Annotated in this window: 54 protein-coding genes, 1 tRNA gene and 1 pseudogene (1 of these 56 cut by a window edge); 29 read left to right on the top strand and 27 right to left on the bottom strand. The window is 68.9% G+C overall.

Annotated features, from left to right (window positions below; all coding sequences use genetic code 11):
* Positions 1 to 452: the 3' portion of an asparaginase gene (locus ACWD3H_RS37430; protein WP_451958366.1), read on the top strand. 490 nt of this gene lie to the left of the window's left edge; 452 of the gene's 942 nt are visible here — the last part of the coding sequence; its start codon lies beyond the left edge, outside the window; its stop codon occupies positions 450 to 452.
* A gap of 37 nt (positions 453 to 489) precedes the next feature.
* Here the strand turns inward: ACWD3H_RS37430 and ACWD3H_RS37425 are convergent, their stop codons facing one another.
* Positions 490 to 2,157: a DUF2207 domain-containing protein gene (locus tag ACWD3H_RS37425; RefSeq protein ID WP_451958365.1), complete on the bottom strand. Its 1,668-nt coding sequence runs from the start codon at positions 2,155 to 2,157 to the stop codon at positions 490 to 492.
* A gap of 134 nt (positions 2,158 to 2,291) precedes the next feature.
* On the opposite strand from ACWD3H_RS37425, the gene ACWD3H_RS37420 reads away from it, so the two are divergent.
* From ACWD3H_RS37420 to ACWD3H_RS37410, 3 genes are all read left to right on the top strand, one after another.
* Positions 2,292 to 3,320, top strand: a complete 1,029-nt coding sequence (locus ACWD3H_RS37420; RefSeq protein ID WP_451958364.1) for a neutral zinc metallopeptidase — start codon at positions 2,292 to 2,294, stop codon at positions 3,318 to 3,320.
* A gap of 249 nt (positions 3,321 to 3,569) precedes the next feature.
* On the top strand, positions 3,570 to 4,208 hold the full coding sequence (locus tag ACWD3H_RS37415; protein WP_355627203.1) for an SGNH/GDSL hydrolase family protein: 639 nt from the start codon (positions 3,570 to 3,572) through the stop codon (positions 4,206 to 4,208).
* Between the two features lie 341 nt (positions 4,209 to 4,549).
* Positions 4,550 to 4,873, top strand: coding sequence for a hypothetical protein (locus ACWD3H_RS37410; RefSeq protein WP_451958363.1), 324 nt, complete (start codon positions 4,550 to 4,552; stop codon positions 4,871 to 4,873).
* Positions 4,874 to 5,317: 444 nt separating this feature from the next.
* Here ACWD3H_RS37410 and ACWD3H_RS37405 read toward each other — a convergent pair whose 3' ends face one another.
* The 15 genes from ACWD3H_RS37405 to ACWD3H_RS37335 all read right to left on the bottom strand — a co-directional run bounded on the left by ACWD3H_RS37405 (position 5,318) and on the right by ACWD3H_RS37335 (position 24,517).
* Positions 5,318 to 6,958, bottom strand: coding sequence for an endo-1,4-beta-xylanase (locus ACWD3H_RS37405; RefSeq protein ID WP_451958362.1), 1,641 nt, complete (start codon positions 6,956 to 6,958; stop codon positions 5,318 to 5,320).
* Between the two features lie 200 nt (positions 6,959 to 7,158).
* Positions 7,159 to 8,721, bottom strand: coding sequence for a cellulase family glycosylhydrolase (locus ACWD3H_RS37400; protein WP_451958361.1), 1,563 nt, complete (start codon positions 8,719 to 8,721; stop codon positions 7,159 to 7,161).
* Positions 8,722 to 8,838: 117 nt separating this feature from the next.
* Positions 8,839 to 11,454, bottom strand: coding sequence for a glycoside hydrolase family 9 protein (locus tag ACWD3H_RS37395; protein ID WP_451958374.1), 2,616 nt, complete (start codon positions 11,452 to 11,454; stop codon positions 8,839 to 8,841).
* A 231-nt stretch (positions 11,455 to 11,685) separates the two neighbouring features.
* A complete protein-coding gene (locus tag ACWD3H_RS37390) occupies positions 11,686 to 14,625 on the bottom strand; it encodes a glycoside hydrolase family 48 protein (protein ID WP_451958360.1) in 2,940 nt (979 codons plus the stop codon).
* A 407-nt stretch (positions 14,626 to 15,032) separates the two neighbouring features.
* Positions 15,033 to 16,604: a cellulase family glycosylhydrolase gene (locus ACWD3H_RS37385; protein ID WP_451958359.1), complete on the bottom strand. Its 1,572-nt coding sequence runs from the start codon at positions 16,602 to 16,604 to the stop codon at positions 15,033 to 15,035.
* Between the two features lie 275 nt (positions 16,605 to 16,879).
* A complete protein-coding gene (locus ACWD3H_RS37380; RefSeq protein ID WP_451958358.1) occupies positions 16,880 to 18,226 on the bottom strand; it encodes a serine/threonine-protein kinase in 1,347 nt (448 codons plus the stop codon).
* A gap of 25 nt (positions 18,227 to 18,251) precedes the next feature.
* Entirely contained in the window at positions 18,252 to 19,256 is a 1,005-nt protein-coding gene (locus tag ACWD3H_RS37375) for a LacI family DNA-binding transcriptional regulator (RefSeq protein ID WP_355561146.1), read from the bottom strand.
* Between the two features lie 105 nt (positions 19,257 to 19,361).
* Positions 19,362 to 19,916, bottom strand: coding sequence for a GNAT family N-acetyltransferase (locus tag ACWD3H_RS37370; protein WP_451958357.1), 555 nt, complete (start codon positions 19,914 to 19,916; stop codon positions 19,362 to 19,364).
* 79 nt (positions 19,917 to 19,995) lie between these two features.
* Positions 19,996 to 20,322 carry a DUF2516 family protein gene (locus tag ACWD3H_RS37365; protein WP_350911224.1) on the bottom strand — a complete coding sequence of 109 codons (327 nt, stop codon included), beginning with the start codon at positions 20,320 to 20,322 and terminating at the stop codon, positions 19,996 to 19,998.
* A 189-nt stretch (positions 20,323 to 20,511) separates the two neighbouring features.
* A complete protein-coding gene (locus ACWD3H_RS37360) occupies positions 20,512 to 20,931 on the bottom strand; it encodes a hypothetical protein (protein WP_355561139.1) in 420 nt (139 codons plus the stop codon).
* A gap of 3 nt (positions 20,932 to 20,934) precedes the next feature.
* Positions 20,935 to 21,462 carry a helix-turn-helix domain-containing protein gene (locus ACWD3H_RS37355; protein ID WP_350911228.1) on the bottom strand — a complete coding sequence of 176 codons (528 nt, stop codon included), beginning with the start codon at positions 21,460 to 21,462 and terminating at the stop codon, positions 20,935 to 20,937.
* A gap of 107 nt (positions 21,463 to 21,569) precedes the next feature.
* Positions 21,570 to 22,496 (bottom strand): M56 family metallopeptidase, encoded by a 927-nt coding sequence (locus ACWD3H_RS37350; RefSeq protein ID WP_451958356.1) that lies wholly within the window; start codon positions 22,494 to 22,496, stop codon positions 21,570 to 21,572.
* Complete coding sequence (locus tag ACWD3H_RS37345) at positions 22,497 to 22,865, bottom strand: BlaI/MecI/CopY family transcriptional regulator (RefSeq protein WP_350911232.1); 369 nt, start codon at positions 22,863 to 22,865, stop codon at positions 22,497 to 22,499.
* A 119-nt stretch (positions 22,866 to 22,984) separates the two neighbouring features.
* A complete protein-coding gene (locus tag ACWD3H_RS37340; protein WP_451958355.1) occupies positions 22,985 to 23,776 on the bottom strand; it encodes a class I SAM-dependent methyltransferase in 792 nt (263 codons plus the stop codon).
* A gap of 3 nt (positions 23,777 to 23,779) precedes the next feature.
* Entirely contained in the window at positions 23,780 to 24,517 is a 738-nt protein-coding gene (locus ACWD3H_RS37335; RefSeq protein ID WP_451958354.1) for an SDR family oxidoreductase, read from the bottom strand.
* Positions 24,518 to 24,615: 98 nt separating this feature from the next.
* Between ACWD3H_RS37335 and mshA the strand changes: the two genes are divergently transcribed.
* From mshA to ACWD3H_RS37320, 3 genes are read left to right on the top strand one after another with little or no spacing between them, the layout of a single operon-like run.
* Positions 24,616 to 25,899, top strand: a complete 1,284-nt coding sequence (mshA, locus tag ACWD3H_RS37330; protein WP_355561126.1) for a D-inositol-3-phosphate glycosyltransferase — start codon at positions 24,616 to 24,618, stop codon at positions 25,897 to 25,899.
* 22 nt (positions 25,900 to 25,921) lie between these two features.
* Positions 25,922 to 26,401 carry a type III secretion system chaperone family protein gene (locus ACWD3H_RS37325; protein ID WP_355561123.1) on the top strand — a complete coding sequence of 160 codons (480 nt, stop codon included), beginning with the start codon at positions 25,922 to 25,924 and terminating at the stop codon, positions 26,399 to 26,401.
* A 34-nt stretch (positions 26,402 to 26,435) separates the two neighbouring features.
* A complete protein-coding gene (locus ACWD3H_RS37320) occupies positions 26,436 to 27,179 on the top strand; it encodes a phosphoglyceromutase (protein WP_451958353.1) in 744 nt (247 codons plus the stop codon).
* A gap of 92 nt (positions 27,180 to 27,271) precedes the next feature.
* Here the strand turns inward: ACWD3H_RS37320 and phoU are convergent, their stop codons facing one another.
* Complete coding sequence (gene phoU, locus ACWD3H_RS37315) at positions 27,272 to 27,931, bottom strand: phosphate signaling complex protein PhoU (protein WP_451958352.1); 660 nt, start codon at positions 27,929 to 27,931, stop codon at positions 27,272 to 27,274.
* A gap of 158 nt (positions 27,932 to 28,089) precedes the next feature.
* Here phoU and ACWD3H_RS37310 point away from each other — a divergent pair, with 158 nt between their 5' ends.
* Complete coding sequence (locus tag ACWD3H_RS37310; protein ID WP_355561158.1) at positions 28,090 to 29,274, top strand: sensor histidine kinase; 1,185 nt, start codon at positions 28,090 to 28,092, stop codon at positions 29,272 to 29,274.
* Positions 29,271 to 29,960, top strand: coding sequence for a response regulator transcription factor (locus ACWD3H_RS37305; RefSeq protein ID WP_343968494.1), 690 nt, complete (start codon positions 29,271 to 29,273; stop codon positions 29,958 to 29,960). The genes ACWD3H_RS37310 and ACWD3H_RS37305 overlap by 4 nt, the downstream gene beginning before the upstream one ends.
* A gap of 188 nt (positions 29,961 to 30,148) precedes the next feature.
* On the opposite strand, the gene ACWD3H_RS37300 is transcribed toward ACWD3H_RS37305, so the two are convergent.
* Positions 30,149 to 30,730 carry a copper chaperone PCu(A)C gene (locus ACWD3H_RS37300; RefSeq protein WP_350911246.1) on the bottom strand — a complete coding sequence of 194 codons (582 nt, stop codon included), beginning with the start codon at positions 30,728 to 30,730 and terminating at the stop codon, positions 30,149 to 30,151.
* A gap of 261 nt (positions 30,731 to 30,991) precedes the next feature.
* Here ACWD3H_RS37300 and ACWD3H_RS37295 point away from each other — a divergent pair, with 261 nt between their 5' ends.
* The 4 genes from ACWD3H_RS37295 (at position 30,992) to ACWD3H_RS37280 (ending at position 32,763) form a co-directional block, all read left to right on the top strand.
* Complete coding sequence (locus ACWD3H_RS37295; RefSeq protein WP_030924410.1) at positions 30,992 to 31,474, top strand: CarD family transcriptional regulator; 483 nt, start codon at positions 30,992 to 30,994, stop codon at positions 31,472 to 31,474.
* Between the two features lie 17 nt (positions 31,475 to 31,491).
* On the top strand, positions 31,492 to 31,950 hold the full coding sequence (gene ispF, locus ACWD3H_RS37290) for a 2-C-methyl-D-erythritol 2,4-cyclodiphosphate synthase (protein WP_030924407.1): 459 nt from the start codon (positions 31,492 to 31,494) through the stop codon (positions 31,948 to 31,950).
* Positions 31,951 to 32,137: 187 nt separating this feature from the next.
* Positions 32,138 to 32,404 carry a GlsB/YeaQ/YmgE family stress response membrane protein gene (locus tag ACWD3H_RS37285; protein WP_355561110.1) on the top strand — a complete coding sequence of 89 codons (267 nt, stop codon included), beginning with the start codon at positions 32,138 to 32,140 and terminating at the stop codon, positions 32,402 to 32,404.
* Between the two features lie 92 nt (positions 32,405 to 32,496).
* Entirely contained in the window at positions 32,497 to 32,763 is a 267-nt protein-coding gene (locus ACWD3H_RS37280) for a GlsB/YeaQ/YmgE family stress response membrane protein (protein WP_355561107.1), read from the top strand.
* 24 nt (positions 32,764 to 32,787) lie between these two features.
* Here ACWD3H_RS37280 and ACWD3H_RS37275 read toward each other — a convergent pair whose 3' ends face one another.
* Positions 32,788 to 33,984: a fumarylacetoacetate hydrolase family protein gene (locus tag ACWD3H_RS37275; protein ID WP_451958351.1), complete on the bottom strand. Its 1,197-nt coding sequence runs from the start codon at positions 33,982 to 33,984 to the stop codon at positions 32,788 to 32,790.
* A 76-nt stretch (positions 33,985 to 34,060) separates the two neighbouring features.
* Positions 34,061 to 35,392, bottom strand: a complete 1,332-nt coding sequence (locus ACWD3H_RS37270; RefSeq protein WP_451958350.1) for a hypothetical protein — start codon at positions 35,390 to 35,392, stop codon at positions 34,061 to 34,063.
* A 193-nt stretch (positions 35,393 to 35,585) separates the two neighbouring features.
* On the opposite strand from ACWD3H_RS37270, the gene cysS reads away from it, so the two are divergent.
* The 3 genes from cysS (at position 35,586) to ACWD3H_RS37255 (ending at position 38,120) form a co-directional block, all read left to right on the top strand.
* Positions 35,586 to 36,983 carry a cysteine--tRNA ligase gene (gene cysS / locus ACWD3H_RS37265; protein WP_355561098.1) on the top strand — a complete coding sequence of 466 codons (1,398 nt, stop codon included), beginning with the start codon at positions 35,586 to 35,588 and terminating at the stop codon, positions 36,981 to 36,983.
* A gap of 23 nt (positions 36,984 to 37,006) precedes the next feature.
* Positions 37,007 to 37,975, top strand: coding sequence for a 23S rRNA (guanosine(2251)-2'-O)-methyltransferase RlmB (rlmB, locus tag ACWD3H_RS37260; protein ID WP_355561095.1), 969 nt, complete (start codon positions 37,007 to 37,009; stop codon positions 37,973 to 37,975).
* A 72-nt stretch (positions 37,976 to 38,047) separates the two neighbouring features.
* Positions 38,048 to 38,120: transfer RNA gene (locus tag ACWD3H_RS37255), tRNA-Thr, on the top strand.
* A 51-nt stretch (positions 38,121 to 38,171) separates the two neighbouring features.
* Here ACWD3H_RS37255 and ACWD3H_RS37250 read toward each other — a convergent pair.
* The 6 genes and pseudogenes from ACWD3H_RS37250 to ACWD3H_RS37225 form a co-directional block, all read right to left on the bottom strand.
* On the bottom strand, positions 38,172 to 39,326 hold the full coding sequence (locus tag ACWD3H_RS37250; protein ID WP_451958349.1) for a tyrosine-type recombinase/integrase: 1,155 nt from the start codon (positions 39,324 to 39,326) through the stop codon (positions 38,172 to 38,174).
* A complete protein-coding gene (locus ACWD3H_RS37245; protein WP_399531954.1) occupies positions 39,326 to 39,580 on the bottom strand; it encodes an excisionase family DNA-binding protein in 255 nt (84 codons plus the stop codon). Before ACWD3H_RS37245 ends, ACWD3H_RS37250 begins: the two co-directional genes overlap by 1 nt.
* On the bottom strand, positions 39,577 to 40,263 hold the full coding sequence (locus ACWD3H_RS37240) for a replication initiator (protein WP_451958373.1): 687 nt from the start codon (positions 40,261 to 40,263) through the stop codon (positions 39,577 to 39,579). Before ACWD3H_RS37240 ends, ACWD3H_RS37245 begins: the two co-directional genes overlap by 4 nt.
* A 100-nt stretch (positions 40,264 to 40,363) precedes the next feature.
* Positions 40,364 to 41,308 carry a replication initiator gene (locus ACWD3H_RS37235; protein WP_451958348.1) on the bottom strand — a complete coding sequence of 315 codons (945 nt, stop codon included), beginning with the start codon at positions 41,306 to 41,308 and terminating at the stop codon, positions 40,364 to 40,366.
* Positions 41,305 to 41,499 carry a hypothetical protein gene (locus tag ACWD3H_RS37230; protein ID WP_451958347.1) on the bottom strand — a complete coding sequence of 65 codons (195 nt, stop codon included), beginning with the start codon at positions 41,497 to 41,499 and terminating at the stop codon, positions 41,305 to 41,307. The genes ACWD3H_RS37235 and ACWD3H_RS37230 overlap by 4 nt, the downstream gene beginning before the upstream one ends.
* Positions 41,499 to 42,221: pseudogene (locus ACWD3H_RS37225) on the bottom strand (FtsK/SpoIIIE domain-containing protein); the annotation flags it as partial. The pseudogene ACWD3H_RS37225 and the gene ACWD3H_RS37230, both read right to left, overlap by 1 nt.
* A gap of 23 nt (positions 42,222 to 42,244) precedes the next feature.
* Here ACWD3H_RS37225 and ACWD3H_RS37220 point away from each other — a divergent pair.
* The 3 genes from ACWD3H_RS37220 to ACWD3H_RS37210 all read left to right on the top strand — a co-directional run bounded on the left by ACWD3H_RS37220 (position 42,245) and on the right by ACWD3H_RS37210 (position 44,920).
* On the top strand, positions 42,245 to 42,790 hold the full coding sequence (locus ACWD3H_RS37220; RefSeq protein WP_451958372.1) for an inositol monophosphatase family protein: 546 nt from the start codon (positions 42,245 to 42,247) through the stop codon (positions 42,788 to 42,790).
* 315 nt (positions 42,791 to 43,105) lie between these two features.
* A complete protein-coding gene (locus tag ACWD3H_RS37215) occupies positions 43,106 to 44,239 on the top strand; it encodes a leucine-rich repeat domain-containing protein (protein WP_451958346.1) in 1,134 nt (377 codons plus the stop codon).
* Positions 44,240 to 44,701: 462 nt separating this feature from the next.
* Positions 44,702 to 44,920 (top strand): hypothetical protein, encoded by a 219-nt coding sequence (locus tag ACWD3H_RS37210; RefSeq protein ID WP_451958345.1) that lies wholly within the window; start codon positions 44,702 to 44,704, stop codon positions 44,918 to 44,920.
* A gap of 1,090 nt (positions 44,921 to 46,010) precedes the next feature.
* Here ACWD3H_RS37210 and ACWD3H_RS37205 read toward each other — a convergent pair.
* Positions 46,011 to 46,469, bottom strand: a complete 459-nt coding sequence (locus tag ACWD3H_RS37205) for a hypothetical protein (protein WP_451958344.1) — start codon at positions 46,467 to 46,469, stop codon at positions 46,011 to 46,013.
* Positions 46,470 to 46,926: 457 nt separating this feature from the next.
* Here ACWD3H_RS37205 and ACWD3H_RS37200 point away from each other — a divergent pair, with 457 nt between their 5' ends.
* From ACWD3H_RS37200 to ACWD3H_RS37155, 10 genes are all read left to right on the top strand, one after another.
* Positions 46,927 to 47,874: a hypothetical protein gene (locus ACWD3H_RS37200; protein ID WP_451958343.1), complete on the top strand. Its 948-nt coding sequence runs from the start codon at positions 46,927 to 46,929 to the stop codon at positions 47,872 to 47,874.
* Positions 47,875 to 48,105: 231 nt separating this feature from the next.
* A complete protein-coding gene (locus ACWD3H_RS37195; RefSeq protein ID WP_451958342.1) occupies positions 48,106 to 50,013 on the top strand; it encodes a glycosyltransferase family 2 protein in 1,908 nt (635 codons plus the stop codon).
* A gap of 133 nt (positions 50,014 to 50,146) precedes the next feature.
* Complete coding sequence (locus ACWD3H_RS37190) at positions 50,147 to 51,187, top strand: energy-coupling factor ABC transporter permease (protein WP_451958341.1); 1,041 nt, start codon at positions 50,147 to 50,149, stop codon at positions 51,185 to 51,187.
* On the top strand, positions 51,187 to 51,951 hold the full coding sequence (gene cbiQ / locus ACWD3H_RS37185; RefSeq protein WP_355561076.1) for a cobalt ECF transporter T component CbiQ: 765 nt from the start codon (positions 51,187 to 51,189) through the stop codon (positions 51,949 to 51,951). Before ACWD3H_RS37190 ends, cbiQ begins: the two co-directional genes overlap by 1 nt.
* Entirely contained in the window at positions 51,948 to 52,685 is a 738-nt protein-coding gene (locus ACWD3H_RS37180) for an energy-coupling factor ABC transporter ATP-binding protein (RefSeq protein ID WP_350911277.1), read from the top strand. The genes cbiQ and ACWD3H_RS37180 overlap by 4 nt, the downstream gene beginning before the upstream one ends.
* Positions 52,686 to 52,788: 103 nt before the next feature.
* Entirely contained in the window at positions 52,789 to 53,127 is a 339-nt protein-coding gene (locus tag ACWD3H_RS37175; protein WP_350911279.1) for an STAS domain-containing protein, read from the top strand.
* 145 nt (positions 53,128 to 53,272) lie between these two features.
* Positions 53,273 to 54,046, top strand: a complete 774-nt coding sequence (locus ACWD3H_RS37170) for an SDR family oxidoreductase (protein WP_343968456.1) — start codon at positions 53,273 to 53,275, stop codon at positions 54,044 to 54,046.
* A gap of 10 nt (positions 54,047 to 54,056) precedes the next feature.
* Positions 54,057 to 54,821, top strand: coding sequence for a crotonase/enoyl-CoA hydratase family protein (locus ACWD3H_RS37165; RefSeq protein ID WP_451958340.1), 765 nt, complete (start codon positions 54,057 to 54,059; stop codon positions 54,819 to 54,821).
* Between the two features lie 155 nt (positions 54,822 to 54,976).
* Positions 54,977 to 55,633 carry a rhomboid family intramembrane serine protease gene (locus ACWD3H_RS37160; RefSeq protein WP_355561065.1) on the top strand — a complete coding sequence of 219 codons (657 nt, stop codon included), beginning with the start codon at positions 54,977 to 54,979 and terminating at the stop codon, positions 55,631 to 55,633.
* Between the two features lie 409 nt (positions 55,634 to 56,042).
* Positions 56,043 to 56,450 (top strand): BlaI/MecI/CopY family transcriptional regulator, encoded by a 408-nt coding sequence (locus ACWD3H_RS37155; protein WP_355561062.1) that lies wholly within the window; start codon positions 56,043 to 56,045, stop codon positions 56,448 to 56,450.
* Positions 56,451 to 56,557: the final 107 nt, after the last annotated feature.

Here is a 56,557-nt window from a genome sequence, read left to right as displayed (position 1 = left end):
GCGCCACGGTCGAGGAGCTGACCGGCGAGCGTGTCGCGGCCGGCGGGGTGGACGGCTGCGGCGCCCCGCTGTTCTTCATCTCGATGCTGGGCGTGACCCGGGCGTTCCGCGCACTGGTCCTGGCCGAGCCGGGCACTCCGGAGCGCCGGATCGCGGATGCCTTCCGGGCCCACCCCGAATGGACGTCGGGCACCACCCGCCCCGAGGCCCGGCTGATGCGGGCGATTCCCGGGCTGATGGTCAAGATCGGTGCGGAGGCGTTCGACGCCTTCGCCTTCGGCGACGGGCGTTCGGGGACCGTCAAGATCGAGGATGGTGGCCAGCGCGCCCGGGTTCCGGTCACCGTCGCGGCCCTGCGGGCGCTCGGCTTCGAGGGCCCCGAGCTCGACGAGCTGGCCACCGGGGTGCTGCTCGGCGGCGGGCGTCCGGTGGGGGAGATCCGCGTGCGGTAGTGATCAGCACAGGTCTCCCGGTGCCCCGCCGACGAGGTCAAAGGGAGCGGAACTGGCGGGTGGTGGAGATCGCGCCGGAGGTGGTCATGGTGAAGGTCCGCATCGAGTCGGCGAACCTGGACAGGTCCCACTCGGCCGGGCCGTGGTACCAGTACAGGTTGTCGGCCTGCTGACCGTTGCCGGTGACCGAGGAGACCACGCGGGCCCAGCGGTCGACGCTGTCGAAGATCACGGCGTAGGGCAGGTAGCGGGAGAACAGCTCCACCCGCTGGGCCGTCGGCACGTCATCGGTGATGTCACCGCCGGACAGGTACTCCTTGAACCCCAGGGTGTGGGCGAGCGCTCCCGCACCCTTGGCGGTCTTGGCCGGCATGTACTGGCCGCCCGCCGCCAGGGCGGCACCGGCGATGATCAGGGCCAGGCCGAGCAGTCCGTACGTGGTGAGCCAGGCCAGCGCGAAGGTGGTGAGGACGCCGAGCACGGTGAGGAGCACGCCGAGGGTCGTCCAGCGGGTGCGGACGGTGTCGGGGCGGCGGGCGAACCAGCCCTGCTTGACCACGTCGCGGTAGAGCGCCTCGCGGACCTTGCCGAGCTTGGCGCCGAACGATCCCCGGAGTTCCGAGAGCAGCACCGTGTCGCGGCCGTCGAAGATGGCGTCGTAGAGCTCCAGCTCGTAGGCCATCAGCGAGGAGACCTGGGCGGCGGGCAGCCGTACGAGCCTCCAGTCGGGTGTCTCGTACGTCTGCCGGGGCTGCTCGTCGATCCTGAGGTAGCCCCGGACGGCCAGGTCGACGATCGTGGCGGTCACGTCGATCACGTCGGCCTGCTCGTCCATGAGGGTGCCGATCTGACCGGGGCGGACGCCGTCCGGCGGGGCGAAGTGGCCGTTCTCGACGCCGCTGAGCGAGCCCGACTCGTGGCCGACCACGCGGGCGTCCCGGCCTCGCGTCCAGTAGAGGAGGGCGAGGCCACCGAGCATCAGAAGAAGCAGGGCGGCCAGCGCGCCGCCGGTCACGGCGTTGAGGGTGAAGGCGTTGGACAGCTCGAAGCGGCGCGCCAGGATCGGCGCGCCCTTGGTGGCGGCGGCGGGGTAGCCGATGACCACGGTGAGCACCTCGCCGGCGCCCAGGCCCTGCTGCCCGAACTCGGCGGCGACGCCCGTGTGGCCCATGGATGCCTCGGTACAGGCGATCGCCGAGGTCAGGGGGCCGGCGAAGCACGACAGGTGCTGCAGCGCGGCCGGGCCGCTCACGGTGACCCTGGCCTGCTCGACCGGGACGGACCAGCCGCCCACGGCGTACCAGCGTAGTTCCTGGGCGTCGGTGAGCGGAGTGATGGTGCCCCTGACGTCGTACTCCAGGACGGCGCTGCCCGTGCCCTTCAGGGTGATGGTGCCGCCGGTCAGAGTGGCGTCGCCCTTCAGATCGGTGACCTGGTAGAGCCGGTCGCTGCGATTGTCGTAGCGGGTCCGGTCGACGAGGTCGCGCGACGGCGCGTCGCCCTCGAAGATGACCTCTTCCTTGACATGAAGCACCCCGTCCTGCCGGAGCTCCATCTGGACCGTCGTGCTCGTCACCTTGCCGTCCTGGGGGGCCTGGGGGGACGCGGAAACGGTCGCGAGGGCAGGGGAGGCGCTGACCAGCGACGCGAGGATGGCCGTCGCGGCCAGGCTTCCGGCTGCTCGGTGCGAGAAAGATGCCGCCATGGGTCGGGAGCCTATCGAGAAGCACCGAGCCGTGATGATCGGCCTCATATCCATTTCTTCACGCCCGTAAACCCATATGTGTGTGTATCCGCTAGATTGCCGCCCGAAGATCCACTCTTTGGAGAGGCGGTCGCATGCGCCCACGAAGGTCGAACCCGCTGGCCTTTGGCGTTCTGGGTATTCTCGCCCTGGCGTTCGCCGGGGTCGTGGTGATCGCCGGCCTGGCCGGTGGCGAGGAGGCCGAGAGTCCGGCCGGTCCCGGGACGGCCCCGGTGGCGACCGGGAAGGCCGTCCCCACGCAGACCGGCGAGGTCGAGATCACTCCGCCGACCTTCACCCCGCCGCGGAAGCTGAACCTCGGCTCGCTGGGGGACACCGAGATCGTGCCGGCCGCCGCGGAGCGGAGCATGGCCGTCGACCTCCGCTACATGCGCCGTTCCGACACCGCGGCCCGGCTCAAGCGCAACCCGCTGTACGGCACCGGCCTGATGCGCCCCACCTCCTGCCGCGCTCCTCGGCCCTCGACCGACCCCGGCGACATGCTCGCCTACCTCAACGCCGTCACCGGCTGTCTGGACCGGGCGTGGAGCGCGAAGTTCTCCCAGGCCGGAGCGGTCTTCCTGCTGCCGAGCAAGGTCTACTGGTCCCGTGCGGGACGCGGGCCCTGCGGGGTCTATCCCAACCCCGACGCCTCCGCCTACTACTGCCCGGCCAACCGGGGCATGTACATCGGCCTGAGTCATGTGATCCAGCAGAGCGGCCAGGTCGACCCCGCCCAGAACCATGTGCCCTACCTGACCGTGCTCGCCCATGAGTACGCCCACCACGTGCAGTCCATGGCGGGCATCGGCGGGGCCTGGTGGTGGGAGGTCTCCACCAGGTCCCGCGAGGCGCAGGACGCGCACTCCCGTCGCCACGAGCTTCAGGCGCAGTGTCTCGCCGGGGCCTTCGCCCGAACCGTGCGGGTCCCGCTGGGTATCACCGGCGCCCGCTGGCAGCAGGTGCTGCGGACGGACTACGGGCGCGGCGACGACCGGAACGGCAACCTCCGGCGCGACCACGGCAACGGCGAGCACTACGCCGCCTGGCTCCACCAGGGCTGGAAGTACGCCCGGATCGCCTACTGCAACACCTGGGTCGTCCCTCCCTCCCAGGTCAGCTGACCCGCTCCCGCCGAACGGGCAGGCCGCTCGGAAAGGCTTCCGGGCCCCGTGATGCCACCGGGTCCGGCTTCTCCGCTTTCCGAGTCCGGCTACCGGCGGACATCTACAATCAGTCGGCAGTCCGACGTCCCCCGAGGTGGCATGCGCACGCCCGCACGTAGACGACCGTGGGCGTTCGCGGTCGCGCTTGTTGTAGCGATTTCCTGTCTTATTTCGGGATGTGTCCCTGAGGGGGGCACGGTCGTACCGGTGACGCTGGGTGCCGAACTCCCCGCCTCGGCCACCCCGTCCCCCCCGAGCCAGGCGCCACTCGTCATGATCATCGGTGACAGTTTCACGGTCGGGTCGGGGCCGGTACAGGGATGGGACGGCTACGCGGCACATGTCGCCCGGCAGCTGGGCTGGCAGCTGATCACCGCGGGCGCCGCAGGAACGGGCTTCGTCAACCCGGGCAGGGTGGGCCGGACCTTCCAGCAGTCCTTCGTCAAGGAGCTCTCCTGGCGTCCGGAGCCCGACCTGCTGATCGTCTCCGGTGGGCGTAACGACCGCCGGATCGGGGCCGCCAGGATCGAGGGGGCGGTGGTCCGCCTGCTGGAGCTGGTCAGGCGGCAGTGGCCGCACACCAGGATCGTGCTGGTCGGCCCGATCTGGATGACGAGGGCTCCCCGATGGGCCTACCGGGTGAGGGAGGCCGTCTCGACCGCGGCCGACCGGCTGGAGGTGCCCTTCCTCGACCCGTTCGAACCGCTCGGCCCACACGGCCGGGGCTGGGGCAGAGGGGCGGTGCTGCCCGACGGCGTCCATCCCACCCTCGTGGGCCATCTGCGCCTCTCCCGCTGGATGGTCGCCAGGCTGCACGAGTACGGCATCGATGCCCGTCCCCTCTGACCCGTGCCGCCCGCGGCCTTGGCCGGCGGTGCGAAAAGCGGTCCGTCCGTTCACGGCGGCGGGACCGGGAGCCGCAGGTTCGGTGGCTCGCCCGGTCCTCGTGGATTGCGGCTCCTCGGGGTACATAAAGGACATTCCACCCCAAAGTGACTCATAATAGTTTAATGTCCGCCATAACTAGACAAGAATAGTGTAAAAGCCTTGAATCGTTGTTTGTGGGCAGACATGGCAGGAAACTATGACAATCAGGGATGGCTCATGTCTGGTCATCTCAGGCGATTTTCGGCCGATCTAGAAAAAGCCGGAAATTAGGGTAACTGAACCTTTCGAGGGGAAACACAATGCCCAAGTCCAAGAGTGTTATCGCAGGGCTCGCGATCAGTGCGGCGCTGACCGGTGGGGCTGTCGGTATGGGTGCGGCGACCACCGCAACGAGCGCCGGCGCGACCACCGCCACGGTCACCGCCGCGGCCTTCCCGACCTGGGGCGGTGGCTGCGGGCGCCGCTGCGGCTGCGGCGGCGGCGGCTGTGGCGGCTGGGGCGGCCACCGCCACCGCCACCACAGCCGCGTCAGGGTGACCATCAACAACCACAACAACAACTTCAACCACCTGAGCAACAGGAGCGGTGGTTCCGGCTTCCGTGGCTTCGACGACGAGGACTAGGCCTTCCGGCCGTCCAACCGTGGCCGCGCTCTGATCGGGGTGCGATGCGGGGCCGGGGCATCCGGGATGTCGAAGACATTCGAGATGTGAGGCCATTCGCGGCCGGATCCGCGATTTCGTGCGGCTCCGGAAGCGACGCCAAGAGATAGGGATCCGGTATTCACCGGGACCGTGTTTTTCCACAGAGAAACGCCGCCCCGAACCGAGGGCACGGAAACCCGGGAAGAATCTCTTCGGGATCCTGACTCTCAACACAGTGCGAGTTGTTGTTTCTCACAGGATTACCGGCGGCGGCGCCGCGGTTTTCGAACCGCGGTGTCGCCGCCTCGCGCTGTCCGGCTTCCTTCGCGTCATTATCGATCTTGAGGCGGGAAGCCCCGTGACGCGGTGTGAACCGGCCACGGGGCCCGTGAGACCGACGCTGGACCGCCGGTCCGCGTACCGCTAGGAGATGGTGGGGGTGGGTGGGGTGCCGCTTCCGCTCCAGCTGCCGATGAAGCCGAAGGTGGTGGATCCGCCGGCGGGGATGGAGCCGTTCCAGGCGGCGTTGGTGAAGGTGAAGGCCGGGGGAGCGGAGGACAGGGTGGAGCTCCAGGACTGGGTGATGTTCACGCCCGAGGGGTAGGTCAGGACCGTCTTCCAGCTGGTGACGGCGGAGGGGCAGCTCACGGTGACCTCGCTCTGGAAACCGCCCTGCCAGGAGTTGACCGTCTTGTAGGTGGAGGTGCAGGGGCCGCCGGGCTGCCCGGCGAGGGTGGTGAAGGTCACCGCCGCGGAGGCGGTCGAGGTGTTCCCCGCCGCGTCACGGGCGACGACGGTGACGCTGTAGGCGGTCTGCGGGCTGAGGCCGGTCAGCGTGATGGAGTTGGTGGCCGACGAGCCGAGCCTGGTGCTTCCCCGGTAGACGTCGTAGCCGGTCACCGCGCGGTTGTCGGTGGAGGCGGTCCAGTTGAGGGTCGCTCCAGAGGAGGTGATGGCCGAGGCGACCGGAGTGCCCGGCCTGGTCGGGGCCTCGGTGTCCGGGGTGGTGGTGCCACCGGCCAGCGCGTCGTGCACCGCCGTGTAGGCGGGCTTCTTGGCGTAGTTCGCGTCGTAGATCAGGGCCGCGCCCTCGCTGGGGAAGGTGTCGGGGACCCATGAGTACTTGTCGGTGAAGCCCCAGAGCGTGATGCCCGCGCACTGGGTCACCGCCAGGCAGGCGTTGACGACGTCGCGGTAGTAGGTGGCCTGCTGGGTGTCCTTGGCCGCGTCGCGGGGCATCTGGATCCGGACGTCGATCTCGGTGAACCTGACCTGGACGCCGAGGTCGGCGAAGCGCTGGAGGTTCTGCTGGACCTGGCCGGGGAAGCCGTACTGGGTGGCCAGGTGCCCCTGGAACCCGACGCAGTCGACCGGCACGTTCTGCGCCCGCAGCGTCCGCACCAGGTTGTACATCGCGGTGCTCTTGGCGTTGACGCCCTCGACGTTGTAGTCGTTGATACAGAGCCTGGCGTCAGGGTCGGCGGCCCGGGCGGCCCGGAAGGCATCGGCGATGTAGGTGTCGCCGAGCTTCTGGTACCAGAACGAGTTGCGCATGTTGCCGTTGTCGTCGAAGACCTCGTTCACGACGTCCCAGGAGACGACCGTGGGGTTGGCGGCGTAGCGGCCGGCGACCTTGGCGATGTGGTTCTGCATCGCGGAGCGCATGTCGGTGGCGCTGAGATTCTGCACCCAGCTCGGCGTCTGGCTGTGCCAGACCAGCGTGTGCCCGTGCACCTGCTGGTTGTTCTGCGTGGCGAAGTTGACGACGGCGTCCGCTCCGGTCCAGTTGAACTGGTTCTGGCTGGGTTCGGTGGTGTCCCACTTCATGACGTTCTCGGCGGTGATCTGGTTGAACTCGGTCGCCGCGATGTTGCGGTAGGAGGTCTCGTTCGCCAGCGGGGAGGTGGCGACCGCGGCGCCGATGAACTTGCCGCGCGCGGCGGCGTGTTCGCGCAGGGAGGCGGAGGCGTGGGCCGGGGTGGCGGGCAGGACGGCGACGGCTGCCGTGACGAGCGGGAGCAGGGCGATCGCCCCTGCCGAGATCGCTTTGCGGAGGCTGGACATGGGGGGTCCTCTCTGAGGGCCGGGAAGATCCGGCCTAGTGATTAGAAAATTTGCGAGAAGGTACCGAAACTTTCGGAAACGGTCCGGGGAGAGGGGGCACGGCAGGTGAGCCGTACCCCCTTGCCCCGGCCGCACCGGGTTCTCGTACGGGAGGGTCGCTCGCGCGGGAGAACTCCGTGCGGGTGGGGACTGTGGGTGGGCTAGGAGATGGTGGGGGTGGGTGGGGTGCCGCTTCCGCTCCAGCTGCCGATGAAGCCGAAGGTGGTGGATCCGCCGGCGGGGATGGAGCCGTTCCAGGCGGCGTTGGTGAAGGTGAAGGCCGGGGGAGCGGCGGACAGGGTGGAGCTCCAGGACTGGGTGATGTTCACGCCCGAGGGGTAGGTGAGAACGGTCTTCCAGCCGGTGACGGCGGCGGTGCACTTGACGGTGACCTCGCCCTGGAAACCGCCCTGCCAGGAGTTGACCGTCTTGTAGGTGGAGGTGCAGCCGCTCGGCGGGGCCGAGGTGGTGGTGAAGGTGGTGGTGTTGGAAGCGGGGGAGGTGTTCCCGGCCGCGTCCCTGGCCACCACGTGGACGGTGTAGGAGGTCTGCGCGCTGAGCCCGGTCAGGGTGATCGAGTTCGTCGCCGAGGAGCCGAGCTTGGTGGTGCCCTGGTAGACGTCGTAGCCGGTGACGGCGCGGTTGTCCGTCGAGGCGGTCCAGGTCAGCGTGGCGCCGCTCCCGGTGATCGCGGAGGTGGTGGGCGTGCCCGGCTTGGTCGGCGCCTCGGTGTCGGGGGTGGTGCTCCCACCGTAGATCTTGGCCTCGACGGAGGTCTGTGCGATGCCGTTCGCGCCGTTGAAGAGCCGCTGGCCCCAGCTGGTGAGGCTGGCGGCGTTGAAGTTGGTCACCTGGTCGAGGTACTCGACGCCGCCGCCGTTGCCGCTCCACGACCAGCCGAGGTAGCCGATGCCCCTGGCCTGGGCCTGGGCCATGATCGTGTCCTCGTCGGGGTTGCCGTCCGAGTGGTCGAAGCCGAACTCGCCGACGACCAGGGGCAGCCCGGCGGTCTGGAAGCTCTGCATGTAGCCGGTGACCTCGGCGGCGGTGTCGAACACGCCGTACATGTGGATGGAGAAGACGGTGTTGCGCTGCGAGTCGGCGGCGAAGACGGTGGCCGCGTTGTCGCGCATGGTGAAGCCCCAGTCCTGGCCCCAGTTGGGCGCGTCGACCATGATCAGGTGCTGGAAGCCGTTGCTCCGCAGCCGGGAGATCGCGGACGAGGTGGCCTGGGTCCAGCCGGGGGTGGTCGCGTTGTTGCCGAAGGGCTCGTTGCCGATGTTGAGGACCACGTAGTCCTCCTGGCCGACGATCGCGCTCTTGACGCTGATCCAGTAGTCCACGGCCTGGTCGAGGGTGTAGGCGCCGCTCTGCTCGCCGTACCCGGTGGTGTCGTGGTTCTCCAGCACGCAGATGAGCTTGTTCTGCTTGCAGAGCGAGACCACGTTCGCCACGTCGGAGACGCCGTTGGCGGTCCACCGGCCGCCGCTGAGCACCACCCGGACCGTGTTCGCGCCGAGCGACTTGATACCCGCGAACGAGGCGGTCTGGGACGGGTACCAGGTGTGCGCGTGGCTGGTACCCCGCATGACGAACGTGTTGCCGTTCGACTCAACGATCTTCGTACCGCTCACGCGGAGACCGACGGCGGCGTGGGCGGGTGGGATCGAGACGAAGAACGAGAGCAGGAGCGCCGCGAGCAGCGCCAGGCTTCTGAAACGCATGACCTACCTCGGTTGGGGAGTGCCCGGCCGGGCGGAGGGGTCGTCGCGCCCGGCCGGGGCAGGGGGGCGCCGGCTGAGTGGACCGGTGCGCCTGGACATTGGAGGGACGAAGGTGTGTCAGCTCGCGGTGCAGGTCACCGGAGTGGGGATGCCGTTGACGCCGCTCTGGCTCGCGGTGAAGCCGAAGGACGCCGACGCGTTCGGGGCGAGGTTGCCGTTCCAGGCCACGTTCCTGACCGACACGTCCGCCCCGGTCTGGGTGAGCGTGCCGTTCCAGAGCTGGCTGATCGTCTGGCCGTTGGGGAACTTCCAGGTCACGGTCCAGCCGGAGATCGCCGAGGCGCCCTCGTTCTTGACGGTGACCTCGCCCTGGAAGGCGCCCTGCCAGCTGTTGCCCACCGTGTAGGTGGCGGTGCAGCCGCCCGCCGGGGCCTGGGTCGTGGTGAACGCGGTGCTCTCGGACGCCTCGGAGGAGTTGCCCGCCGCGTCCCTGGCCACCACGGACACGGTGTACGCCGTCGCCGGGGTCAGGCCGGTGAGGGTGTACGAGGCGGCCGCGGAGGTGGCGACCTTCGTTGTGCCCCGGTAGACGTCGTAGCCGCTGACGCCCACATTGTCCGTCGACGCGGTCCAGGTCAGCGTGGCGCCGCTCCCGGTGATCGCGGAGACGACGGGCTTGCCGGGCCGGGACGGGGCGACGAGGTCCTCCTGCGGCGGCGGCTCGTCACCGGGGGGAGTGCCCCAGATCTTCGTCGTGCCGGAGTAGAGCGTCATGTTCTGCACCCGGACCGGGGTCGCGCCGGGGGTGGTGGCGACGCCCACGTACGACCAGTCGTTGGACGGGTCCCACGTGCCGGTGCTCGCGAGGCGGAACTGCACCTCGCGCCGGTGCTGCGACTGGCCTGCGGGGGAGATGGAGGTGCCGGAGCAGTCGATGGTGACGTAGTAGGTCTTACCGGACAGCAAGGTCGGCCCGGTCGGGGCCTTGCACTGGTTGTAGGCCGACGACACGGTGATCTGGTTCGCTGTCGTGGTGCCGTCGAGGGTGAAGTAGTAGCGGAACGAGCCGTTGGTCAGCGGGCGCGCGGGCCAGGCCGACTGGTTCCTGACGATGGCCTTGATCTCGGTGAACGTCGAGCCCGAGGCGTTCACCCCGGCCTCGGTGAAGATCTCCGGCCCGTCGGGGGTCTCGGCGACCGGGAAGTTCGCGGCGGGGGCTCCGCCGTACTCCCGGTAGAGCCGGGCCAGGGCACTGGTGAAGCCGGCGTTGTAGTCGGTGGCGACCTCGTTCATCACGTAGTCGTCGCGCTTGTCGGTGTACTTGTCGTCGGGGTCGGGCGGGCCGCCGACGAGGGCGCCGTACAGGGTGTGGCGGGTCTCGACCGGGTTGGTCATCTGGTCGGTCCACGAGCCGTGCGCGGTGCGGTGGTGCGGGTTCTTCGGCGGGTTCGCGCCGAACCCGATCACGTACGAGGAGTTGCGCGGGTTGTCGCCGAGTGCGTAGTTGATCTGCCTGACCGCGAAGTCGTGATATCTCGCCTTACGCGTCGCGTCGGTGATCGAGTCCGAGTGGACCAGGGCCGCGAACGAGGTGTTGGCCGCGTAGCGCAGCGATCCCCACCGGTCGAGCACCGCCTGGCCGCCCGGTGAGTACTTCACCCGCTGGCCGTTGACCCCGACGGTCCAGTAGTCGAGCCAGCGGTTGGCGTCGTCGAGGTACTTCTGCTTGCCGGTCAGCTTGCTCAGCAGCACGTAGGTGCCGTACGACTTGTCGTCCCAGGCGATCGTCCACTTGTAGGACTTCGTGGTGGACTGCGGCTCGGTGCCGAGGTTGTCGTAGTACGACTCCGCCTTGGCCAGGTAGGAGGCGTCCTGGGTGGCCCGGTGCAGCCAGATCGCGCCCCAGACCAGCTCGTCGTTGTAGCCGCTCCACGACTGGTAGTAGCCCGACGCGTCGGTGATGCAGTCGCTGTACTTCTTCCGCACGGTGTCGGCGAAGGTGTAGAGCTGCTTGGCGTGCGTCACCAGCGTGTCGGCATAAGTCGGATTTGTCGGACGGAAGACGATGGATGACGCCGCCATCGCCGCCGCCGTCTCCCCGGCCAGGTCCGCTCCGCCGCAGGAGGCGTCGATCTTGTAAGCGGGCCGCTCCATCTGCATCGCCTCGGCGGGACCCCACCAGGCGTGGTCCTTGCCGCCGTTGCCGACCTGCCCGTACAGCACGTTCGCCGACGGGTGGGCCTTGATGAAGTAGTCGTTGACGAACTTGAGGTTGTTCAGCAGGTGGGTGAGCTGCCCTGAGGAGACGTACGCGTCGCGGTACTCCACCGCGCCCCAGGCCAGCATCGTCGCGCTGGCCGCCATCGGCAGGCCGAACTTGACGTGGTCGCCCGCGTCGTACCAGCCGCCTGTCAGGTCGAGCCCGACGTCCTGGCCGTCGGTGAGCCCGGAGTCGCCGCGCCAGCTGACGCGGTTCCAGCTCGGCAGCTTCCCCGACTGCTGGGCCTCGTAGAACCAGATGGACTTCTGCAGCGCCTCGCCGTAGCTGAACTGCGGCGCCGCGGCGGCAGACGCCGCGGGCACCGGCACGGCCGTCAGGCCGGACAACGTGAGAACCGCCGTGGCGAGAACCGCCAGGGTTTTCTTCGTGACTCCTCCGCTCCTCGAAGGAAGCGGCTTCTCGCTTTCCCCAGTCGGGGTAGGCGACGGACAAGCCCTGCCCGGCTCAAACAGAGAAAGACTAACGCGGGAGCGATTTCCCCGCCGGACGAATCCGGTAGTCCCCTCACTGGATTTCATAAGGTGCCTCTCGGAGGTGGTGCTCGGGGCGTGACAGCAGGTCAGGGGTGCCGTCACGCCCCGAGGTCTCGGGGGAGGTGGATCCCGGTTCCCGGTCCGGCTCAGACGGGAGCCGGACCGGGAACCGGGGTCAAGGCCGGAATCGGGATCGGGGAAGGTGCCGGATCAGGGGAAGAGCCGGCCGTACTCGGCCAGGGCGACGGCGACGTCCACCTGTGCCCAGAACCGGTGGTAGTTGAAGGACGGGGCGGGCCCGGTGCCCTTCAGGAAGGCGTCCACCTTCGGCCAGTCCGGGTCGTTCTTGTAGAAGGACCGGATGGACAGGAAGGTCGAGCTGGAGTTGATCACGTCGCCGTTGGGCATCTTGCCGCTCCAGCCCGCGGGGACGTAGACCGGGTCGTTGAGGCGCCGGTAGTCGGCCTTGGTCTCGGGGACCGAGACACCCTTGGCGTCCTGGTTGTTCTTCCACATGCCGTCGAGCAGGCCCTTGGCGACGTTCTTGGCGGTGGCGTTGCCGGACTTGGCCGCGTAGTACATCAGCACCTTGGCGTAGGAACCCGCCACGCCCACGTCCGTCGTGTAGTCCCTGATGCTCACGTGCAGCCCGCTGTTGCCGCCGGGGTTGCTCGCGTTCCAGGTGTCGGGCTGGCCGGTCCACACCAGGGTCGAGGGGATCTGGTAGGTCCCGTCGGCGTTGACGGTGGTGTTGTCGGTGGCCCACTTGACCCACTTGTCGAGGATCAGCTTGGCGTCGGCGTTGCCGGTCGCGTAGTAGAGCTCCGCGACCCGCTCCATCGTCCACGCCTGGAAGCCGAACCACTGGTTGGACGGCGGGTCGTGGTAGACCGGCTGCCAGTCATAGGCCATGCCGTAGAAGGTGGGCAGTGTCGACGGCGGGGCCGCGTAGTGACCCTGCCAGCTGTTGGTGGCGCCACCGGCGATCGCGCCCTCGCTCGACTGGAGCCAGCGGTAGAACTCAAGCTGCCGCTTGGCGCTGATGGTCCAGTCCGCGACGGCGGTCGTGCCCTTGGGCTTGAGCACGTCCACGCTGGACAGTGCCCAGGCGGCCATCGGGTTCTGGTAGCCGGAGTGGTTGTGGCTGGAGCCGATCCGCCAGGCCCAGCCGGCGGAGCTGTCGTTGGCGCCGCCCCAGGCGTAGTACCAGCTCAGCAGGTAGGAGGCGCTGTCCTTGCCGGTGCCCGCCGCACACGAGGTGCTGGTGCAGCCCTGCTTCTTGAAGTACTTGTCGTACATCGCGTAGCGCAGGTAGTCACCCATCTTCGCGGCCTTGGCGACCGTGGCCGAGACCTGCGACGCCTTGTTCTGCTCGGTGGCCCAGGTGTGCGCCCAGTAGGCCACCTGGACGGCGCGGGCGTCCGCGTCGGGGGCGTTGGTGTACTTCCACTGCTTGGCGTAGCTGCTGTCCCCGGTGAACAGGTCCAGGAAGCCGTTCGGGCCGCCGTGCTTGAAGGTGTCGCAGGACGGCTGCGGAATGGTCTCGAAGACCGACTCCTCGGGGCCGCGCTGGTAGGTGTTGATGTAGGCGGGCCTGGTGGTGCCGTCCCCGCAGCGGCCGAAGCCGTAGGTGTTGTCCACGTCCAGCAGCCAGTGCATGCCGTAGACGTCGCTGGTGCCGTAGGCGGTCTTCAGCTCGTTCGCGATCGGGTCGACGCCGACGCTCACGCCGTTGTCCAGCTTGGAGGGGTACTGCTTGATGTCGTCCCACTCGCCGGCGTACGTGGCGGGCTTGGACGGGTTGTAGAAGGAGTTGGTCGGCTGGTCGGCGGTGGCCGGGATGATGTACTTCTCCATCGAGGCCCAGGCGGCGTTGAACCTGCTCCAGTCGCCGGTCACCTTGCCGTAGGCCGCCTCCAGCCACAGGTAGTAGCTGTAGGCCTCGGAGGTGGTCTCGTGCCCGTGGTCCGGCGCCTCGACCATGAAGGTCTCGACGGAGTGGTAGGGCACGCCCTCCGGCGAGAAGTAGCCGTTCGCCGGGTCCTTGAGCTTGTTGTACATCGCGACGAAGCGCTTGATGTACTCGTTGTCGCCACCGCTGACGTCGTTGTCCACCTCGGTGGCGGTCACCTTGGCCGAGGTGTGACCGGGGGCGGTCGAGGTGAACTCCGCACTGCCGGAGGTCTGGTCGGCGTCCTCGGCGGCGGCGATCCGCACCGTCTGGGCCGTGTTCCAGTTGGCGGTGGTGAAGGTCAGCGACGCGCCGGAGGAGACGGTCAGGTCGGTGTCACCGCTCGTCCTGGCGGTCGTCACGGTGACGTTCGAGGTCGGGGCCTTGGAGAGCTTGACCGAGAAGTCGGCGGTGCCGCCCTCGGGGACGGCGATCGTGGACGGGGTGGCGAGCACCGCGGCGGCGGAGTCGGCGGTGACGGTGATCCCCACCGGGGTGGAGGTGGTGACCGCCCCCGCGTTGTCGGTCGCCCGCGCGGTGAGCGAGTAGCTTCCGGCGGCGACGTTCGTCCAGTTGAAGGCGTACGGCGCGGTGGTGTCGGTGCTCAGCACCGTGCTGCCGTTGAGGAACTCGACCTTGGAGACGGTGCCGTCGCTGTCGGCCGCGTCGGCGGTGATCGGGACCGTCGCGGGCGCGGCGAAGGTGGCCCCGGCCGCCGGAGCGGTGATCTTCACCGTGGGCGGCTGGTTGACGGGGGTGGTCCCGCCGCAGGCCACGCCGTTGATCGTGAAGGAGGTCGGCTTGGGGTTGGTACCGGACCAGCTGCCGTTGAAGCCGATGCTGGTCGAGGCGCCGGTGGCCAGGTTGCCGTTCCAGTCCAGGTTCTTGGCGGTGACGGCCTGGCCGCTCTGCGCCCAGGTGGCGCTCCAGCCCTGGGTGACCTTCTGGGTGGTCGTCGGGAAGCTGAACCCGAGGGTCCAGCCGCTCAGCGGGTCACCGAGGTTCTTGACGGTCACGTTGGCGGTGAAGCCGCCCTGCCAGTCGTTGGTCGTGTAGGTCACGTCACAGGCGACGGCGGCGAGCGCGGGCGAGGCTGCCAGCGCGGTGGTCGTCCCGGCCGCCAGGCTGAGCAGCGCCAGCGCGGCGACTCGTCTCCGGAAGCGTGGGAGCGCTCCCGTTTTGATGGGATATCGATGCATGAAGTGGGCCTCCGGGGGTGAGATCAGCACGAATTTGCTGGTAGTGGCCTCGCGCAGGATCAAGCAAGGGAGAGAGGGGGTGGGAGCGCTCCCATAAGGGATTCTGGGGACAGTCCCGGGGATGTCAATGGCATGTGTCCTCGGTTACGTCGATGTTTCACGGCCCATGCCGCCAGGCTGCTACGATCCGCGCCACTTTTTTCGCAGGCCGTGAAAGTTTCAGGCTTCCCGATCTTGGGGGTCGAGCGCTTGCTTGCGAGGCCGAGTCCGGCCCCGGGGGCCGCCGAACACCGGAGCTCGTGCCGGGATCCGTTTCAGGATCCGGAGAGATGCCACGCGAGGGCGTGCCGCTCGGCGGCACGCCCTCGACGATGCCGGCGGGCGGGCACCCGTCGGGGAGATGTCGATCAGGAGCAGGTGATGTTGGACGGGCCTGGGGTGGCGGGCCCGGTGGCGGTGAACCCGACGACGACGGACTGGCCCGCCCCGAGGTTGGCCGCGTAGCTCGGGGCCTTCGCGGTGAAGGTGGTCCCGCTCTGGGTGACCGTGGCGTTCCAGCCGCTGCCGAGCGTCACCCCGGACGGCATGGTCCAGCTCGCCGACCAGTTGTTCCAGGTCGACGTCCCGGTGTTCTTCACGGTCAGCTCCGCCTGGAAGCCGCCGGACCAGGAGTTCGTGATCGCGTAGGTGGTCTGGCAGGTGGTGGCCGTCGGTGTGGGCGTGGGCGTGGAGGTGCCTCCGCCACCGCCGCCGACCGGTGGGATCAGGTACGGCTGGAGGATGTCCTGCTTGTCCTGATTAATGGAGATCCAGTCGTCCTTGGCGATGCCACCGGTGTCACCCGAGTTGGGATTCCACGACCAGTAGGTGAAGGACATGCCGTTCACCCCGGTGCCGGTGTACTTCATCAGTTCCTGGAGCCAGACCTTGTCCACGGCCGCCTGGAGCGTGGTGCCGAACTCGCCCATCATGATCGGGGCGATGTTCTGCTTGTAGAGATAGCCCCAGTACCTGTCCCAGATCGCGGGCATGTTCGCCGGATAGTTCGGCGCGTCGAACCAGGCCTGGTGGTAAACCGAGGTGGCGTATTCGTGGGGCGAGTAGACCAGCCGGTTCGCCACGTTCAGCCGCACGGGGAACTCTCCGGCCTTGGAGAGGTTGCCGCCCCACCAGCCGCAGTCCTCGTCGTTGCTCGGGTCGTTGTCCCAGACGTTGGACAGGCCACCGCTCGGGCAGCTCACCCCCTCGACGAAGATCAGCCAGTTGGGGTTGACCGACAGCACGGCGTTGCCCGCGCGCTCGGCGGCCAGTCGCCAGTCGCGCGCGGTGTCGCCGCACCCCCAGCACGCCCCGGTGGCCGCCGGGTTGGTGCCCTCGGCGTGCGGTTCGTTGTGCAGGTCGGCGCCGATGACCGTGGTGTTGCCCGCGTACCGCTGGGCAAGGGCCTTCCAGTCGTTGATCCAGGTGCTCTCCGGCGTCGAGGCGACGTACCACAGGGCCGACTGCCCGGCGGCGGTCGGCCGGTGCCGGTCGAGGATGATCCGCATCCCCTTGCTTCCCGCGTAGGCGATGACCTTGTCGAGGATCTGCAGCGGGGTGTTGCCGACCAGATCGGGATTGACGTAGTCGTTGATGCCGCTGGCGACCGCGCCCGGCTTGAGCGCGTCGTTGGAGAACGGCACGCGCAGGGTGTTGTAGCCGAGTGAGGCCATCTTGTCGATCTGGCCCTTCCACGGGTTGCTCGACCACAGCCCGTGGAAGGTCTTGTTGTCGGTCTCCATGCCGAACCAGTTGATGCCGGTCAGCCGGACCGTCGCGCCCGTGCTGTCGACGATCTTGTTACCGGAGGTGCGCAGGTAGCCGGTACCGGTTCCGCCCGCGGCACCCGCGGGAGAGGAGCCGAGCGCGACCGCCAGCGCCGAGGTGACCACGAGCGCCGCGAGCGCCGCCGGCCACCTGCGAACACGCAGGACTTTCATCAAGAACCCTTCGGGGACGGGGTCTGTACGCGGGGAGAGGCCCCCGCGATCGAAGATGCGGCCGGTCGCGCTCGCCATGGTTCGGCGCTCACCCCGCTCCCGTCAACCGTGTGCGGGACCGTTCCCGCCCTCTCACGAGTGCCCGCGACCCCTCCTAGCTCGCTCTGTACGCTTCCTGTCCCGCCGATCACCAGGTGAAAGTTTCACCCGTCGCGCCACCCGCCGGTCTGCTCACCGGTGGCGGGGTACCACCGCGGCAGGCCGGCGCGACGGGCTCAACCGGTCAGGGCCACCGACACGAGCAGGAGCTGTGCCTCCAACGCGCGGCGGAAATCGTCGGGCAGGGAGCCCTCCCGGTTCCGGTCGGCGATCTTTCCCCAGATCGAGGTGAGGTCGCCGGAGTCCCGGACGCTGTTGGCCAGCACCTGTCGCAGGTCCAGGGCCACGTCCGGGCGGATCCTGCCCTCGTCCTCCCCCTTCGCCAGCACGGCGTTGAAACTCCGCAGGCTCTGGTTGAGGTTCGGGATGGAGGAGCGGACAGCCTCTGTCCAGGGCGTCTGCTCCACCTCCCGCCCGCCCCCCTTGCGGACGGCGGGAGCGGAAGGGGAGGGGCTGGGGCTCGGCGTCGCGCCCGGTTCGGGGAGCGCGGTGGCGGGGTCGAGGGCGGCGGCCGGGAGCGTTCCGCGCCCCTGCGGATCGGCCACCTGGCCGTCGGGGTAGCCGGTGAGCTGGCTCCACACCAGGCCTCCCACCAGCAGTGTCGTCGCCGTCGCCGTGACCATGCTCCAGCGCGTCAGGGTGCCCCTGCCGGTCGAACGGGACGGCATCAGGGCTTCTGCCAGGCCGTCGGCCACCTCCTGTGCCTTCGGCCGGACCTCGGGCCGAGGTGACAGGCATGTCTGGCAGAGGGCGCTGATCTGTGCGGGCATCCCCGGCACGTCCGCCATCGGCGGGGGGCCCTCCCGCCGGACGTTCTCGATCTCCTCCCAGGTGCGTTCCGGATACGGGGGGTTGCCGGTGAGCATCTCGAACAGCAGCACGCCCAGCGCGTAGACGTCGCTCGCCGGGTCCGCGACGGTGCCGGTCAGCCGCTCGGGCGCCACGTAGGGAGGTGTGCCGTAGTCGGAGGCCCGGTCGTCGCCGTCCTCCCCGATGAACGCCGCGATGCCGAAGTCGAGCAACTTGGCGCCGGTAGAGGTGAGCAGCACGTTGTCGGCGGTGACGTCCCGGTGGACGATCCCCCGCTCGTGGGCGGCGGCCAGCACGGTGGCCAGCCTGGCGGCGATCAGCGCCGCCTCCGCCCACGGCAGCGGGCCCTCGATGATCCGGTCGGCGAGCGGTCGCCCCTCCAGCAGGCGCATCACCACGTAGGCGGCCAGGCGACCGTGCGAGGTCACGGTCTCCCCGTAGTCGTAGACCTCGATCGCGTCGGGGTGGATGAGGCGCGCGGTGGCGCGCGCCTCCCTGCGGATGAGCTCGCGCTCCCCGTGGTCGACGCCGAGTTCGCCGTCCAGCAGCTTGACCGCGACCATCCGCTGCAACGACTGGTCGAAGGCGCGCCAGATGACGCTCATGCCGCCCCAGGCGATCCGTTCCAGCAGCAGGTACCTGCGGGTGAGCACGTCTCCCGCACGGAGTCCGACAGGGTCAGGCGGACTCACGGACCACCAGCTCAGTGGGGAGTACGGGGTTGTCACGGGATGCGCCTGCCGAGCCCATCGAGAGCAGCAGCAGCCTGGTGGCCAGCGCCGCGAACTCCTCCACCGGCTGACGGACCGTGGTGAGCGTGGGGGAGGTCCGCCGGGCGGCGGGGGCGTCGTCGAAGCCGATGACCGCCACGTCCTCGGGCACCCGGCGGCCGGCCCGGCGCAGGGTCTGCAACGCGGCCGCGGCCATCACGTCGGAGGCCGCGAAGACCGCGTCGAGGTGCGGCATCCGGCGTAACAACCACTGCATGCCGTGCACCCCCGACGCGTGGCTGAAGTCGCCGTACGCGACCGGCACGCCGGTCATCCCGGCCAGGGTGAGAGTCTGCAGGAACCCGTCGAGCCGGTCACGGGCGGCCGGCAGGGCGGGCGGCCCCGCGATGACGCCGATGGACCGCCGGCCGCCGAGCAGCAGGTGCTCCGCCGCCTGCCTGCCGCCGTCGCGGTTGTCCATGTCGACATGGGGGAGGTCGATGCCGTCCGGGGGACGGCCCGCGCTGCGTACCGGGATGCCCGAGGCGGCCAGGGTCACCACGAGCGGGTGCCTGTCGCGTGCGCCGATCAACAGCACGCCGTCGATGCCTCCGGCGACGAGCGGGGGTGTGGCGATGGTGGAGGTGGCCGCCGTGGCGGTCATCACGGCCAGGGGAACGCCGTGCCCGGTGAGAACCTCCTCGGCAGCGGTGATCATTCTCGCGTAGAACGGCTCGGTGAACAGCCGGTGCGCGGGCTCGCAGACCACCACGGCCACGACTTGGTCGGATCGGCGGCCGGAGCCGCCACGGGGAGCGCGATGCCTTACGTAACCGAGACGCGAGATTGCGTCATGCACCTGCCTACGAGTCGATGTGCTGACTCTGACTGAACCGGTGAGTACCCGGGACGCTGTGGCAGGGGAGACCCCTGCCTCTGCTGCGACCTGGGCAAGTGTGGGTAGATCCGTCATAACTTCCTCCACACCAAGATTCCGCACAGGTGGGAGCGCTCCCAGTGAACCTAGCATTGTTTCGGAAGTGTCAAAAGATGTTTCCGAAAAATCACCATGTGTATGTCAAATTTCCCTGACAACCCAGTCAGAGGCAAGTATCGCCATGATTACGGAGTCGTACCATTCACCGTTCATGCGCAGTGCGTCACGGCATACACCCTCCTGAGTGAAGCCGATCTTGCGGTAGACGTGAGCGGCCCGCTCGTTGAACGCGTAGACCTCCAGGCTCACCCGGTGCAGCGGTGTGGAGGTGAAGGCGTGGTCGAGGGTCAGCCGGATCGCCTCGGTGCCGTACCCCCTGCCGTAGGCGCGTGGGCCGATCAGCGCGATGCGCAGGTTGCAGGAGAGGTTGCCGGCGTCGAGCTGGTTGAGCACGATCTCGCCCACGTAGGCGTCGTCCTCGGCGGTGCAGATCGCCAGATCCAGCCGGTCGCCGTGGTCACCCCGCGAGCCGTACCAGCTCTTGATCGACTCGAACTCCGGTTTGCCGTGCGAGCCGGTCAGCCGGACGGTCTCGGGGTCGTTGACCAGCTCCCAGAGACCGTCCACATGCTCGGGGCCGACCGGCCGGAGCGTCACGTGCTCTCCGGAGAGCGTGGGTTTGTGCGCGAACATCATTCGGTGTGTCTACCGGCCGAAACCTCGCAGGGCAACCGGATCGCCGGAGGCGCCGGTTCTCAGCCGAGGGGAGAGCGCCTCACCAGGGGCCGTACGGCCCCTGGTTGCCGCCCTTGCCGATCTCCCGCACGGCGGGGCGCACGTCGGCGAGGTAGATGCCCGAGGCGATGACGGACGCGATCGTGAAGATGCTCAGCGTGCTGAGATAACCCACCGCGGCGGCGAAGCCGAACAGGGCCGCCAGCCCCAGGATGACCAGCCACAGGTTCTTGCTCTGCTTGCCGGTGACCGCGAACGCCCGTGCGGGGGTCCTCACCGCGTGGACGAGTGCCCAGCCCGACAGCGCGAACACCCCGACGGCCAGGATCCAGAAGACCAGGTCCAGGGCACCGTGGATTTGGATCATCGTCTCTCCAGAACGCTCGCCTCACCGGTTTCCCTCAGCCTAATGCCGAAAGTCCCCTTCGCGGCGTCATCGGCCTCCACATGCCCGCTCCGGCCGAACACGCTCGGCCGGGGAACGGCCCCCGAACGCTCCAGGACCCGCCCCGGCGGCGCCGGAACGGGTCCTGGAGCTTGACGAGCCCTCGACGGGCTAGGCCTTGGAGGTGCCGGACTTCGAGGTGCGGGTGCCCTTCTTCTGGGTCGTGGGCCGGGCGGCCTCGGAGAGCTCCTCCAGTTCCAGAGCGGCCTCGCTGCTCGTCTTGGAGACGACCTTGCGGCCGCGGTTGGCGAACTCCTCGTAGAGCTCGGTGGCCCTGCCCGCGAAGTGGTCGGCGTAGTCGCGCGCCTTCACGGGGAAGTCCTTGGCATAGCCCTCGGCCTTGCCGGCGAGCTCCCTGGCCTTCTCCGGGAGGTCCTTCGCGGCCTCGCGGATCTCCTCGCGGCGGCCCTGCAGCCTATGAATCCGCTCCGGAAGCTTCATGAGCTTCTCGACGGCGAAGTCGCCGGCCCCGGCGACGGCGTAGAACGGCTTGGACTCGGCGAGCTTCTTGACTTCGGTGGTGATGGGCATGGGTTAACCTTCCTTGGTTTCCTTTGTGATGTGGCCGTTGCTCGGGGGCGCCGCGTAGGGTTTCAACGCGGTGAGATATTCCCCGGGCAGCGGTACCTCGTCGTCAGGCGAGGAGCCCGCGTCACCCTGCCGGGGCTCCGGTGCGGGATGCGCTTTCTGGGAGGTCTGCGCATCCTCGTCCGGAGCCTCGGCCCGGTTCTCCTTGCGAAACGACTCATAGATGTCGATCAGCACCTGGCGCTGGCGCTCGGTGATGAGGTGGTCGGCTCTGATCGCGGTCAGCACGTCGCTGTCCGGCTCGCGCTCCTCGATGAGACCGGCCTGGACATAGAGCGCCTGCGACGAGATGTGCAGGCCCTTGGCGATCTGGTTCAGTATCTCGGCGCTGGGCTTGCGCAGCCCGCGCTCGATCTGGCTCAGGTAGGGGTTGGAGACCCCCGCCGCCGCGGCGAGCTGACGCAGGGAGATTTTCGCGTGCGTGCGCTGCTCGCGGATGTACTCACCGATCGAGCCGACCTTGGGTAGTGCCATACCTTGAGTCTGCCTCACCATGCTTGCAATTGCAAACGCCATGGCTAACACTTGCAAGCGTTTTGGGGTGAAGTTGTATCAGGATCGGCCGGTACGCCGAGGTGAGGTCAGTGCGGGATCAGCCAGAGCAGCGGGGCCGAGGCCGTCAGGGTGACGGAGAAGGCGACGATGGCGTAGCGGACCCCGAGCGGCAGGATCGGGCTCGGTGTCACCAGGCGCTCGACTCTGGCCATCACGGCGGCGGACGACGAGGTCGCGGCGCCCAGCGCGCCGTGCGGCGCGGGGACGGCGCCCGCCGTGCCGAAGCGCAGCAGGGCGGTCGCCAGGCGGCGTGGGGAGCAGTAGCGGCGGGCGACGTCGTCGGCGGCCATCTCCACCAGCAGGCTGACCTCGCTCTGCGCGTCCTTGACCACGCGCGACCAGGGCAGGGCCCTGCGCAGCGCGGCGAAGGGCAGCAGCACCAGGTCGTGTCGCTCGCGCACATGGGCGGTCTCGTGGGCGAGCACCGCGGTCAGCTCGTCGGCGGAGAGCAGCTTCAGCGCACCCTCGCTGACCACCACCTGGGAGCGGAGGCCGGGCACGCAGTAGGCGGTGGCGCCCGGGTGGTCGAGCACCCGTACACCGGGGACCACCGGGTCCTCCCTGGCGATCAGGGCGAGCAGGGTGCGGTGGCGGTGCCGGGCGCGGAACGTCTGCACGCCCGCGGCGAGAAGCACCATGATCAGCACGGCGAGCGCCGTCAGCCCGGCGATGAGCGCGACGATCCTCGAAAGGTCGTACGGCTGGGGTAATCCCCGGCCGCCACCGAACGCGGAGGCGGCGAAGCCGGCCAGGCCGTGCAGCACACCCTGGCCATAGGGCTCCAGCGCGTAGCCGAGCAGAGCGCCCGTCCCGGCCAGCCCCCAGGTGACCCCCAGCGCCTGCCACAGCACGATGGCCACGTGCGGAGCGCGGTAGGTCCACCGTGCCCTGGTGAACCGCCAGGCGCCGACCGTGCAGGCCAGGGCGAGCGTCGCCAGGGCTGCCGCGGTCATTTACTCGTCCTCCAGCTCCTCCTCAAGGCCGGTCAGGGCCCTGCGCAGGATGTCGGCTTCGGTGCCGGTGACGGCCTGGGCGAACCGGGTGAGGGCCGCCGACCGGTCACCGGTCAGATCCAGCGCCTCCAGCATAAGCTCCGCGACGTAGGCGTCGCGGCTCTCCGCGGACGCGTACCGCCACGCGCGCCCGTCGCGGGTGCGGACCAGGAAGCCTTTGCGGGTGAGCCGGTCGAGCACGGTCATCACGGTGGTCGGCGCCAGGTCGCGGTCGGATATCAGGCGTCCGACCTCCCGTGCCGTCACGGGGGATGATTGTGCCCAGATGATGTCCATGATGCTGCGTTCAAGCTCGCCGAGACCCTTCACACCGTCAAGACTAACCCCCGCACCACGAGGGGTAGTACTACGGGCTGTCGAGTGATGCGTTTCGCGGCGTACCCGCTCGTCTCGCGCGCTCCGCTCAGGGCGCGGCAGAGTCTAGCCGGTCATCTCGGGGCGACCGCGGCCCAGGGGAGGGTGATCTCACCGAGCCGCCAGCGCGATCGTCCGCCGAGCGGGGGGCGCTCGGCCAGCGGCCAGGTCGCGGCGAGCGTCTCCGCGGAGGCGATCCAGCGCTGGCGGGAACCGTAGGAGCCGAAGGGCGCGTTGACCGCCCAGGCGTGGTCGAAGTCACGCAGGAAGGCGTGGACGGGCTCACCGGGGACGTTGCGGTGGATGAGCGTCTTGGGCAGCCGGTCGGCCAGATCCGAGGGGCGCTCGAAGGAGTCGAAGCGGGCCGAGAGGGTCAGTGTCCGGGGACCCGAGCGGTCGAGCCCGACCCAGACCGCGCGGTGGCCCACCTCCGAGCAGGTGCCCTCGACGATCACCCCGTCCGGCGCGAGCCGCTCGCGGAGCATCGCCCAGTACTCCCACGCCTGCGCCTCGCCGTACTGCCGCAGCACGTTGAAGGCCCTGACCAGCAGGGGCGGCCGGTCCACCGGCAACTCGAAGCCGCCAAGCGCGAAGGACAGCCCCGGGCGCTCGTGGGGTCTGGCCGCCGCGACCCTGGCCGGGTCGATCTCGACGCCGACGACCTCGACCGAGGGGCAGATCCGGCGCAGCCGCAGGAACATCTCCAGGGTCGTGGTGTGCGAGGCCCCGTAGCCGAGGTCGACCACCAGCGGGCGGTCGGCGGCGCGCAGCAGGCGGCCGTGCGCGGCGACGACCCACCGGTCGGCCCGCCGCAGGCGGTTGTGACCGGTGGTCCCCCTGGTGATCTCCCCTATCGGCTTGGACATGGTTCAGACGCGGTGGAGCTTGTGCTGGGCGGCCTGGGCCCGGGGGCGCATGACGAGGCGGTCGATGTTCACGTGGGCCGGCCGGGTCACGCACCAGGCGATGGCGTCGGCCACGTCGTCGGCGGTGAGCGGGCCGGGCACGCCCCGGTAGACCTCGTCGGCGGCGGCGGAGTCGCCGCGGAAGCGGTTCAGCGAGAACTCCTCGGTATGGACCAGCCCGGGGGCGATCTCGACGACCCTGACCGGCTGGCCGACCAGCTCCAGCCTGAGCACCTCGGTCATCGAGGTCTGCGCGTGCTTGGCCGCGTTGTAGCCGCCGCCGCCCTCGTACGAGACGAGCCCGGCCACCGAGGTCAGCATCACCAGCACGCCGTCGCCGGACTCGATCAGCCGGGGTAGCAGCGCCTGGGTGACGCGGAGCGTGCCGAGCACGTTGACGTCGTACATCCGCTGCCAGTCCGCGACGTCCCCGCTCGCCACGGGCTCCAGGCCGATCGCGCCACCGGCGTTGTTGATCAGCACGTCACAGCGGTCGAGCGAGGAGGCCAGCTCGTCCACCGACTCCTGCGACGTCACGTCCAGGGTGACCGCGCGGATGCCGGGCACCTCGGCGGCCAGCGCCTCCAGCCGCTCCCGGCGCCGTGCCGCGGCCACCACGTCGAAGCCCTCCGCGGCCAGCCGGCGGGCTGTCGCCTCGCCGATCCCACTGCTGGCCCCTGTCACCACAGCTGTCCTCTTCATGACCCTCCATCCTGCCAGGACCACCCCGCACGGACCCTTCTGCGGTGATGTGTCGGGAATGTTGCGGATTCTCAGGTGGTTGAGCCCACTCGGAGGTGGTGTCGGTGAGGCGACGGCGGGTCAACCGAGTCGCGACGATCAGCATGCACACGTCCCCCCTGGACCAGCCGGGAACCGGGGACGCGGGCGGTATGAACGTCTATATCGTCGAGGTGGCCAAACGCCTGGCCGAACTCGGGGTGGAGGTGGAGATCTTCACCCGGCAGACATCCCGGGACCTGCCACCGGTCGCGGAGATCGTCCCGGGCGTCTCGGTCCGCCACGTCACCGCCGGACCGTACGAGGAGCTCGACAAGGGCGACCTGCCAGGCCAGCTCTGCGCCTTCCTGTCGGGCGTGCTGCGCGCCGAGGCCATGTACGAGCCGGGCCGCTACGACGTCATCCACTCCCACTACTGGCTCTCCGGCCAGGTGGGCTGGCTGGCCAAGGAGCGCTGGGGCCTGCCGCTGGTGCACACCATGCACACCATGGCCAAGGTGAAGAACCTCCTGCTGGCCGAGGACGACAAGCCCGAGCCGACGGCCCGGGTACTGGGCGAACAGCAGGTCGTGGACGTCGCCGACCGCCTGGTGGCCAACACCCCCGCCGAGGCCAGTGATCTCGTCGAGCTGTACGGGGCGGCCCCCGCCAGGGTCGAGGTGGTCAACCCCGGCGTGAGCCTCAGAGTCTTCCAGCCCGCCTCCAAAGGCGCGGCCCGGCACAGGCTAGGGCTGCCGCAGGATGCCCACGTGCTGCTCTTCGTGGGCCGCGTGCAGCCGCTGAAGGCCCCGGACGTGCTGCTGCGCGCCGCGGCCAGGATGCTCCTCGAAGATCCCTCGCTCAGGTCGAGACTGGTCGTCGTCTGCGTCGGCGGCCCCAGCGGCAACGGCCTGGCCAGGCCCTCGTACCTCACCGACGTGGCCGTCTCGCTGGGGATCTCCGACGTGGTCAGGATCGTTCCACCGGCGCCCCAGCACGAGCTGGCCGACTGGTACCGCGCGGCCGATGTGACGGTCGTCCCCTCGCACAACGAGTCGTTCGGCCTGGTGGCCCTGGAGTCCCAGGCATGCGGCACTCCCGTCGCCGCCGCGTCCGTGGGCGGGCTGCGCACCGCGGTGCGCGACGGCGTCTCCGGGGTGCTCGTCGAGGGGCACGACCCCCATGACTGGGCGCGGGTGCTCGGCCGGTTCGTGTACGCCCCCGCCTGGCGGGAGGCGCTGTCCGCGGCCGCGGTGGCCCACGCGGCGGCCTTCGGCTGGTCGGCCACCGCGGCCAGGCTGGCGGATGTCTACGCCGGGGCGATGGCGAACCTGCACCGGGTCCCCATCGCGGTCAATTCATGAGACCCGCTCGTAGGCTGGGCCCATGCGCGAAGTGATCGAGGCGGCGCTGAAGAGCGCGGACGTCTCCTACGAGCAGCCCAGGCCGGGGGCCTTCCTGGTGAGGCTCCCCGGCCAGCACAAGCTCGCCACCATGACCTGGCTGATCGTCGGCGACCAGGCCCTGCACGTGGAGGCGTTCTTCTGCCGCCGGCCGGACGAGAACCACGCCGAGTTCTACCGCTGGCTGCTCACCAAGAACGGCTCCATGTACGGGGTGCACTTCGCCCTCGACTCGATCGGTGACGTCTACCTCGTGGGCCGGGCCCCGTTGGGGGCGATCACCGAAGAGGAGATCGACCGCCTTCTCGGGTGCGTGCTCACCTACTCCGACGAGGGGTTCGACCGCGCCCTGGAGCTGGGTTTCGCCACCTCGATCCGGCGCGAGTGGGAGTGGCGTGCCAAGCGCGGTGAGTCGCTCGCCAACCTCCAGGCATTCGCCCGCTTCGCCGATCCCGAGCGCTGAGGGGCACCGGGGGATGCCCACTAAGCTTGTCGGTATGTCGACTTTGGTGCTGCTCCGGCACGGTGAGAGTGAATGGAACGCCAAGGGTCTGTTCACCGGATGGGTGGACGCGGGACTCTCGGCCAAGGGCGAGGAGGAGGCACAGCGCGGAGGAAGGCTGCTGCTCGACGCCGGGGTGCGACCCGACGTGGTGCACACCTCGCTGCTGACCAGGGCGATCCAGACGGCCAACCTCGCACTGGGCGCCGCCGACCTGCTCTGGCTGCCGGTCTCCCGGTCCTGGCGGCTCAACGAGCGCCACTACGGCGCTCTGCAGGGCAAGGACAAGGCGCAGACGCGGGCCGAGTTCGGAGACGAGCAGTTCATGCTCTGGCGTCGCTCCTACGACGTCCCGCCGCCCGCGATCGCCGACGACGACGAGTTCTCCCAGTCCGGCGACCCCCGCTACGCGCTGCTGCCGAGCGAGCTGCTGCCCAGGACCGAGTGCCTCAAGGACGTCGTCGAGCGCATGCTGCCCTACTGGTACGACCAGATCGTGCCCGACCTCGCGGCCGGTAGGAGCGTGCTGGTCGTCGCGCACGGCAACTCGCTTCGGGCGCTGGTCAAGCACCTGGACGGGATCGGCGACGACGAGATCGCCGGGCTCAACATCCCCACCGGCATCCCGCTCCAGTACGAGCTGGACGCGGACTTCCACCCCGTCACCAGGGGCGGCCGGTACCTCGACCCCGCCGCCGCCGAGGCCGCCATCGAGGCGGTGGCCAACCAGGGCAAGTAGTCCCGGCCTCATCCGCAGGAACGTCAGGAGGGCCCGCCGGATCCGGCGGGCCCTCCTGACGTTCCGAGGGGCTGAGGAGATCGACGGGGGAGTCAGATGGCGCCGGTGTCCTGCGGCCGGGAACCCGTCACCAGATAGACCACGTCGTGCGCGACACGGACCGCGTGGTCGGCATAGCGCTCGTAGTAGCGGCCGATCAGCGTCACGTCGATGGCCGGCTCGACGCCGTACTTCCAGTCGGGAGCCATCAGGACCTTGAACAGCCTGCGGTGCAGCCTGTCCATCGCGTCGTCGTCGGCCTCCAGCTCCAGGGCGGACTCCACGTCGCGCGAGGCGATGCAGCTGCCGGTCTTGGTGATGAGGCGCTCGGCGATCTGGCCCATCTCCAGGATGGTGGCACGGATCTCCGGCGGGATCGCGGAGTCGGGATGGCGCAGCCTGGCGACCTTGGCCACATGCTCGGCGAGGTCGCCCATCCGCTCCAGGTCGGTGCCCATCCGCAGCGCCGCGATGATCATTCTGAGATCCACGGCCACCGGCTGCTGCCTGGCCATCAGGTCGAAGATCGTGGCCTCGATCTCCGCGAAGATCCGGTCGACCTCCTCGTCCTGGGAGATGACGCTCTCGGCGAGATGAAGGTCCGCGTCCAGGAGGGCTGTGGTGGCCCGCGATATCGCCGACCTCACGAGCCGGGTCATCTCGACCAGCCGTTCGGTGAGGGCGTCGAGGTCTTCGTGATAGGCGTCGCGCATGGAACTCACCGTATGAGGGGACCGGTGAACGAACCTCGACCGCAAAGTGAACTTTGCGGGAAAGGCCGCTGTCACCACCCCCGGGCCGTCCCCAACATGGAAACCCCCACCTACCATCGAAAACGTGAAGCCTACGGGAGGACCACGTGAGTGAGCTGATGGCGAGCCTGGCCGCGCTGGCCGGCTTCGTCGTGGGAGCGCTGGCCGTGATGGTCGTCCGCCAGCAGAGCCACGGACGGCGTGACGGGATGACACCGGTGGACGGCGTCGAGCCCGGCGCGCTCCCGCACGGGGTCGCCTCGGTGCTGGCCGTGCTGCCGTCCTCGGCGGTCGTGCTCGACAAGGAGGACCGGGTGCTGCGCGCCAGTTCGGCGGCGCGCGCGTTCGGCCTGGTCAAGGGAGAGCACCTGATGGCGGCCGAGCTGCTCGCGCTGGCCAGGAAGGTACGCAGGGACGGCGAGATCCGCGAGAGCGAGATCGAGGTGGCCGGCCACAAGTTCGGCCAGGAGTCGACCAACTTCGCGGTGCGGGTCGCCCCGCTCGGCTCCTACGGTCAGGTGCTGGTCCTCGCCGAGGACCAGACCGAGCACCGCCGCGTCGAGGCGGTCCGCCGCGACTTCGTGGCCAACGTGAGCCACGAGCTCAAGACGCCGGTGGGCGCGATGTCGTTGCTGGCCGAGACCATCCAGGACGCCGCCGACGACCCCGAGGCGGTCACCCGCTTCGCCGGGCGTATGCAGCATGAGGCGGCCCGGCTCACCTACCTCGTCCAGGACCTGATCACCCTCTCCCGCATCCAGGGCGCCGAGCCCATCCCCACTCCGGGCCCGGTGCTGATCGACGAGGCGGTGCACGAGGCCATCGACCGCTGTAACACCACCGCGGCGGCCAAGGACATCACCCTCGTCTCCGGCGGCGTCGAGGGCCTGCGGATATGGGGCGACGACGAGCTTCTCGTCACCGCCCTGCGCAACCTCATCGACAACGCGGTCGCCTACAGCCCCGAGCACACCCGGGTCGTGGTCAGTGCCCGCGGGGCGGGCCCCAACACCGAATACGTCGAGATCAGCGTGAGCGACCAGGGCATCGGCATCCCCGAGAGCGCCCAGGAGCGAATTTTCGAGCGGTTCTTCCGCGTCGACGCGGCACGCTCGCGCGCGACCGGTGGCACGGGCCTCGGCCTGGCCATCGTCAAGCACGTGGCCGCCGCCCACAACGGGGCGGTCACGGTGTGGAGCAAGGAAGGCTCAGGCTCCACCTTCACCCTCCGCCTGCCCGCCTTCGGCGGCATGGCGGTGGCAGTACCAGCTACCACCACGATCCCCCTGGAGGCCGCGCAGTGACTCGCGTGCTTGTCGTCGAGGACGAAGAGTCGTTCTCCGACGCTCTGTCATACATGCTGCGCAAGGAGGGCTTCGAGGTGGCCGTGGCCACCACCGGGCCGGAGGCGCTGGAGACCTTCGACCGGAACGGCGCCGACCTGGTGCTGCTCGATCTGATGCTCCCCGGCCTGCCGGGGACGGAGGTCTGCCGCTCGCTCCGCCAGCGCTCCAACGTGCCCGTCATCATGCTCACCGCCAAGGACAGCGAGATCGACAAGGTGGTCGGGCTGGAGCTCGGCGCCGACGACTACGTCACCAAGCCCTTCTCCTCCAGAGAGCTGGTGGCCCGCATCCGCGCGGTGCTGCGCCGCCAGGGCGATGTGGAGGAGCTGGAGTCGGCGGTGCTGGCCGCCGGTCCGGTCCGGATGGACGTGGACCGCCACATCGTCGCCGTGCGGGGCGAGCCGGTGCAGCTGCCCCTGAAGGAGTTCGAGCTGCTGGAGGTGCTGCTGCGCAACGCCGGGCGGGTGCTCACCCGGGGCCAGCTCATCGACCGGGTCTGGGGTGCCGACTACGTGGGCGACACCAAGACCCTGGACGTGCACGTCAAGCGGCTACGGGCCAAGGTCGAGTCAGACCCGTCCAACCCGCGCTGCATCCTCACGGTCCGGGGCCTGGGCTACAAGTTCGACCCCGCGGAGGCCTGAGCCTTCGCACGCGCCTCCGGACGGTCCGAGGGGTCGTACGGCGTGCCCGCGCCGTACGGCCCCTCGGCGTGTCCGGAGGCGGTCACCGGGGGCCGGGCCTTGTCCGATGACCGGCTCCCGGGGATTCGGATCTCCCGGGAGCCGTGGTCGCCCGGCGGCCTCCCGCATGTTGAGGCCGACGGGAGTGGTCAGTGGCCGTGCCCCTGCCCGTCCTCGGTGGAGGCGGAGGGGGTGGGGGTCGGCGTGGGAGCCGCGGAGGCGCCGGGAACCTGCGGGTAGGCGGTGAACTCGCGGCTGCGGGTGATGACCGGGATCGTGAGCTGCACGACCCCCGCGTTGGCGAACTGCAGCTGCACCGGGATGGACTCGCCGCCCCTGAGGGGCTTCTTCAGCCCCTCGATCAGGATCGTGGGTGTCGGCTTGCCGACGTTCACCCGCTGGTTCTGGGGGAGCGGTACGGGCGCGCTCACCTTCGCCGTGCCGAGGGCCGGGTCGACGCCGAGGCCGACGAGCTGGTCGGGGCCGTTGGTGTTGACCAGGGACAGGTAGAGCGGCGTGGCCGTCCCAGCCGGTAGCGTCCCGCCGGAGTCGGGGCCGAGGAAGAAGGCCTGGGAGATGTCGATGCCCTTTGTCTTGACCGACAGGGCCTCGGTCGGCGAGTAGGGCTTGTTGGTGATCGCGTCGGATCCGGCGCCACAGCCGGCCAGAGTCAGGGCGGCTGCGAGGAACGCGGCGGCGGCGATCGCCCGGTGACGGCTGTTGCGGGTCACGGTGCGAGTTCTCCTTGTCACGCATGAGGTAGGGCAAGGCCAACCCTATCGGCGACGTTTACCGGCTTCCGCCTCGCCCTGCCTGATCATTCGGAGGTGGGGAACGCAGGTCATAAGTGCTTTTTGCCCCCTTGATTCACACACTTGAGCACTTGTCAAGTCATAAGACGCGGCTTTGACCTGCAGTTATGGTGATTTCACTGTTCCGGGAGGCTGTGGATACGTGGTACTCTTGAGTACAGCGGAAGGGGTACTTGTCACATGACTTTCCAGGTCGGCGACACTGTCGTCTACCCCCACCATGGGGCTGCTCGGATCGAGGCGATCACGACCCGGACCATCAAAGGTGAGGAAAGGACCTACCTGGTTCTTAAGGTCGACAAGGGCGACCTTACCGTCCAGGTGCCGGCTGATAACGCCGAACTCGTGGGTGTTCGCGACGTAGTCGGACAAGAGGGCCTTGAGCGCGTTTTCGACGTGCTTCGAATGCCTCACACCGAAGAGCCCACGAACTGGTCCCGCCGCTACAAGGCGAACCTTGAGAAGTTGGCGTCCGGTGATGTCAACAAGGTCGCCGAGGTCGTTCGCGACCTGTGGCGACGAGACAGGGAGCGCGGGCTTTCCGCGGGAGAGAAGCGAATGCTGGCCAAGGCCAGGCAGATCCTCGTCAGCGAGCTCGCGCTCGCGGAAAAGACCAATGAGGACAAGGCCGAGGCCCTGCTGGACGAGGTTCTCAACTCCTGAACAAGACATTTCCACGGGTGGGCGTCGGAGTCGACGTCCACCCGTTCGCTTCCGGCCGCGAGCTCCATCTCGCCGGCCTGCACTGGCCCGGGGAGACCGGCCTGGCCGGGCACTCCGACGGTGATGCCGCGGCTCACGCGGCCTGTGACGCTCTGCTGTCCGCGGCCGGTCTCGGCGACCTCGGGGGCCTGTTCGGCACGTCCGATCCCCGCTGGGCCGGTGCCTCGGGTGCCGCCCTGCTGGAGGAGACCGCTCGCCAGGTGCGGGCCGCGGGCTTCGAGATCGGCAACGTGGCCGTCCAGGTGATCGGTAACCGGCCCAAGATGGCCCCCCGTCGCGTCGAGGCCGAGAAGGCCCTCAGCGCGGCCGTGGGCGCTCCCGTGAGCGTCAGCGCCACCACGACCGACGGGCTGGGCCTCACCGGCCGAGGCGAGGGCGTCGCGGCCATCGCGACCGCGATCGTGGTGAACCTCTAGCGGTTGTCGGACGTCTTCTCATGCGGAACGTGGAAACGTTCCGGCGGGCGGCGCGGAATGCCCGTCAGTCCACATCGAGGCGGTGGCCCGTTTCCTGGCGCGGTACGGGCCACCCCTTTTTGGGATGATCTATGAATGCGCTGGGTAACTCCCTGATGACTGTGTCTCGTGACAGGGGGAGCCGGACATGATCGGATCGATTGTCTCCGCAATCATCATCGGCGCCATCATCGGCGCGCTGGCACGCCTCATTCTTCCCGGGCGCCAGAACCTGAGCATCGGCCTGACGCTCATCGTCGGCATCATCGCGGCGCTTATCGGCACCGCCATCGCCGCATCGGTCGGCCTGACCAACACGCGGGGGATCAATTGGTGGGAGCACCTCATCCAGCTCGCGCTCGCCGTGATCGGAGTGCTACTCGTCGTTCAGATGCAGGCGAGGAAGTCGCACTGACCGAATTTTTACCGTTTACAGGAATATCCATGGCATAGGGGGTAGCCACCTCCCTGTGAGAGTGAAGGTCTCACCCTCACTGGGAGGTTGAAATGACTATTGAGTCCATTCTTGGAGCAATCGTCATCGGCGCTGTCATCGGTGCCATCGGTCGTCTGCTGCTTCCCGGTAGGCAGGCGATCGGATGGATTCTGACCATCGTCGTCGGCATTGTCGCGGCGCTCATCGGCACCGCCATCGCCCAGGTTCTCGGCGTCGCCACCACGGACGGGATCGACTGGATCGAACTCGTCATGCAGGTGGGTCTGGCCATCGTCGGTGTCGGCCTGGTCGCCGGTCTCAAGCGCTCCAGGGTCTGACGAACGGCCTCTGGTGGACAGCGTCTAGCGGACGGCGGGGCGGACCACTCCGGTGACCTCGCCGAGGTTCAGCTGACCCCCCTCCGGGCCGGAGGTGCTCGCGGTGACGCGCACGATGTCGCCGTCCTCCAGGAAGACCCGTTCGGTTCCGTCCGGCATGCCGAGCGGGTCTCGGCCGTTCCAGGTCAGTTCGAGCAGCGTGCCGAACTGGCTTCTGGCCGATCCTGACACCGGCCCGGAGGTGAGCAGATCGCCGGTCCGCAGCGGGGCGCCGCTCACACCCGTGTGAGCGAATAGCTGCGGGCCGGTCCAATACTGGGTGGCGAACGGCGGTTCCGACAGGAGCCGGCCGTTCAACTCGACCCGCAGGGTGAGGTTCAGGCCCCACTGCCGCCTGGCCAGCAGATAGGGCGGCGGAGGTGGGTCCTGGGCGGGCGGCACCACCCGGGCCGGCTCCAGCGCCGCGAGCGGGACCACCCACGGAGAGATCGAGGTGGCGAACCGTCCGAGAAACGGCCCGAGCGGTGTGCTCTCCCAGGCGATGATGTCCTGGGCCCGCCAGCTGTTGACCACCACCACCCCGAAGACGTGGTCCTCGAACGCCTGGGTTCCCAGCGCGTGCGGCGGGGTTGAGGGGACGCCGACCACGTAGCCGATCTCGGCGGAGAAATCCAGCTGAGTGGACGGCCCGAATACCGGGTCAGCTCCTCCCAGGCCCCGGAGCTGACCCGACGGGCGCACGACCGGAGTGCCGGAGACCACCACGCTCGACGCCCTGCCGTACTGCCCGATGGGCATCCGCGGCCAGTTGCGCGGCAGCGGATCGCCGGGCGGCCGGAACATCCGGCCCAGGTTCGTCTCGTGCTCGATGGACGACTGGAAGCGGATCAGGTCCGCCACGTGGAACGGCAGGTGCATCAGCACCTCGACCATCGGGATGAGCGCGGGCATCACCGCCGGGCGGCATGACGGCTCGGTGAGCAGATGGATCAACCGCTCCCTGACCTCCTGCCAGATCCGCGGTCCCGCGGACAGAAACGCGTTGAGGGTGCCGGAGGCGAACCAGTGTGAGCCCCTCAGCACCCCGGTCTCCGCCAGCAGGCCCAGATCCAGTACCTGGTCGCCGATCGCCACGCCGACACGGGGGAACTCGCCGCGGCGCGAGAAAACCCCGAAGGGCAGGTTCCGCACCGGAAAGCCGCTGTCATCGGAGGCCTTCACCCAGCACTTCGTCACGCCGGCTTCGTTCCCCGGATCCGGTCAGGGGGGCATGCGGGCGTGGTCAAGCTTTCGTCCCTCACTCGCCGGGCGGGACGGGCGTGCTGCGCATCCGCCCGGAGGGAGGGGCCGCGGTGCCGTCCTCCTGGTTTGCCTGGGCCTCCTCCCCGGCCTCGGCGGCCTCGGCGCCGTGCGCGGGGTCGGGCGAGCCGCCCGCTCTCCTGCCCGCGGCATCCGCCTTCGCCGCCGCCTCGGTGACCTCCGTCGCCGTCCCGCCGGGCGTGACGTTCGCCGTCCGATCCTTCACGGCGAGGATCGGCTGGGTGTCGGCGTCGCGCTCGCTCACCTCGTCCGTGTCGGGTCGAGCCGTGCCGGGTGGGCCGGCCTCGGCCGTATCGGCCTCGCTCGTCCGGGACTCCCGCTCCCGGGGGAGGCCGGCGTCGGTGTCCCAGGTCTCCACCCGCTCGCTGACCCTGCTCTCGCCTCCCGGCTCCTCCTCGGTCGCTCGCAGGCCGGGACGGGGCGGGTGGACGAGCAGATCGCCCTGGCGGGGCCGGACCAGGTCACCCCAGCGCATCGGCTTTCCCTGCCGGGGAGCCGCGGCCCTCCGCGGGGGCGGGGGGCCCTGCGGAAGGTCGGCGACCTCGGGGGTCTCCGGCGCCGCGGTGGGGCCGACCACAGGCTCTCCCGCCGGGAGATCGTGGTGCGGGACCGTCTCCAGCGGAGGGGCGGCGTGCGGATCGAGCATGATCTCGGCCGCGGGGTGGTGCACCAACTGCCCGGGGTGGCCAGGCCCCTGCCGGCGCTCCTCGCGGTCCGGCGCGCCCGGATGCTCCGAGGACGGCCGGCCCGCCTCGGGGAACGGCACGATGTCGTGCTCAGAGGCGAGCCGGCCGGCCAGGCTCGCGTCGGTCGCGGCACGCCTGGCGGCGGCGTGCTTGATCAGCAGGAGCCAGAGCCAGAGGGCCAGGATCAGCATCACCCAGGGGGCGACGGCGACCACGACGGCCGCCCGTTGCTCGTCCACCGCCATCCGCATGGCGGTGGCCACCTCGGCGGCGGCCGCGCCGGCGAACAGCAGCGTCAGGACCACCCCCGCCTGCAGCCGTACCGGCCACCACCCGCCCCTCAGCAGCAGCACGCCGATCATCGCGACGACGAGCAGTGCGTCGAAGGCGGCGGGGTAGAGATACGCGAGGTCGGCGGGCGCCCTGCCCGCCAGGGCGAGGGCGCGCAGGTCCTCGAAGGAGAGCACGCAGGCCGCGGCGGTGAGGGCGGCCACGCCGACTCCGGCGACGGCGATCCCGGCACGGCGCAGGGCGAGGACTGTCCTGCTCGGTTCGGCGGCGGCGGTCAGGGGCGGGGACGGGCGGGAGAGCGGGTCTGCCGCCGCGGGGGATTTGGCGTCCATGGCTCTTCGAGCCTACAGAATCGACACCCGGCATGATCGTCCGTATCGCTTCCGGGTATGTCTTCTACCCGGTGCTCTTTCACGGACTGGCTGGGGGACATTCGCCGCTAATGGTCAGAAAATCCTCTAGTGGGTGTCTTCAACGTACCGCAACCTGGCTTGTGAGGGGAGGTGAGGTATTAGCCTTGCCCTCGTGAGCCTGCAGCTATACGACACCAGCGTACGCACCGTCCGCGAATTCGTCCCGGTCGAACCCGGCCGGGCCTCGATCTACCTGTGTGGTGCCACCGTGCAGGCTCCCCCGCACATCGGGCACATCCGCTCGGGCGTCAACTTCGACGTGCTCCGCCGCTGGATGATCAGGTCGGGCTACGAGGTGACCTTCTGCCGCAACGTCACCGACATCGATGACAAGATCATCAGGGTCGCGGCGGCGGAGAACGTGCCGTGGTTCGCCGTCGCCGAGCGTAACCAGAGGGCCTTCACCTGGGCCTACGAGGTGCTGGGTTGCCTGCCCCCGACCGTTGAGCCACGGGCCACCGGCCATGTGCCCGAGATGATCGAGCTGATGGACCGGCTGATCGCCGCCGGCCACGCCTATGCCTCCGGTGGCGACGTCTACTTCGACGTCATGTCCTACGCCGACCGGTACGGATCGCTCTCCAACCAGAAGCTTCAGAACATGCGGGCCGCGGGTGACACCGAGACCGACTCCTGCAAGCGCGACCCGCGTGACTTCGCGCTCTGGAAGGGCGAGAAGCCCGGCGAGCCGACCTGGCCGACCCCGTGGGGCCGAGGCCGCCCCGGCTGGCACCTGGAGTGCTCGGCCATGGCGACGAAGTATCTCGGCTCGACCTTCGACATCCACGGTGGTGGCGTCGACCTGATCTTCCCGCACCACGAGAACGAGCTGACCCAGTCCCAGGCGGCCGGCGACGGCTTCGCCCGCTACTGGATGCACAACGGCATGCTCAAGATCGGCGCGGAGAAGATGAGCAAGTCGCTCGGTAACTCCCTGCTGATCCCCGAGGTCACCAAGAAGGTCCGCCCGGTCGAGCTCCGCTACTACCTGGCGGCCCCGCACTACCGTTCCTCGATCGAATACTCCGAGGAGGCGCTCTTCGAGGCCGCCACGGCCTACCAGCGCATCGAGGGCTTCGTCACCCGCGCGGCCGAGGTCATCCACGACGTCGACGCGCACGCGCCGCTCCCGGTGGCCTTCTCCGAGGCTCTCGACGACGACCTGGGCACCCCCCAGGCGCTCGCCGTGGTGCACGAGGTGGTCCGCGAGGGCAACGTCGCGCTGGCCCAGGGCAACAAGGAGCAGGTCGCCAGGCTGCTCGCCGAGACGCAGAACATGCTCGACGTCCTCGGCCTCGACCCGCGCTCGGAGCAGTGGCGCTCCACGGGCGGCGAGACCGGCATGCGGGCGACCGTCGACGCGCTGGTCGCCGTCGCCCTGGAGCAGCGGCAGGCGGCGCGGGCTCGCAGGGACTTCTCGGCGGCCGACGGCATCCGTGACCAGCTTTCCCGGGCCGGGATCCACGTCGAGGACACCCCCCAGGGCACTCGCTGGGAACTCTCGCGGTAAAACCAGGCCGTACGCTATAGACCATGGCTGGTGGGGGTAAAGGGTCCGGGCGACCCGCGAAGAAGAAGAGTCCGACCAAGGGCACCGGCGGCAACGTCCGCCGAGGCCTGGAGGGCAGGGGGGCCACCCCGCCGGCGCACATGCGGCACTGGCACAAGGACAAGGCGCGCGCCGAGCGGATCGAGCGCGAGGAGAAGACCGGCAGGTCCGCCTCCCCGCGTGCCTCGGCTCGTCCGAGGCGGAGCGACGACGCGCCCGAGCACATCGGCGGGCGCAACCCCGTGGTCGAGGCGCTGCGGGCCGGAGTCCCGGCCAGCACGCTCTACGTGGCCCTGCGCATCGACAACGACGACCGGGTCAAGGAGGCGGTCCGCATCGCCGCCGACCGCGGCATCGCGATGCTGGAGGTCGGGCGGGAGAAGCTGGACCGACTCACCGAGGGGGGGATCCACCAGGGCATCGCCCTGCAGATCCCGGCGTACGACTACGCCCACCCCGACGATCTGGTCCGGATCGCCCGGGACGCCGCGGAGGTGCCGCTGATCGTCGCCCTCGACGGGGTCACCGACCCTCGCAACCTGGGGGCCATCGCCCGCTCGGCCACCGCCTTCGGCGCCCACGGCCTGGTCGTCCCCTCCCGCCGCTCGGCCGGTGTCACCGGTGGTGCCTGGAAGACCTCGGCGGGCACGCTGGCCACCCTGACGGTCGCCCGCGCCGCCAACCTCACCGCCACCCTGCGGGAGTACCGGGAGGCGGGCCTGTTCGTGATCGGCCTGGACGGCGAGGGCAAGGTCGACATCGGCGAGGCCAACCTCCTCGACGGCCCGCTGGTCGTCGTCGTGGGCTCCGAGGGCAAGGGCCTGTCCCGCCTGGTCCGCGAGTCCTGCGACCTGGTCGTCCGCATTCCGATGCACGCCGCGGCCGAGTCCCTCAACGCGGGCGTCGCCGCCGGCATCGCCCTTTACGAGGTCGCCCGCAAGCGTCGTTCCTAACGGTTCGCAATCGTCGCGGCATACCTCGGTGACGTGTGAGGCTCGAGCCGACTACAATCGTCTGGCGACCATGCCGACGTAGCTCAATCGGCAGAGCAACAGTCTTGTAAACTGTAGGTCAGGGGTTCGATTCCCCTCGTCGGCTCGTAACAAAGGGCCAGGTCAACCGGAACACGGTGACCTGGCCCTTTGATCGTTAAGCGGACTTTTTGCCCTTTCGTGCCACCCGCGTGCCACTGGCCTTTTTCGTGGCCGTCTTCCGTGCCACCTTGAGCGCCTTGCCCAGAGCCTCCGCGATGGCCCTGTCACGGTCCTGACTGGCGTGCTGGTAGATCAGCGCCGCCCGCGTGGAGGAGTGCCCCATGCGGGACATCAGCTCTTTGAGACTCGCCCCGCTGGAAGCGGCCAGGGTGTTGCCGACGTGCCGGAGATCGTGGAAATGGAGATCGGGGAGCCCGGCAGCCGCACGGACCCTGTTCCACGTCCGGCGAAATCCCGAGTGCTTCAATGGGCCGCCATTGGGACCGGTGAAGACGCGCCCGTTCTCCTCCGGCTCCGCGAACATCTCCAGGTGTACCCGCAGGTCCGGAATGATCTCCGGGGGAATGGACACCATCCGCCGACCGGCCCGCGACTTGGGCGTCTCCTCCAGCACCTTGCCACCGCCGATCTCGACCAGCGCACCGGCGACCCGAAGCACTCCCTGATCAAGGTCAAGGTGAGTACGGCGGAGCCCGGCCAACTCACTCCATCGCAGGCTCGCGAAGGTGCCCAGCAGCACGAGCGCCCGGTAACGGTCGGGAACCGTCGTCACGATCTCCACGACCTTGGTCAGCGGGATCATCTCCCGTTCCGGAGTGCTCGGCATCCCGGCGCCCTTGATCCGGCACGGGTTACGGCGGATCAGCTCATCCTCCACAGCCGTGCCCATGATCGACTTGAGGAGCTGGTACGCCTTGGCCACGGTGGACTGCCCGACGACGCCGAGCCGTTCCTTGCGCCAGCGCCGTACGTCGGCCTCTTTGATGTCGGAGAGGTAGCAATTGCCGAAAGTCGGTACGAGATGGTTCTTGAGCAGGCCCCGGTAAAGCACTTCCGTCCGGTGCTTGAGCACACGATCATCTATCCACTCGGTAGCGAAGGTGCCGAAACGGATCTTTCCAGTGTCGGGGGCGGTCCAGTCCTTCCGAAGGATCTCCGACTCTCTGAGAACGAGCCAGTTGTCCGCATCGGTCTTGTTGCCGAAGGTCTCGGGGGCGGTGTAGGACACGCCGTCAGGCCCCTTGTAGCGCGCCTGGAAGCGCCCAGAGGGGAGCTTACGGATGTTGCCGAACTTACGGCGCTCTGCCATCAGGCAGCCCTCCTGCGGCGTGTGGTGGTGATCGGTTCGACCAGCCCGGCAGCGATGAACGCATCAAGGGCCGCTTCGGGGATACGGACGTTTCGCCCCACGTGAACGAAGGCGATGCGGCGTTCTTCGATCAGGCGCCGGGGGAAACGGGGTGTGGTGTTGAGCCGTTCGGCGGCCTCTTCCACGGTGAGCAACCGGCCCCGTGCCAGCTCGGGGAGGAGCGAGACGGGCTCTTGCCTGGCCTTTCTGGTCACGCAGCCACCTCCAGAGCTGGAGTTGCCGAAAGAGCTGGAACAGGGGTGCCGTCTGCTCTGGCTTGGAGTTCGGCTAGGCGTGCTTTGGCGCGGTGGCGGTCGGCGACCCCGCGTAGCAGTCGTTTGGCCAGTGGGGTGCGGTTGGGGTCGTTGGTCGAGACCGGCCGCCAGACGTAGCGGTGCGGGTCGGTATTGGTGTCGTCGGGCAGGCCGAGCAGGTCGAGCACCCAGGCCCGGCGGTCGGCCTTGTGCTCCCGGAGAGTCTTGTTGGACCACTTACGCGAGACCAGGACGCGACGGCCCGCGTACCCGAGGTGTTCGGCCTTGTGCGCCTTGCCTTTGCACCGGCCCGGCAGCATCCCGGCTTTGGCTCCCTTGGGCTGAATCCCATAGCGGAGCCAGTTGGGGCAGGTCGGCGAGCAGGGTTCGTAGCGGAGCGCTTCGACCATCCGAACGGCGTGGTCACGACGGGCGAGGTCGTTGGTGGTGGGGTCGTCGGGGTCGAGGGTGTCGCCGAGGTTCTTGGTCAGGTACTTGGTGAGGTAGCCGATGCGCTTGTGTGCGTCCGGTGATCCGGCGACGATGCCCTGAACATCGACCTGAGAACCGAAGCGCACCACGTGCAGGGGTTCGGCCGTCTCGTCCTGGTCGAGCTGGTCGAGTGCCTCGTCCCAGGTGGGCAGCAGTTCCCCGGTTGCGGGGTCGAGGTAGTCGCCGCTTTGGCCGTCCGGGTAGGTGGCTCCGTCGCCCAGGTCGGCCCGTTCCGTCCAGATGGGCAGGTGGTCACCGTCGAAGCGAGGGCCACCGCACTTGGTGGTAGGTGGCGGCGGCGATGGCCTTGATCTCCGCGCGGGGCATGGTCCCGCGGATTGCCATGTGCAGATGCGGCGCGAGCCGTTTCTGTGGTTCGACGGTGGCGAAGTATTGGACGTCGTAGCCGGCCACCCGACGCAGGTTCTGCACGAACCGGTCGACGAGCTTGGAGAAGTGCAGGGCGTCGCGAGCCGCCGCCGCGTAGTCGTAGCTGCTCGGATCGACCGGCACGCCCAGACCGGAGCGGATCTTGCCGTAGGAGGGCAGGGTGAGGGTGACGAACAGCGACGGCCGATACACCCTGCCATCGGTGGCGATGAAGGTCCGGCCGAGGGTGGTGTCCTGCTTGGCCCGCTTGGGCAGGTCCGGCGCATCCTGGCGACGCCTCGTCGAACGAGAACGCTTGGGAGCCGTCCGCCCGCCCAGGACATTGCCGCGCATCCCAGCGGCGTTGATCTCCGCATCGATGCCCGCGATGGCCTCGTCCCAGTCGAGGGTGTCTTCCCCGTCGCGTTCGGCCTCGTCGCGCTTGGCCTGGACGTCGGCCCGGAACTCGATCAGCCACCGCTGGTCATCGGTGGAGGGGTGGGGTTCGGCGATCGGTTCGTGGTCGAGGTGCCAGCCTTCCCGGCACTGCGCCCGGCGCAGCTGCTGATTGCGCTTGGCGCACGGTGGACACTTGGCCTCCTGCGTGGTGCCACAGGGGATGTCGAACGGCTCGACGGTGCCGGTGTGAGTGTCCAGGCGCCGCATCTCGATCGGGCGGATACAGACCCCGTTGAGCTTGGCCACCTCGATGGCCACGTCCAGCGCGACGGGCAGGGTGTCACGGACGAGCCGGGGAAGGGTGCGATCAGAGCCGTTCGGCGGGGTGTCGGTCGAGGGGGTGGACGGGTGGACGGGGGTGTCGGTCACATGGCCCCTTTGGGGTCGATGAGGTCGGCGCAGATCCGGTAGGCGTCGCGGTAGGGGTGCTTGCGCAGCCGGGTGGAGTCGAGGTCAACGATCACCGTCACCTCGGCGAGGTCGGAGCCGTCGAAGGTGCGCAGCCGCCGGAAGGCCAAGGCGTCGATCTCGGCCGGGGTGCCGTGCAGGATGATGCGCATCAGGCCGCCCCCTCCATCTCGACCGGCAGGGTGTCACTCGTGACCAGGGCCGCCATGGTCCGGATGTCGGCATCGGAGACGTAGGCCGCGCGGACCCGGATGGGGTCGGGTGAGGTCTCCAGTCGGACGTAGGCGACGCCCGCGCCCTGCTCAGGGATCGGGGAGATGTGATCGGCCAGCGCTCCCCTGTCCCGTGCGCCATCGCCGAGGACCATGTCCACCTGCTCTGACTCATCCAGGCGGAGCGCGATCTTGTCGGGGAACAGGTTGCGGATGTTCATAACCTCTTTGCGCGGATCCTGAAGTGCTGCCATGACGCCGAACCCGACCGCGCGGCCCTGCGTGGTCAGCGTCGCCAGGGCAGCGGAGATGCGGAGCTTCAGGCCCTTGTCGGACTGGTAGGCGGTCAGGAACGCCACCTCATCGACGACCACTAGGACGAACGGGTCATCAACGGTGGGAGTGTGGGAGCGCTGGAGTCCGGCGTAGCGGTCGGCCCGCTCCTGCATTACCTGTACGGCCGCTTCCAGGAGATCCGCGCACGCGGCCGGATCGGCGGCATACCGGTCTCCGAAGATCTCACGACCGTAGGACAGTTCCATCCGTTTGGGGTCGAGCGCCCACACCTCAGCCAGGCCCGCCCGGACAGCCGGGAGGAGACCACGGATGGCCGACCACAGGAACGAGCCCTTGCCCGCACCGGTCGCACCCGCGATCAGCACCGGTCGACGGAACCGCCAACTTCCTGCGCGGCATCCCGCTGTGCGGTGTCTCCCTCGGCCTGGTCGACAAGGACATGCCGACCCTCGGTGTGATCGACCTGCCGTTCCTCGGCTTCCGCTACAGCGCGGCCGAGGGGTATGGAGCCCAAGCCAACGGACAAGAGATCCACGCGAGCGAAACCGGTGACCTTCACGCCGCTGTGGTCGCCATCGGTGATTACGCCGTAGGCAGCGGCGCGAAAACGAAAAACCGTCTCCGCCTGGCACTCACCCACGAACTCGCCGCCCGCGTGCAACGCGTCCGGATGTTCGGAGCGGCCTCGATCGATCTCGCCTGGGTGGCGGAAGGCAAGGTCGACGCCCTCATCATGCTCAGCAACAAACCATGGGACACCGCCGCAGGAGTGCTCATCGCCCGCGAGGCCGGAGCCACCGTCGTCGACCTGGACGGCAGCCCGCACACCATGAACTCCACAGCCACCATCGCGGCGAGCCCTAAAATTCTCGCTGATCTCATCGAACTCATCGCCGAGGCACGCAAGGACGCCGAACGCAGCGAATTGTCGTGACTCGCTTGATGCTTGACGCAATGGCATCGGATGATGTTTGACACGGCCTAAGACGATCTTTCCCCGCTGAGTGACCCTCCACCCGGGGCGGCGCGACGAGCCCCGAGCGGTCATGCGAGACGGCTGTAACGGCAGGCGGTTCTCCTCAATGACGGCCGTCTGCGGCCGGGCCGTCCTATGACTTACAAGTCGTTCTCCAGTGCCGGTCTCTAGCGTCATCGTCGCCCTCGTGCCCGAAGCGGTCGAGGAGGGGATGGAGACCGGTACGGCGCAGGGGCGAGCCCAGGCGCGTGAGCGATAAGGAGAAGAGAGATCATGATGGACTCCGAGGCAGGCCAGGCGATCGCCGTCACACGGATCACCGAGTGCTTGGAGGACGGGTCGATCAGCCTCGACCTGTCCGGTCTCCGGCTGAGCACGGTGCCCGAGTCACTCGCCCAGCTCACCGCTCTCGAACGGCTCGACCTGTACGGGAACCAGTTGACCGCTCTGCCCGAGTCGCTGGGGAACCTCACCGCCCTCACCTGGCTCGACCTGTACGGCAACCAGTTGGCCGCTCTGCCGGAGTGCCTGGGGAACCTCACCGCCCTCGAATCGCTCAACCTGAGCAACAACCAGTTGGCCACTCTGCCCGAGTACTTGGGGAACCTCACCGCCCTCAAACGGCTCTTCCTGGGCGGTAACCAGTTGGCCGCTCTGCCGGAGTGCCTGGGGAACCTCACCGCCCTCACCTGGCTCCTCCTGAGCGACAACCAGTTGGCCGCTCTGCCGGAGTGCCTGGGGAACCTCACCGCCCTCGAATCGCTCAACCTGAGCAACAACCAGTTGGCCACTCTGCCCGAGTACCTGGGGAACCTCACCGCCCTCGAATGGCTCGACCTGGGCAACAACCAGTTGGCCGCTCTGCCGGAGTGCCTGGGGAACCTCACCGCCCTCGAATGGCTCGACCTGGGCAACAACCAGTTGGCCGCTCTGCCGGAGTGCCTGGGGAACCTCACCGCCCTCGAACGGCGGCTCGACCTGGGCGGCAACCGGTTGACCGCTCTGCCCGAGTCGCTGGGGAACCTCACCGCTCTCACCTGGCTCGGCTTGGACCGCAACCAGTTGGCCGCTCTGCCCGAGTGCCTGGGGAACCTCACCGCCCTTAAACGGCTCGACCTGGGCAACAACCAGTTGGCCACTCTGCCGGAGTGGTTGGGGAACCTCACCGCTCTCACCTGGCTCGGCTTGGACCGCAACCAGTTGACCGCTCTGCCCGAGTGCCTGGGGAACCTCACCGTCCTCGAATCGCTCTTCCTGGGCGGTAACCAGTTGGCCGCTCTGCCGGAGTGGTTGGGGAACCTCACCGCCCTCACCTGGCTCGACCTGAGCGGCAACCATTTGACCGCTCTGCCCGAGTCCTTGAGGAACCTCACCGATGCCGCCTGGTTCGGCCCCGACGGTCGCTAACCGATTGCGGTCCCGCACTTCCTGCGCGCCTTAGCCAGGACATCGCCGCGTGATAGCGCTGCTCCACGACACTCAACTCCACCAATGCCATCCCGGCCTCCCCGAAGCGCAGACAACGCCACGAGCAGGCACAGAAGACGATCAAGGTGTCAAGCATCAAGCGAAGCCAGAGTGTCAACCATCAAGCGAGACAGGACACGAACGCAGCGAATAGCTTGCCGAATTGTTCTTATGGGTATCAAGGCGGCGGCGCGGCGCGCCGCCGCACGGCCCGCCGCCCGCCTGCCGTCCGGGCGTGCGGCGTGGGCGCCGGTCCCGAACGGCGGCGGGGCTCAGGGCCGCGCGCCGTACCCAGCACCCGCCGCCCTCTTACGACCCGCCGCACCGAGGTCACACCGCCGCACGCAGCCAAGCAGCTTCCTCTGTACTCACGACCTATCGCTTGCGCGATGAGGAGCTGCTTTGCCCCCTGACGGATTAGCCATCCTCTTCTACCTTGCCTACGAGGTCATCATCAGTCTGCTGATAATCGTCGGCCTGGTCGTCTCCAGCGTTGGCATCACCGCCGCGCTCGTCATCGTTCTCTACACCTTGGTCCGTCGGGTTTTCAGCCTCCGGCGGGGGTCTCGGCTCCGGGATGATCGCGAGAAGCAAGGCTTCGTCCTTGAGTGGCTGAGGTAGGGCCGGATCTTCCCGTCTGCCACGTTCCAGGCAAGCCCAACATCTCGACTCCTCCGGATCAAGGCCGTCTGTGACCGTTGGCATCCCATGACCGAGGAACGTCTACCGGTCGGCGTACACGCGAAGACGGCCTTGCCCCTCCGTCCCCGAGCTGTTGCCCCTCCGGGGTGGGACGAGGCAGACGGGAAGATCCGGCGGGCGGGGTGTGTGCGTCCGCACGGGGTTCTCATGTCGTGCCATTCGCGTGCCAGTAAGGCCGGGGAACGAGAGGGAGTCACGGGGACTCACGGACAGGGTGAGACCGCCTCTGACCAGCGCCGCAGCAGCTCACAGGGGCGCGTACCGAGATCTTGTAAACTGTAGGTCAGGGGTTCGATTCCCCTCGTCGGCTCGCATGTGAAAGGCCAGGTCAACCGATATCCGGTGACCTGGCCTTTCGCCGTTCAGGGGAACTTTATGATCTTCCGTGCCCGATGGCTGCTCGTGCCCGCCTGCTCGTGTCCCCTTGCCCGAAGGTGAGACGGTCACCGACGTTCAGGTCTTCGGCCGGCGTTTGCGGCCCGGCGCAGCCCATGATCGACAATCAGCCGGGACGGCGAGTGGTCACGCCTTCAGGTGCGTGTGCTGGAGCGCGCCCTGCCGTACGCCCCCGCTACGGGGGCGGCGCACCGCGCCCTACCTCAGTGCCGTGCCAACCAGCGGCCTGCCGCCGCCCAAGCGTTACGCGGCGCTTCGGGCATATCCCCTTGCGCCGACTCGTGTTGGTCGCGCTTCGCATTCGCGATATGCAGTGCCCGAACACCCAGGCCGACGCTCACGAACAGGGCGAGTATAAAGACGGTGAACCCCAGCCGGCCCAGAACGCTCCATGGTTCGTACGGACTCACCTGGTAGTGCGCCCGAACCATCGATTCCAGGCCCAGGAGTACCGCTGCGATCCCAAACATGACCGTAGGAAGAAACAAGAGAGCTCGTTTGCGCACGGGATCAATTGTGGACCCTGGTCGTTTTTGCTCAAAGAGCTGCCATGGGTGTGGAGCGCTCTGACCGCAGGCTCCAGCCGCTACCCTCGGATCGGCCGCACCCGCTCTCACCACTGGACACCTCTCCGCGCGCCCCAGGTGATCACCCCGACAATCAACACGAAGAGCAGCCCCTGGCTCGCCCATAAGGCCCAGTCGAGCGGCCCCGTCGTGTGGGGGGCCCCGCCGTCCGTGGCCGCGAGCAATGAGAGAATCAACGACAGCTCCGTCGCCATCACCAGGAGCATGGCCGCCGAGAACATGAGCAGACGGTTACGCGGCTCATCAGGCGCTTCCTCCGGCTCGCGCTCGTCATACTCATGCCTGCGGGCCCTGCGAAAACTTTTCACGGCCACCGCCAGTGCAAGAGCCATGCTCAGAACCGCGGTGACCAAGGCCGCCCAGAAGAACGGTCCACGCACATAGGGGTCTGCCCCGCTCATCCACTTGAGGCCAAGGATCGCCACCGACAACAGCAGTACGCCCGCAAGTGGTTTGAACGGGCCGGGCGGTAATTTCCGGAACACACCGTGATTATGTCGATTACCCGCCCCCTCACCCAAGAGCAGCCTCCGGCGGGGGCGTTTCGGCCCCGAGATGATCACGATCGAAAAGACCGGGAAACCTGGGTGACCGGGGTGGCGCCTGATCCGCCTGTCCGCTCCGCCGCATCCCGGGTGAGCACCCCTTTCAGCGCCAAAGGCCGGCTCTCGGGTGGAGGTGAAGGGGGCGTGCGGGATATGCCGGGCTCTTTCGAGGCCGGCGCGCTTCTGGCCTGACGCGTGATCGGAAGAGCTGGGCGCCGGAGACACGGCCTCCCGAAGGCTTGCGCTCTACGTCATCAAATGACTACTCTGTGCAAAAAGGATCTTGAGGGCCTTCGTGCCGGTCGCCGGCACCCTGCGGGCCCACCCGTCGGGCACTCGGCGAGATGTTCGGTTCGCCCGTGAAGGGGGCTGAGCGGTGACCGGAAGGCTTCGACGTGTGATCGTCGCGTTCCTGATGGTGGCGGGCGTGACGCTGACGGTGGGGCCGGGGGCTTCCGGGGCGCCGGGTGCGGCTCCGGACTTCTCGCTGACGGTGAGCCCGCCACGGCTGGTCGTCGCCCCGGAGGAGATCGACGAGCCTCGGTCGTTCCAGGTGGCGAACAAGGGGCGGTTGCCCGTCGATGTGGTCGTCGACAGGGTGGGCTTCGCCATGGACGGGTCCGGGAAGATGCTCTTCGAGCGTGACGCACCCCGCTCGGCCGCCGGCTGGCTCAAGGTCAGGCCGGCGAGCTTCCGTCTCGCCCCCGGTGCGGAGCGGGGCGTCACCGTACTGATCGATCCTCCGCCGGAGCCCGAGCACGGCGAGCACCAGGTGGCCCTGCTCTTCGTGGCCCCGGCAGGGGCCGGTGGGGGCAACATCAAGCTGAACCGGGCGATCGGAACGCCGATCTACATCACGGTTCCGGGGCCGATCGACACGTCCGTGCGCATCGGCGACCTGCGCACCTCCGGTGCCTTCTCGACGGGCGGCCCCGTCGACTTCACCACCACCGTCGACAATCTCGGGACTGTTCACCGCGACTTCCTCGGCCCCCGTGCGCTGAAGGTGGAGGTGAACGGGTACGAGGTGCCGTTTCCCGACTTCACTCTGCTCAGGGGAGACAGCAGGGACGTCACCGTCAGATGGGCGGATCCGCCGTTCATGTGCCTCTGCCATGCGACGGTGTCGGTCTCCGGGACCAACGGGACATCCCAGCGGAGCGCGACTTTCGTCATCCTTCCCCTGCGCCTCCTCGGGGCGCTGATCGTGGTGGCGCTCGCGCTGTACGTCATCGCCTGGCTGCCGCGCCGTCGTCGGGTTCGGGCGCTCGGGGCGGATCGGGCCCCGAACGGGCGCGCCGACCGCGATCGAGACGACCTCGACCGGGCCGACAGCGGGGTTTGAGAGTGCGGCGTATTTTTGGCGTCACGGGCCGACCAGGGCGGTAGAGGGCGGTGGCGTCCGGGGAGGCGGGTTTCCTGCCCATGGTGGGCGAACCAGCTGTTTCTCTCCGAATTCGGCCTTCCCGGGGAGCGGGTTGGGGAGGCAACCCTGTGGATTTGCTCCGCACGGGTGGCTCTTAGTCACATACTGAGACGCTAGATAAGCGGAAAGTGACCGACGAGGGGCGCGGCGGTGGCGGTAACGACTCTTCAGCGAGTCCGCACGGGGCGGGGCGGCTGCGACATCACCAGGGAGGAGGCGATCCGGTCCGACGTCGACGTCACCGTGATCGTCCCCCTGCACAACTGCCGGCCCTATCTCGACAGGTGCCTGACCTCGCTGCTGATCCAGCGGGTCGCCCTGGAGGTGGTGGTCGTCGACGACGGTTCCACCGACGGCGGTGCCGCGCTGCTCGACCTGTACGCCTCCTGCCACCGCGGGGTGATCCGCGTCGTCCGGCAGGAGGCCTCCGGCGGCGCGGGGCGCCCGCGCAACGTCGGCCTCTCCCACGCGCGCGGCAGGTACGTCTTCTTCTGCGACGCGGACGACTACCTTGGCCCCCAGGCGCTGGAGCGGATGCTCGCGATGGCCGACCGTAACGGCTCGGACATCGTGCTCGGGAAGATCGTCGGTCATGACCGCAAGGTGCCGATCTCGATGTTCAGGGAGAACGCCGAGCGGGTGCCGCTCGGTGACAGCGCGGTCTACAACAGCCTGAGCTGCTTCAAGCTGTTCCGCAGGGAGATGCTGGAGCGGCACGCCATCCGTTTCGACGAGACGCTTCTGGTCGGCGAGGACGTCGTCTTCACCACCCACGCCTACTGCCACGCGAACGTGATCTCGGTGGTCGCCGACTATGACTGCTACCACCTGGTCGCCCGGCCCGACGGCACCAGCATCATGCAGCGGCAGGGGAGCCGCGACCCGGTCTCCTGGCTGCGGATGATCAGGCGGCCGATCGAGTTGATGCTCGCCCACGTGCGGCCGGGAGACCTCCGCGACCACCTCCTGCGGCGGCACTTCCGGATGGACGCCTTCGGCAACCTCGGCAGGCCCTTCCTGGACGCCGGGGAGGTCGAGCGCAAGGAGATCGCCGCCGAGGTGGCCGACATGTGCGAGCGGTGGCTGACCGACGGGGTCCGCGACCGGCTCCCCGCGATCGACCGGAGCAGGATCGCCGCACTGGAGGACATCGACCGCCTGGTGCGGCTGGCGCACATCGAGTCGGCCTCGGTCCGCAGGGAGCTCACCGCGCTCCGCTGGGAGCGGGAGGGAAGGCTGGCGATCTCCGGCAAGGTGGCACTGAGCACGCTGGAGCGGTACGACCGCCCGGAGATCGTCGGCGGTGACCTCGCCCTGGTGCTGCGGCGCCGGCACGCGGGCGCCGGCCCCTTTGACGAGGTCGTGGTCCCGGTGACGGGCGACTGCGCGGAGTTCACCGGGGTCGTCGACGTCACCGGCCTGTCCTCCGGCGTCTGGGACGTTCACGTGGGTGTCGCCTTCGAGGGCGTTCCCCGGCTCGCACGCCTGGGCTTCGACAGGGACGGACTGACCGCACTTCCGGTGCCGCCCGCGCCGCGAGTGGTCGGCGATGTCGTCGCCCTGCCGTACTTCACCCGCCCCTACGGCAACCTCAGCCTTGACATCGGCGGTCACGTGGTCGCGGTGCCGGGCAGCGCGAGGCTGGTGCGCGCCCGCTGGGCGGCGGGGCACCGGCTGGTGCTCCACGGTGAGGTCACCGTGGGCACCGCCGCTCCGGCGGCGGACGCGGTGCGTTACCTGGTCTGGCGGGAGCGCGAGTCGAGCCGGGAGCGGCGTGAGCCGGTCACGGTCGGCGAGGACGGCACGTTCACGGCCTGGCAGGCGATGGGCCGGCTGGGGCCCGGTACCTGGGACGCCTACCTGGAGATGGACCTGGGCGGGCCGCCCGCGCGCTTCAGGATCGAGGCGGTGCCCGAGATGATCGAGCAGCCGCGCACCTGGTGGCGCGGCGCGACCCGGTGGAGCGTCAGGCCCTACGCCACGGCGGGCAAGGGGCGGCTCAGTACCGTGGTCCGCACCCTCGGCCCCCGGACCTTCGTCAGGCGCATCGTGCGTTGACGGCGCCTGGGACCGCCGCGGGCCCGGTGCCATGCGGAAGTCACCAGACCTTCGTCGGGCGTTAATGCCAATATCTTGCAACTACAAGCCCATGGCCTAAAGTGGAGCCAAATCCGCGCTTCGGAGGCTTGTCGTGCACGTACCCGATGGCTTTTTCAACGCGGCTGTGTCGCTGTCGGCGGGGGTGGTCGCGGCTGCGGGCGTGGCCGTCTGCCTGCGCGGCGCTCGCCGTGAACTCGACGACCGCACCGCCCCCATGGCGGGCCTGGTCGCCGCCTTCGTGTTCGCCGTCCAGATGCTCAACTTCCCGGTCGCCGCGGGCACAAGTGGCCATCTCCTTGGCGGTGCGCTCGCCGCGATACTCGTCGGCCCGTATACGGCGGTGCTGTGCGTGGCGGTGGTCCTCCTCGTACAGGGGTTCTTCTTCGCCGACGGCGGCCTGACCGCGCTCGGCGTCAACATCACGCTGCTGGGCATCGTCGCGGTACTGGTCGGGTGGGGCGTCTTCCGGCTGATCACCCGGAGCGTGCGGGGCAGGGGAGCCGTGGTGGCGGCCTCGTTCGTCGCGGCGCTGGTCTCGGTGCCCGCCACGGCGCTGATCTTCACTCTGTTGTTCTGGGTCGGCGGCACCGCGCCCATCGAGATCGGCACGGTCGCCGCGGCCATGGGCGGTGTGCACCTGCTCATCGGCATCGGGGAGGGCCTGATCACCGCGGTCACCGTCAGCACCGTCCTGGCGATCCGGCCCGACCTGGTGTACGGCGCCAGGGAGCTCGTCGCACCGCTGGTCCTGCGCGGCGCGGGCGGCGAGGTGACCGTCACCTCGGAGTCCCAGGCGTCCCCGGCGTCCTCGGCGCCGGTCGCCGCGCGCCGTCGTGGCTGGTTCCTGCCCGCCGGTATCGCGGTGGCGGCGCTGCTGGCGGGCGTGGTCAGCTTCTACGCCTCCTCCTCGCCCGACGGCCTGGAGCGGGTGGCCGAGGACAAGGGTTTCAGCGGACAGGCGGCCGACCACTCGCTGGGCGAGCAGCCGCTCGCCGACTACGGGGATGTGGGCGGCATCCCGGTGGGTGTGGCCGGTCTGATCGGCGTCGGGGTGACCCTCGCCGTCGGCGGCGGGCTGTTCTTCACGGTGCGTCGCCGTGGCGAGGGCAGTGACAGGAAGGTCTCCGTCTAGTGGGGACGGGTCACCACCATCGGCTCCACCGGCCGGGCGACACGCTCGTGCACCGGCTGCCACCCCAGTGCAAGCTGGTGGCGGTGGCCGGGTTCGCCCTGGTGGTGGTCGCCACCCCGCGCGAGTGGTTCTGGGCTTTCGGTCTGTACGCCGTGCTGCTGGCCGCCGTCGCGGTGGCCGCGCGCGTCCCGGCGGGATTCCTGCTGCGGCGGATGGTGGTCGAGGTGCCGTTCGTGATGTTCGCGCTTGCCATCCCGTTCATCGGGTTCGGCGAGCGGGTGACGTTCATGGGACTCTCGCTCAGCGTCGCCGGTCTGTGGGCCGCCTGGAACATCCTGGCCAAGGCGACCCTGGGCGTGGTCGCGAGCGTGCTGCTCGCGGCCACCACCGAGCCACGGCTGATACTGCTGGGTGCCCAGCGCCTGAAACTGCCGCCGATGCTGGTGCAGATCGCCATGTTCATGCTCCGCTACCTGGACGTGATCCTGGAGGAGATGCGCCGGATGCGGGTGGCGCGGGAGTCACGCGGGTTCGCGGCCAGGGACGTGCGGCACATCCCGGTGATCGCCAGATCGGCGGGGGCACTGTTCATCCGCTCGTACGAGCGGGGCGAGCGGGTGCACCTGGCCATGCTCAGCCGGGGCTACACCGGCTCGATGCCGATCATCCAGGATCTGTCCGTCGCGTCGCGGCAGTGGCTCGTCGCCGGTATGTTGCCAGGTGCGGCGCTTGCCGTGCTGCTTGGGAGCTGGGGGGTCGCATGACCGCGCCGCCTTCGTTGGAGGTGAGCCGCCTGGCGTACGCGTACCCGGACGGTACGCAGGCGCTGTTCGGCGTGGACTTCCGCGTGGAGCGCGGTGAGCGGGTCGCGCTGCTCGGGCCGAACGGTGCGGGCAAGACCACACTGGTGATGCACCTCAACGGCATCCTGACCGCCGGCCACGGCACGGTGGCCGTAGCCGGGCTGCCGGTCGGGAAGGGATCGCTCAAGGAGATCCGCAGGCGGGTCGGGCTGGTCTTCCAGGACCCCGACGACCAGCTCTTCATGCCGAGCGTCCGCGAGGACGTGGCCTTCGGCCCGGCCAACCTGGGGATCACGGGCGAGGAGCTGGAGCGCCGGGTCAAGGACGCGCTGGAGCGCGTGGGCATGCTGGAGACGATCGACCGGCCGCCGCACCACCTGTCCTTCGGCCAGCGCCGCCGGGTCGCGGTGGCGACGGTGCTGGCCATGGAGCCGGAGATCCTGGTGCTCGACGAGCCGTCGTCCAACCTGGACCCGGCCTCCAGGCGAGAACTCGCCGAGATCCTCAGGGGGCTCGACGTGACGGTCCTGATGGTCACCCACGACCTGCCCTACGCGCTGGAGCTGTGCGAGCGCTCGCTCATCCTCTCCGGAGGGGTCATCGCCGCGGACGGGCCGACCCGTAAGATCCTCGCCGATGCCGACCTGCTCGCCGCCCACCGGCTCGAACTGCCCTACGGTTTCGCGGCCTCCTGACCCCGGGACGTCTTGGCTGCAGATTCCTGTGAAGAGTCGTGCACGACCTCGCGTGCCGTGGTGGCGAAGTAAAGTGGGTCTGCCCTGGGCGCGAGGAGGACTGATGAAGCTACGGCTGGCTCGCCGCGCGATCGGCGACGCCGTGGTGGTGGCTGTCGAGGGCGAACTCGACCTGTTCACCGCTCCCTTCCTGCGAGACGAGGTCCGTGACGCGATCAAGCTGGACGGTGCGCGACTGGTTCTCGACCTCACCGACCTGTCCTTCATGGACTCCAGCGGGTTGTCGGTGCTGATCGAGGCGTGGCGGCTGGCCACGAGCGGTGGCGGTGGGGTCTGCCTGGCCGCTCCCCAGGCGCCGGTGGCCCGGATCCTCCGCACGACGGGGCTCGACCGGCGGATCAAGGTCTACCCCGACGTGAGCACTGCCGTCGGAGAGATCTAGGCTCCATCCCGCGGACCTTGCCGTGGCGGGGTGCCGTCTGACCGATCGCGGTAGGCAAAGGGGTCCAGGGGCCAGGGCCTGGCATCGGAGAGATTTAACCCACCCCGAGTAGAACTTCATTCGGTCCGCGGGTTAAAGTCCGCTCATGGACTTGAACGGAGCAGCAGCAATCATCTCGGGCGGTGCCAGCGGCCTCGGCGAGGCCACGGCCCGCGACCTCGCCGCGCACGGTGCCACCGTCGTCATCGCCGACCTCAACGAGGAGCGCGGCAAGCCCCTTGCCGACGAGCTCGGCGGCGTCTTCGTCAAGACCGACGTGTCGGACGAGGCGCAGGTGCAGGCGGCCGTGGACGCGGCCGTGGCGACCGGCAAGCCGCTGCGTGTCGTGGTGAACAGCGCGGGCATCGGCTGGGCCAGCCGGACCGTGGGTCGCGACGGCTCGCCCCATGACCTGGCCTCCTATCGCAAGGTCATCGAGGTCAACCTGATCGGCACCTTCAACCTCATGCGCATCGGTGCCGCGGCGATCGCGAAGACGGAGCCGGTCGACGCGGACGGCCAGCGCGGAGTGGTGATCAACACCGCCTCGGTGGCGGCGCTGGAGGGGCAGACCGGCCAGGTCGCCTACTCGGCGTCCAAGGGCGGCATCGTCGGCATGACCCTCCCGGCCGCGCGTGACCTCGGCGCCATCGGCGTGCGCGTCAACACCATCTGCCCGGGCATCATCGACACCCCGATCTACGGCTTCTCGCCCAACGCCGATGAGTTCAAGGCCAAGCTCGTGGCCCCGGTGGTCTTCCCCAAGCGCATGGGACTGGCCTCGGAGTTCGCGCACCTGGTCCGCTCGCTGATCGAGAACGACTACATGAACGCCGAGACGATCCGTTTCGACGGCGGCATCCGCTTCCAGCCCAAGTAGGAGTCATCCGGTGTCTGACGAGGTTCTGGTCGAGGTGGACGACGGCGTGGCCGTCATCACGATCAACCGGCCCAAGGCCAGGAACGCCATCAACGGCACGGTCGCCAGGGGCGTCGCCGCCGCGCTGGACGAGTTGGAGGAGCGCAAGGACGTGGCCGCCTACGTCCTCACCGGCGCCGGCGGCACGTTCTGCTCGGGCATGGACCTGAAGAGTTTCGTGACCGGGGACTTCCCGGTCGTGGAGGGCAGGGGATTCGGTGGGGTGGCCGAGACGCCGCCGAAGAAGCCGCTCATCGCCGCCGTCGAGGGTTACGCCCTGGCCGGAGGCTGCGAGCTGGCGCTGGCCTGCGACATCATCATCGCCTCCGAGGAGGCCAAGTTCGGGCTGCCCGAGCCCAAGCGCGGACTGGTCGCGGGGGCGGGTGGCGTGATGCGGCTGCCGCGCCGCATTCCGTACCACATCGCCATGGAGATCGCCCTGACCGGCGACCACTTCCCGGCCTCCCGGCTGTACGAGGTCGGCCTGGTCAACCACATCACGCCGGTGGGTGAGACGCTGGCCAAGGCCGTCGAGCTCGCGAAGCGGATCGCGGCCAACGCCCCGATGGCGCTCGCCGCGACCAAGCGCGTGATCGTCGAGTCCGCGGACTGGAGCCTCGACGAGATGTTCAAGAAGCAGGGCGAGATCATCAATCCGGTGTTCGGTTCCAAGGACGCCATGGAGGGTGCGGTGGCCTTCGCCGAGAAGCGCGCCCCCCAGTGGAAGGGTGAGTAGACCCCCTTCGGATTCCGGAGGGAAATCGCGAGCCGGGTGTGATCGATGGATCACACCCGGCGCGTTCATGGCCGGGAATGCGTACGGTAAAGGTGTGGGCAGGTGCGGCGGGGGCACTTGACATCCACGACACCGCTCCAAGGCCAGGAGAGTGAATGAACGACTACGCGACCGGGATGACCCCCACCGGCCGATCCTCCGGCGACCTCCTGAAGCGCAGGGCGGGAAACCTGGCGGCGGGCGCGCTGGGCGCCGCGATCATCAACGTCCTCCTGGTCGGCGTCATGTGGGTGGTCGAGATCGTCGACTACGTGCTGCCGGGGGAGGGAACGCTCGACGTCTACGGCATCTGGTCCTGGGTCCCGGAGAGTCTGGGCGGCATCCTCCTCGCCCCCTTCCTGCACGGCGGCTTCGGCCACCTGATGGCCAACTCGCTGCCCCTGCTGATCCTCGGCTTCCTCGCCGCGCTGCGGGGGATCGGCCGCTACCTGGCCGCGAGCCTGATCATCGTCCTGGTCAGCGGCCTGGGCATCTGGTTCGTCAACGAGCCGAGGGTTCTCACGGTCGGTGCCAGCGGCCTGGTCTTCGGCTACTTCGGCTTCGTCGTCGCCCGGGGCCTGTTCGACCGCCGCGCCCTCGACATCGTGATCGGCGTCGGCGTGGCGATCACCTACTACTCGATCATCTGGGGGGTGCTCCCCGGGGAGGCGGGTATCTCCTGGCAGGGGCACCTGTTCGGCCTGATCGGCGGCGTCATCGCGGCCTGGGTGCTGCGCCGCAGACGCCCGCGGGATGTCTCTCCCGCCTACTGAACCTCCGAACTCCTTCGCCCTGGTCGCCGCACGTCGTCGCCGTCCTTTCTGCCCGCCGAGTCCCGCCGTACGCCGTCCTCCGCGCCGCGCGGGTTTGCAGCCACCCGGCCGGCTCTTGGGGTTTCGCCCAGAGATAGGTGCTGTGCGGGGCTGTAAGGGCTCTGTAGGGCTTTGTAATGCTGCGGGAATGTTCGGGGTCAGATGAGGTGGTGTGCGCGCTCCAGGGGCGAATAGCGGTGATCTGGAGTGTGATCTGGTAAGAGGGTCGACATTCACCAGCTATGGCCGCATCGATGGATTTAAGTAACAATATGACCAAATTTCATGTGTGACCCTGCCTGGCTGCGTGCCCGTACATGTTCTCCAGGGCCATCCGCTGCCGGGCGCGACCCTCGAAAGGTGGCCGCGGGTGAACCTGGGATCCCTGGAACGCGCGATCATGGACGTGCTGTGGGGCTGCAAGCAACCACTGCTGGTCCGCCAGGTGCAGGACATGCTGAACCAGGACGCGGAACGGAGCCTGGCCTACACCACGGTGCAGACCGTCGCCGAGCGTCTCGTCAGGAAGGGCCTGCTGGAGAGGGCACCCGTGCGCAACGCCTTCCGCTACACCGCCAGCCGCTCCAGGGATGAGCACGTGGCGGGGCTGATGCTCGCGGCCCTGGCGGGCAGCCCGGACCGGGCCCCCGTGCTCTCGCGGTTCGCGGAGGGAGTGGATCCGGACGACGCCCTGCGCCTGCTGCACGAACTGGCCCGGCGCGCGGGGGAGCAGGCGTTCACTCCGGGGGCGGGCGGGCCGCCGGGCGCCCTGCCCTAGGCCCTGTCCTGTGGATCTTGCCGTGGCGAGGATCGGTCAGGTGGTGCCTCGCAAGGCGGAGGAGGGAGCCGCAGCGTGCTGCGGTGACCGACGACAACGCGGCGAGG

This window comes from Streptosporangium sp. NPDC002607 (genome assembly GCF_053592655.1).
The sequence above is the reverse complement of the archived record's forward strand: the minus strand, read 5'-3'. Positions and strand labels throughout refer to the sequence as shown.

Coding starts and splice junctions, on each gene's coding strand:
- ACWD3H_RS37340 (WP_451958355.1), bottom strand. CDS start 23,776: ATGTCCAAGCCGATAGGGGAGATCACCAGGGGGACCACCGGTCACAAC.
- ACWD3H_RS37175 (WP_350911279.1), top strand. CDS start 52,789: ATGAAGCTACGGCTGGCTCGCCGCGCGATCGGCGACGCCGTGGTGGTG.
- ACWD3H_RS37390 (WP_451958360.1), bottom strand. CDS start 14,625: ATGCATCGATATCCCATCAAAACGGGAGCGCTCCCACGCTTCCGGAGA.
- ACWD3H_RS37270 (WP_451958350.1), bottom strand. CDS start 35,392: ATGGACGCCAAATCCCCCGCGGCGGCAGACCCGCTCTCCCGCCCGTCC.
- ACWD3H_RS37285 (WP_355561110.1), top strand. CDS start 32,138: ATGATCGGATCGATTGTCTCCGCAATCATCATCGGCGCCATCATCGGC.
- ACWD3H_RS37230 (WP_451958347.1), bottom strand. CDS start 41,499: ATGCGCATCATCCTGCACGGCACCCCGGCCGAGATCGACGCCTTGGCC.
- ACWD3H_RS37280 (WP_355561107.1), top strand. CDS start 32,497: ATGACTATTGAGTCCATTCTTGGAGCAATCGTCATCGGCGCTGTCATC.
- ACWD3H_RS37425 (WP_451958365.1), bottom strand. CDS start 2,157: ATGGCGGCATCTTTCTCGCACCGAGCAGCCGGAAGCCTGGCCGCGACG.
- ACWD3H_RS37400 (WP_451958361.1), bottom strand. CDS start 8,721: ATGCGTTTCAGAAGCCTGGCGCTGCTCGCGGCGCTCCTGCTCTCGTTC.
- ACWD3H_RS37170 (WP_343968456.1), top strand. CDS start 53,273: ATGGACTTGAACGGAGCAGCAGCAATCATCTCGGGCGGTGCCAGCGGC.
- ACWD3H_RS37420 (WP_451958364.1), top strand. CDS start 2,292: ATGCGCCCACGAAGGTCGAACCCGCTGGCCTTTGGCGTTCTGGGTATT.
- ACWD3H_RS37375 (WP_355561146.1), bottom strand. CDS start 19,256: ATGACGGATCTACCCACACTTGCCCAGGTCGCAGCAGAGGCAGGGGTC.
- ACWD3H_RS37385 (WP_451958359.1), bottom strand. CDS start 16,604: ATGAAAGTCCTGCGTGTTCGCAGGTGGCCGGCGGCGCTCGCGGCGCTC.
- ACWD3H_RS37335 (WP_451958354.1), bottom strand. CDS start 24,517: ATGAAGAGGACAGCTGTGGTGACAGGGGCCAGCAGTGGGATCGGCGAG.
- ACWD3H_RS37320 (WP_451958353.1), top strand. CDS start 26,436: ATGTCGACTTTGGTGCTGCTCCGGCACGGTGAGAGTGAATGGAACGCC.
- ACWD3H_RS37370 (WP_451958357.1), bottom strand. CDS start 19,916: ATGATGTTCGCGCACAAACCCACGCTCTCCGGAGAGCACGTGACGCTC.
- ACWD3H_RS37405 (WP_451958362.1), bottom strand. CDS start 6,958: ATGTCCAGCCTCCGCAAAGCGATCTCGGCAGGGGCGATCGCCCTGCTC.
- ACWD3H_RS37350 (WP_451958356.1), bottom strand. CDS start 22,496: ATGACCGCGGCAGCCCTGGCGACGCTCGCCCTGGCCTGCACGGTCGGC.
- ACWD3H_RS37215 (WP_451958346.1), top strand. CDS start 43,106: ATGATGGACTCCGAGGCAGGCCAGGCGATCGCCGTCACACGGATCACC.
- ACWD3H_RS37180 (WP_350911277.1), top strand. CDS start 51,948: ATGACCGCGCCGCCTTCGTTGGAGGTGAGCCGCCTGGCGTACGCGTAC.
- ACWD3H_RS37310 (WP_355561158.1), top strand. CDS start 28,090: ATGGCGAGCCTGGCCGCGCTGGCCGGCTTCGTCGTGGGAGCGCTGGCC.
- rlmB (WP_355561095.1), top strand. CDS start 37,007: ATGGCTGGTGGGGGTAAAGGGTCCGGGCGACCCGCGAAGAAGAAGAGT.
- ACWD3H_RS37355 (WP_350911228.1), bottom strand. CDS start 21,462: ATGGCACTACCCAAGGTCGGCTCGATCGGTGAGTACATCCGCGAGCAG.
- ACWD3H_RS37250 (WP_451958349.1), bottom strand. CDS start 39,326: ATGGCAGAGCGCCGTAAGTTCGGCAACATCCGTAAGCTCCCCTCTGGG.
- phoU (WP_451958352.1), bottom strand. CDS start 27,931: ATGCGCGACGCCTATCACGAAGACCTCGACGCCCTCACCGAACGGCTG.
- ACWD3H_RS37360 (WP_355561139.1), bottom strand. CDS start 20,931: ATGCCCATCACCACCGAAGTCAAGAAGCTCGCCGAGTCCAAGCCGTTC.
- ACWD3H_RS37160 (WP_355561065.1), top strand. CDS start 54,977: ATGAACGACTACGCGACCGGGATGACCCCCACCGGCCGATCCTCCGGC.
- ACWD3H_RS37295 (WP_030924410.1), top strand. CDS start 30,992: ATGACTTTCCAGGTCGGCGACACTGTCGTCTACCCCCACCATGGGGCT.
- ACWD3H_RS37325 (WP_355561123.1), top strand. CDS start 25,922: ATGCGCGAAGTGATCGAGGCGGCGCTGAAGAGCGCGGACGTCTCCTAC.
- ACWD3H_RS37365 (WP_350911224.1), bottom strand. CDS start 20,322: ATGATCCAAATCCACGGTGCCCTGGACCTGGTCTTCTGGATCCTGGCC.
- ACWD3H_RS37410 (WP_451958363.1), top strand. CDS start 4,550: ATGCCCAAGTCCAAGAGTGTTATCGCAGGGCTCGCGATCAGTGCGGCG.